The following is a 56,366-nucleotide window of genomic DNA, read 5'->3' on the forward strand; positions in this document are numbered from 1 at the left end:
GGCGGCGCGCGCCGTGACGAATCCGGGGGCGGTGCCCTCGCAGACGGCGCAGCCCGCGCCTCGCGGCGCTTCCTCGCCACTGCCGTCCATCACGCCCGCCGTGGGTGGGGCTTCGGGCTCCGCGCCTCGCGGGACTCCGGCGGCGCTGCCGTCCATCACGCCCGCCATGAGTGGCGCAGCGGGCCCCGCGCCTCGCGGGACTCCCGCGGCGCTGCCGTCCATCACGCCCGCCATGGGTGGCGCAGCGGGCCCCGCGGCGGCCAGTCCCCAGGGCCAGGCGCCTCGGGCGACTCCGGGTGCGCCGGCCGCCGCGGCTGGCATGCCGCCGCCTCCGCCCCCGTCGGTGGCCACCGCCGCGCCGCGTCCGGTGCCTGGCGTGCCGCCCGTTGCCGCGCAGCGTTCTCCCTCGGGCACCGTGCCCTCCGTCGCACCGGCAACCGGGCCCGTGGCTCCGACCGCCGCGCAGCGTCCTCCCTCGGGCGCCGTGCCCTCCGTCGCACCGGCAACCGCGCCGCGTCCGCCCACGGGCGCCGTCCCCGCCGCTCCGCCGGCCCCGGGCGCTGGCGCCGCCGTGCGCGCGCCCGTCGTGGCCGCGGGCACACCGCCGCGTCCCCCGCCCACGCTCGCCGTGGGACAGGTGGCGTCGCCCGCGGCCCCGGCCACTCCGCCCCAGCCGCGTCCGGGAGCACGCCCCACCGTCTCCCTTCCCGCCCTGGTGACCGCGGGCTCCGCGCCCCGGCCTCCGCCCGTCGCGGGCGGCCCGGTGCCTCCCGTGGCCCCGGCCGTGCCCACCGCCGCCGCGCGCGTGACGGCCATTCCTCCCGTGCCCTCCGTGGCCCCCACCGTCCCCGGCATCCCGCCCGTGGGCGCGGCCGCGCGCGTGCCCGCCGTTCCGTCGATGGCGCCCGTGGTGCCGCCCATCGCCCCGGCCGTCCCGTCCGTGGCGCAGCGGGTGCCGCCTCCGCCTCCCGCCGCCGCCATGGCGCCGCCGCCCCCTCCCGCCGCCGCGAAGGGGTCGGGCCTGGACGCCCAGCAGCTCGCGGACCTGGCGGCGCGCTGCGCGAAGCTGGACCAGATGGACTACTTCGAGGTGCTCCTCATCGAGCGGACCGCCGTCCCGGCGGACATCAAGAAGGCCTTCTACCGCGAGAGCCGCACCTACCACCCCGACCGCTTCTTCCACGTCGAGGAGAAGGAGCTGAAGGAGCGCGTCCACGAGCTCTACAAGCGCGTCACCGAGGCCTATTACGTCCTGCGCGACGACCTCAAGCGCAAGAAGTACCTCGCCGACGTGACGGGCCCCGAGCGCGCCCAGAAGCTTCGCTTCACCGAAGCCTCCGAGTCGGAGAGCAAGGCCGCCGTCAAGAAGGAGCAGGAGGAGCAGATCGGCACCCACCCCAAGGGGCGCCAGTTCTACGCGCAGGCCCAGAAGGACAGCGACGGCGGCAACCTGTCCGCCGCCGAGCGCAACCTCAAGATGGCCCTCACCTACGAGCCCTCCAACGCCCGCTACAAGGAGCGTCTGGCCGAGGTGTCGAAGCAGCTCCAGGACGAGGCGAGGAGCAAGGGCGACTCGTCGTTCAAGATCCGCTGAAGGCCCCCGGAGGGCGCCATGGTCATCGACCTCATCATCCTCGGCCTGGTGCTCTTCTTCGCCATCATCGGCGCCATCACCGGCGCCTCGCGGCAGGTGGCGAACCTCGTGGGGCTGGCGGCGGGCTACTTCGCCTCCAGCCGGCTGGGCCCCCTGGTCGGCCCCAAGCTCGCGGCCTCACTCGGCAGCCCGCTGTTCCTCGGCATCATCCTGGGCTCGGTGCTCGTCTACGTGTTCGTGTGGCTGTCCGTGCGTTATGCGCTGGGCGCGCTGCTGATGCGCTTCCTCAGCACCGGCCGGCACAACGAGGAGCGCGGCGTGGACCGCTTCCTCGGCTTCGTCCTCGGCGGCGCGAAGATGGCCCTCATCGCCTGGGTGGCGCTCAGCGCCATCACCTTCTTCGAGCAGCACGTGGTGGTGGCCGGCCGGCGCTTCGGCGTCGCCACGCAGGAGTCGCTGTCCCTCCAGGCCGCGCGCCGCTTCAACCTGTTCGAGATGACGCAGTTCTCCCAGGTGGGCAACCTGGTGCGCGTGGCGAAGGTGTCCACGGACCCGGAAATGGCGGGCCGTCTCCAGGAGGACCCGGCCTACAAGGCGCTGCGCAAGGACGCGCGCTTCCAGCGCCTGCTCCAGGACGAGAAGCTGAAGCAGGCGCTCGCCCGGGGCGACACCGCCGCCCTCCTGCGCAATGACCTGGTCCTCCAGCTCATCCAGGACCCGGACGTGGCCGCCCGACTGCGAGCGGCCGTCCGGGCCTCGGAGCGCGGGGACTGACTCACACGCCAATCTGCGCGGAGTCCAGGCCCACCAGCCGCTGGCGCACGAAGTCCGCGTCCACCTCCACGCGGCGGCGCCGGTGCTCGGGCGCCTCGAACATGACGTCCGCCATGACGAACTCCAGGATGGAGCGCAGCCCGCGCGCCCCCAGGCCCCGGTCCACCGAGTAGCGCACCACCTCGCGCAGCCCGCCCTCGGCGAAGTCCAGCTCGATGTCGTCCATGGCCAGAAGCTCGCGGAACTCGCGGATGATGGAGTCGGGGGGCTCGGTCAGCACGCGGATGAGCTCCGGCTCTCCCAGCTTCTCCAGTTGCACCACCACCGGCAGGCGTCCGAGGAACTCGGCCATCATCCCGAAGTCCACGAGCTGCTTGGTGCTGATGCGCTTCTGGGAGCGCTTCGCCGCCTCCTCCGCCCCGAAGCCCAGCGCCCGGCCGCCCTCGTCGCCGTAGTCGTGCAAGTCGCTGAACGTGCCCGCGCAGATGAAGAGGATGTCGCGCGTGTCCACCTGGACGAAGTCGCTCTTGTTCCACGCCTGGGTGACGTTGAGGGGCACGTACACCTCGCGGCCCTCGAGCAGCTTCAGGAGCGCCTGCTGCACACCCTCGCCGCCGATGTCGCGGCTGCCCGCGCCGTTGCGTGCGCCCTGCGAGCGGCGGGCAATCTTGTCCACCTCGTCGACGAAGATGATGCCCCGCTGGGTGTCCTCCACCGAATGGTTCGCCTTGAACAGGAGGTCCGAAATCATCACCTCCACGTCCTTCCCGTAATAACCCGCCTCCGTGTACTCGGTGGCGTCCACGGTGGTGAACGGGACATGGAGAATCTCGGCCAGGTTCCGGGCGATGTGCGTCTTGCCGCTGCCGGTGGGGCCAATCAGCAGGATGTTCGATTTCTTGATGAGCGACGTCCTGCGCAGCCGCCGTGCCTGCACGCGCTTGAGGTGATTGTGGGCGGCGATGGCCACCGCCCGCTTGGCGGCCTCCTGCCCGATGACGAAGTGATCCAGCCTGTCGAAGATCTCCCTCGGGGTCAGCACCGCCTCTTCCCTGCGTGCGGACGACTCCATGTACCCTCCCCTTCTATCCACGCGTCCTCCCGGACACCCTGGCAAAGGGTAGGAATTGAAAGGAACGCTGGCCCGTGGGACTACAGGGGTAGAGACCTGTCGGAGCCCGCCCGCCTGCCCCACCGGCAGGCGGCTGTTGATTGCGGTGGTGCTTTCCTATAGTTCCCGCGCCCTTCCGTTGTTCACGGGAGTCACCCCCTTTTTCCCAGGGAGCCTCGAGACGCCGATGCCCGCAAACGCCCCTCCGCACCGCTGGACCCTTGCCGACGCCCACGAGCTCTACGGAATCCGCAACTGGGGCAACCCCTACTTCGGCATCAACGAAAAGGGCCACGTGTGCGTCCACCCGGACGGGCCGCAGGCGCCCAACATGGACCTCAAGGAGCTGGTGGACGAGGTGCGCCGCCGGGGCATCGGGCTGCCGCTGCTCCTGCGCTTCACGGACGTGCTGCGCCACCGCGTGGTGCACCTCAACGAGGCGTTCAAGAAGGCCATCAACGACCAGGGCTTCAAGGGCGGCTACCGGGGCGTGTACCCCATCAAGGTGAACCAGCACCGCTACGTGGTGGAGACCATCATCGAGGCGGGCAAGGGCTACAACTACGGCCTGGAGGCCGGTAGCAAGCCGGAGCTGCTCGCGGTGATGGCGCTGCTCGACAACGAGGACGCGCTCGTCATCTGCAACGGCTACAAGGACGAGGAGTACATCGAGACGGCGCTCTTCTACTCGCGCCTGGGCCGCAACGTCATCCTCGTGGTGGAGAAGCCCAGCGAGCTGCCCCTCATCGCGGAAGTCGCGCGCCGCACGGGCATCGCCCCGCGGCTGGGCATGCGCGTGAAGCTGTCCACGCGCGGTGCCGGCAAGTGGGAGGCCAGCGGCGGAGACCGCTCCAAGTTCGGCCTGTCCTCCTCGGAGCTGATGAACTGCATCGGCTTCATGAAGGAGACGGGCATGCTCGCCTCCTTCGAGCTGCTGCACTTCCACCTGGGCAGCCAGATTTCCAACATCCGCAACGTGAAGAACGCGCTGCGCGAGGTGGGCTGCTTCTACGTGGAGGTGGCCCGCCAGGGCGCGCCGCTGAAGTACCTGGACGTGGGCGGCGGTCTGGGCGTGGACTACGACGGCTCGCAGACGAACTTCGCCTCCTCCATGAACTACACCACGGAGGAGTACGCCAACGACGTGGTGTTCGGCGTCATGGAGGCGTGTGACAGGGCCGGCGTGCCGCACCCCACCCTCGTGTCCGAGTCGGGCCGCGCCGTCGTCGCCCACCACGCGGTGCTGGTGGTGGACGTGCTGGGCACCAGCGAGTTCGACCCGGCCCAGGTCCCGGACAAGGTGGACGAGAAGGCCCCGTCGGTGGTGCGCAACCTCATGTCCACCTTCAGGGAGGTCACCAACAAGAACCTCCTGGAGGCCTGGCACGACGCGCAGGACGCCAAGGAGGAGAGCCTCACCCTCTTCTCCCTGGGCCACCTGACGCTCGAGCAGCGCGTGGCGGCCGAGAACATCTACTGGGCCACCTGCCACAAGATCATGCGCATCGCGAAGGAGGACGGCGAGATTCCCGAGGAGCTGGACTCGCTGGAGAAGGCGCTCAGCGACACCTACTTCTGCAACTTCTCCGTGTTCCAGTCGCTGCCGGACTCGTGGGCCATCGACCAGCTCTTCCCGATGATGCCCATCCACCGGCTGGCGGAGAAGCCGACGCGCCGGGCGACGCTCGCGGACATCACCTGCGACTCGGACGGGAAGATCGAGCACTTCATCGACAAGCGCGAGGTGAAGGACGCGCTGGAGCTGCACGCGCTCAACGACGACGACTACTACCTGGGCATCTTCCTGGTGGGCGCGTACCAGGAGATTCTGGGCGATTTGCACAACCTCTTCGGCGACACGCACGCCGTGCAGGTGTCGCTGGGGCCCAACGGGGGCTACCTCATCGACAACGTGGTGGCGGGCGACACGGTGACGGAGGTCCTCAACTACGTCAGCTACACCAAGGACGACCTCGTCGCGAAGCTGCGCAAGTTCACCGAGCTGGCGCTGCGCAACGGCCGCATCACCCTGGACGAGTCCCGCAGCCTGCTGCGCATGTACGAGGACGGCCTGTCCGGCTACACGTACCTGGAGCGCGAGGTGGACGCGAGCTTCGCCAGCAGCGCCAACCAGCTCCGCCTGGTGCCCCAGCCCGGCACCACCCCGGGCCAGCGCAACACGCTGCCCCCGTCGGGCACGTGAAGGCGCTGAAGTCCTGAGCCCCTGAAGCAGTCCCCGGAAGCCCCCTGCCGCGCCACCTTCGCGCCAGGGGGCTTCGTGCGTCTTCAGAGGTTGGCGATGACCGGCTCGATGGTGCCGAAGGGCACGGGCTCGTCGGCGAAGGCCACGTCGGCGGCGCGGGCGCGCAGGTGTTGGAGGGCCTGCTGCTGCGACTCGCCGCGGGCGATGAGCGACTCGAAGTCGTAGCCGGCCAGGCGCGTGTCCTTCGCGGACAGCCGCGCCAGCGTGCGCCACAGGGACAGCCGCCCTTCCGTGGCCAGACACAGCCCCTCCAGCTCCACCAGCCGGCTCAGCGGGGAGTAGCGCACCCAGGAGCCGTTGAGCTTGAGCCGCGCGAGCTTCTCGGTGAGCCACGCCCCGCGCTTCTTGAGGGGGTCCTCCTTCAGCTCCATTGTCTGGATGACGGACTCGAGGACGGACTGTTCATGCCGCAGCTCGGGGATGAACACCGCCAGGTAGCGGCCCACCGGGTTGCCGCGGTTCTCCGTCTCCGTGCGGACGGCCAGCTCGATGCCCCCCACCGAGCCCGCCAGGTGGTCATTGAGGTAGATGCCCAGCCGCTTCGCGTCCATGCCATGCCTCCGGTTGCGTGCTTCCGCAGCCCGGGAGGGTGGCCATGGGCGGGCCCCCCGGCAGTGGTGGCCAGGGGGCTCGCCTGGAGGGCAGGCGGGCGGGCGTCAGTCCGGGTAGCTGAACGTCAGCGGCAGCTTCACGTCCGGGTGGAGGCTGCGGGCCACGGGGCAGCCGTGGGCCGTCTCCTCCATGCGCTTGCGCTGCTCGGCGGTGAGGCCCGCCGGCATCTGGAGCTCCAGCACCAGCTCTCCAATGCGGCGCGGCGGCGGGGTCATCCGCTTCTCCACGCGGCCGCGCACCTCGCCCAGGGAGATGCCCTCGCGAGAGGCGACCAGGTGCATCGTCGTCACCGCGCAGGACAGCAGCGCCGCGCCCACCATGTCCGTGGGCGAGAAGCTGCCGCCGGTGCCGCCGTTGTCGCGCGGCGCCTCGGTGACGGCCACCGTGCCGGACGGGCCGTGGGTGAGCTGCGTCTTGAACTGGGGCTGGCTGACCAGGGTCATCACCACGCCCGTGGCGGGAGTCTGCGGCTGGCTCATGTCGGCGCTCCTGAAGGGTGATTCCGGGGTTCAGCGGACGAAGGCGTCGTGCTTCTTCGCGTCCTTCTTGGTGGAGGGCTCCGCGTCCTCGACGCTCCAGTCCAGCGTCTTCATCAGCGACTTGCGGCGCTTCTGCACGTCCGAGTCGAGGAACTTCACGGCGTCCGTCATCCGGTCCATCAGCCGCATCGGCTTGCGCTTGTTCTTCGGCTCGCTGAGCAGCGCGTGTGTCAGCCAGGGGAACACCGCCGTCACGTCGGTGTGCACGTAGACGGAGCCGGTCTCCACCGCCTCCACCGACACCTTGCCCCAGGTGTGGCCCTCGCCGGCGGGGCAGCTGGACAGCGCGCCGTTGTCCACCGGGTCCACGCAGAACTGCAGGTCGATGTCGAAGCCCGACGTGGGGACGTTGAGGATCTGGTCCAGCAGCGGCTCGCCCTGCAGCGTGTAGTTCTTCGGCACGCCGCCGCCGAGAATCCAGATGGCCAGCCGCTTGCTGCCGTTGTGCCGGCAGAAGTGCTGCATGGCCGCCATGGAGTAGACGTCGTCGTTGATGTCGAGCTCGAACTTGAACGCGTCACCGAGCAGCCGCTTGAGCTTCACGACGTTGAGGAAGATGGAGCCGTCCTGCACCGCGCCCACCCAGATGGGCACCGCGTGCTTGTAGGCCGTGGCGAGCAGCGACGGCTGCTTCACGCCGAGCTTCTTCTCAATCTGGTAGATGGCCTTGCCGAGCAGGTAGTGGAACTCGGGCGTGGTCATCTTCTTCTGGAACTCGGGTCCGCGGATGATGGCGGAGAAGAGCCGGTCCGTGTCGAGCAGCGCCTCCTCCCAGAAGCCCAGGTCGTAGATGCGGATGATGCGCGCCAGCCGGTACTGGAGGTCGCCCGCGTTCGGGTTCACCTCGCGGATGGCGTGGCCGATGATGCGGTGGGCGTCGTGGTAGAGGTTGGCGCCCGTCGTCGTGATGGCGGAGATGACGCCCTTCTCGATGAGGGGAATCAGGCAGCTCTGGTGCAGACCCGCGGGCGTCATGGCGCCGGAGAGCGTGAGGAAGACAGAGGCGTCCTGCTCCATCGACTGGGACATCAGCTCGAAGGCCGTGCGCTCCTGGCGGCCCACGTAGGCGCTGAAGGCGTGCGCGAGCAGCTCCGCGGGCTTCTCCTTGCCGGTGATGGGGCGGGGATCCGCCTTGCGCGCCCCGGAGTACGCGGCGCGAAGGGACTTCTTCGGGTTCGAGGAGGTCTTGGCCATGGCGCGGCGACATAGCACCCCACGCCCTCCATGGGGAGCGCCGGGTGCTCCCTCTGCTACTTGCCGCGCTTCTTGCCGGTGCCGGCGGTGGCGGCCTCCGCGGCCCTGGCCGGCGCGGCTTCCGGCTCCGGCAGGCCCAGCACCCGGTCCCTCACCTGCCCGGCGGACAGGTGCGCCGTGTCGGAAACCACGCAGGACACATAGGCCAGCTCCGCCAGGGCCCGCCGCGCGCGCTCACGCACCGCGGGGTCGTCGGAGCCCAGCTCCTCGGACGCGGCGGAGACGTAGCTGCTGGCCAGCGATTCGAAGAGGTACACCCGGTTCTCGATGGTCGTGTCGTTCTTCTTGCCCATGGGGCCGCCACTCTAGGCCCCGGCCTTCGGCCCCGGGAGGCCGGCTTCGACGCGCCGCGCGGTAGCGAACATCGCTGCGGCGGAAGGCCCCACGTCTTAAGTTGGTGTGCAAGAGCGCACGCTTCACGTAGGGGAGACGTGCACCACCACCCGGGGAGCCCCGCCTTGATTGATTTGCATTCGCACACCACCGCCAGCGACGGCCAGTACCCGCCGTCCGAGCTGCTCGCGCGGGCGGCGGCGGCCGGGGTGACGGTGCTGGCGGTGACGGACCACGACACGGTCGCGGGGCTGGCGGAGGCCGCGGAGGCCGCGCGCGCGCACGGCGTGGAACTGGTGCCGGGCATCGAGCTGTCCGCCTTCATCCTCGGACGCGAGGTGCACATCCTCGGGCACTTCCTGCGGCCGGACGATGAGGACATCGCCCGCTTCTCCGAGCGGCTGCGGCACGAGCGCGACACGCGCATGGAGGCGATGCTGGAGCGGATGCGTCAGCTCGGCTACCCCGTGCACATGGAGCACGTGCGCGCGGTGGCGGGCAACGCGCAGCTGGGCCGGCCCCACCTGGCGCGGGTGCTGGTGGAGAAGGGCTGGGCGGTGGACGTGAAGGCGGCCTTCGACCGCTTCCTGGGCACGCGGGGCGCGGCCTGGGTGGACCGGTACAAGCTGGAGGGCACGGAGGCCATCCGCCTCATCCGCAAGGCTGGCGGCACCGCCACGCTGGCGCACCCGGGCTCCTCGCGCATGGAGCGGCAGGAGATTCGCGCGCTGGCGAAGGCCGGGCTGGCCGGGCTGGAAGTGCTCCACTCGGACCACAACCCCAGCGTGCGGCAGAAGTACCTCGGGCTGGCGAAGGAGCTGGACCTGGTGCCCACCTCCGGCAGCGACTTCCACGGCGAGGCCGTCTCCCCCGACCACAAGCTGGGCGACGCCGCCATGCCGCCGGAGCTGTTCGCGAAGCTCCGGGCCCGCGCCGCAGCCTGAGCGGTGGGGTGTCCGGCACCCCATTCCTCAAATCTGGGAAAAAGGGAGGAACGCGGATTTTTTGGTACGCTTCCTCCCTCCATGCAGTGCCCGAGCGAGACGACACTGAGCGACTTCCTCGAGGGCCTGCTCCCGGAGGAGCAACGCGCCCATGTGCTGGCGCACGTGGAGGGCTGCGAGGGCTGCCAGGAGCAGGTGGCGATGGGGGCCAGCGCCACGGTGGCCGTGCCGGAGCTGCTGGAGGAGCGGCCCGCGCTGGCCCAGGGCTCCACGCTGGCGCGGTACGTGGTGCTGGAGCGCATCGGCCGGGGTGCCATGGGCGAGGTGTACGCGGCCTATGACCCGGAATTGGACCGGCAGGTGGCCCTCAAGCTGCTGCGTCCGGAGGGCCGCCACCTGGAGGAATTGCGCGTGCGGCTGTTGCGCGAGGCCCAGGCCCTGGCGCGCCTCGCGCATCCCCACGTCGTCACCGTGCACGACGTGGGCGTGGCCGGAGACTGTCTCTTCCTGGCCCTGGAGTTGGTGGAAGGCACCACCCTCTCCGAGTGGCTGAAGCAACCGCGCCCGCTGAAGGAGGTGCTGCGCGTCTTCCGTGACGCCGGACGCGGGCTGGCGGCCGCGCACGCGGCGGGACTGGTGCACCGCGACTTCAAGCCGAGCAACGTCCTCGTCGGGCAGGACGGCCGGGTGCGCGTGACGGACTTCGGCCTCGCCCGCCCCTCGAACCGGTGGCTCCGCGCGCCTGGCGCCCCCATGCGCGTCGCGGACAGGCCCGGCCCGGCGCCGCTCACCCGCACGGGCGTGCTGGTGGGCACGCCGGCGTACATGGCGCCGGAGCAGCAGCAGGGCCACGGCGTGGACGCGCGCTCGGACCAGTTCAGCTTCTGCGTCGCCCTCTTCGAGGCCCTCCACGGCGTGCGTCCCTTCGAGGGCCACAGCCTGGAAGAACTGGCCCGCGCGGCGCGCGAGGGACGCGTACGGGCGCCGGAGCGCGAGTCGAAGGTGCCCGCGCGGGTGCGGCGCGCGGTGCTGCGGGGCCTGCGCGCGCGGCCCGAGGAGCGCTTCCCCTCCATGGACGCGCTGCTGGCGGAGCTGGCGCCGAGGGCCCTGCGCATCCGCACCTGGATGGCGGCCTCCGCCGCCGCGGCCAGCCTGGTGGGGCTGACGGTGGGCTACGTGGTGGCGCACCGCGACGAGGCGCGCTGTGCACAGGAGGCGGACAAGCTCACCACCGTCTGGAGTCCCGAGCGCCGCGAGCGCATCCGCGCGGCCTTCCTCGCCACCGGCAAGCCCTACGCGGCGTCCGCGTGGGAGACCGTCGCCACCGCGATGACCGCGCAGGCGGACACGTGGCGCTCACTGCGCACCGACGCGTGCCTCGCCGCGCGCGATGACGCCAGCGTGTCGTGGCAGACGGCGGCATGCCTGGACGCGCGGCTGTGGCACCTGGCCGCCATCACCGACGTGCTGGAGAAGGCCGACGCGCAGACGGTGCAGAACGCGCCGCAGTTGATGGCCTCGCTGGAGGGGCTCTCCGGGTGCGTGGACGCGCCCGCGCTCGCCACCCGCCCCCAGCCCACGGACGCGCTGCGCCCCCGCGTGGACTCCGTCCGTCGCCGGCTGGCCGACGTCCGCGCCCGCATGGAGGTGGGCAACCACACCTCGGCGCTCGAAGTCACCACGGCCCTGCTCCAGGACCTGAAGGGGCTCGACTACCGCCCGCTGGAGGCCGAGGTGCTCACGCTGCACGGGCACCTGCTCGGCCTCACCGGCAAGCCGAAGGTGGCCGAGGACATCCTCTACAAGGCGCTGTGGGCGGCCGAGGCCGGGCGCGACGACGAGACGGTGGCGCGCGTCTGGATTCTCCTGCTGTGGGTGGTGGGGGACCAGATGGCGCGGATGGACGAGGCCAACCGGCTCGTCCACCACGCGCGCGCCGCGGTGGAGCGGCTGGGCCGCGAGCGCTTCCCCGCCATCGCCATGGACCTGCACCTGCGCATGGGCGGGCTGCGGCTCGTGCAGGGCAAGCTGGACGAGGCGGAGACGGAGTACACACAGGGGCTGGAGCTGTCACGCAAGGCCACGGGCCCCGAGCGGCTTCGCACCACCTTCTTCCTCTCCGGGCTGGGTCGGGTCCGCTCGCGACAGTTCCGCGCGCAGGAGGCGCTGGACCTGTACCGCCAGGCGCAGGCCCATGCGCTGAAGGAGCGGCAGTGGAGCCCCGAGCACCCGGTGCTCGCCGTCAACCTCAACAACATCTCCACCGAGCTGCTCGCGCTGGGCCGGACCGACGAGGCGCTCGCCACGCTCCAGCGCTCGCTCGCGTTATTGGAGGCGGCGCGCTCGAAGGACCACCCGAGCCTCGCCGCGCCGCTCAACAACCTCGCCGTGCTCCTGCGACGCGCGGGCCGGCTGGACGAGTCACGGCAGTACTTTCAGCGCGCGCTCGCCCTCTTCGAGCGCAGCAAGGGGCCGGACCACCCCAGCACCGCCACCGCGCTCGCGGGACTGGGGATGGTGGCCTATGACTCGCAGCAGCTCGACGAGGCGCTCACCTACAACCAGCAGGCACTGGAGCGGCTCCACCGGGGCCTGGGGCCGGACACGCCGCGCGCGGAGCAGCCACTGCGCAACCTGGCCCTCATCCACCTGCGCGCGGGCCGCCCCTACGAAGCGCGCAAGAGTCTCCTTCTCGCGCTGTCGATGCTGGAGAAGGAGAACGGCACGGACAGCGCGGTGACCACCGGCGTGCTGCGAGACCTCGCCCGCGTGGACCTGACGACGGGCGGCTGGACGGCCGCGCTCGCGCACTGCCAGCGATCGCTGAAGCTCGACGAGGGGACGCAGGGCGCGGAGAGCCCGGATACCGCGCTGGACCTCTCGTGCCTCGGTGAGGCGCAGCTGGGCCTGGGCGCGTCGGAGGAAGCGGTGCCGCTGCTGGAGCGCGCGCGGCGCATCGACGAGAAGGCGAGGCTGGACCGGCGGGATGCGGCGCGGGTGTCGTTCCTGCTGGCCCGCGCCCTGTGGGAGCGGCGCTCGCCCGAGGAGAGGACGCGCGCGATGACGCTGGCCCACGAGGCCCGGGGCTGGCTGGAGGCCCTGGGGATTCGCGCCCGCCCGGACCTGCGCGAGGTGGTGGCCTGGCAGGCCCGGCATCCCCCTTCCGTGAGCGAGGCCACCCGATGACGCCCGGTGCCCTCACGGAGCTGCTGCGGGCGCACGTGCCCCCGGAGCGTCAGGACGCGCTGCGCGCCGTACCCGGCTTGGAGGCACTGCTGGAAGAGCACCTCGCGAAGGGCCGGGAGTCCTGGCCCGATGTGACGCTCGCGCCGGAGCACTTCCTCCACCACGTGGCGCGACACCTGCCCCCAGAGGGTTCCCTCGACGACACGCTCCGCGCATTGCACGCCGCCGACCTGTACCTCGCCTGCGCGTGCGCCGCGGGCGAGCCCCAGGCCCTGCGTCACTTCGAGCGTCACGTCCTGGCGAAGGTGGCCACGCGCCTGGGCCAGCCGCCCGGCGTCACGCTGGACGAGGTGCTCCAGGTGACGCGCCAGCGACTGCTGCTGGGCGTGGCGGAGACGCCGCCGAAGATTGCCGAGTACTCCGGCCGGGGCGCGCTGGGCGGCTGGGTGCGCATCGTCGCCTCGCGCATCGCCCGTGAGCTGCGCAGTCAGGCAGGACGTCAGGAATTGTTCTCCGACACGCCCCACGCCCTGGAGCGTCTGCTGTCGGGCGGCAACCCGGAGCGAGAATTGCTCCAGGCCCACTCGCGTCAGGTGCTCACCGAGTCCCTCCAGGCCGCGCTCCAGGAGCTCACCGAGCGCGAGCGCGCCCTGCTCCGCCTGCACCACCTGCACGGCCTCACCATGGACCGCATCGCGACGATGTACGGCGAGCCCCGCTCCAGCGTCGCGCGCCACGTCGCCCAGGCCCGCGAGCGGCTCCTCAAGCTCACCCGCCGCGAGCTGGCCTCGCGGCTGAAGCTGGATGGGCAGGAGTTGGAAAGTCTGCTGGGACTGGTCCAGAGCCGGCTGGACCTCAGCCTCCACCGGCTGATGGACCAGGGCTGATACGATGCGAGGCCATGGACCCGATAGACCCTGAAGTGACGACGTTCGTCCAGGAGCTCTTCAACGGAGTGCTCCTGGGCGCACTCGCCTATCTCTTCGTGCGCTACGTGCTGGGCGGCCTCTTCACCGTGGACCAGAACGTGCGCGCGGTGAAGGTGCGGCTGGGCCGCGCCGAGCGCCTCTCCGCCAACCTCACCAACCGCGACGGCCCGCTCTCCGAGGGGCTCGCCCGCACCGACGAGGAGCGCTACGTCTACCCGCAGCTGCGCGTCATCTCCTCCGGTGGCCCGTACTTCAAGTGGCCCTGGGAGCAGGTGCGCAAGATCTCCGTGGCCACGCAGACGCTCAACATGGCCTTCGACCCGGAGGCACCAGAGGCCAACCAGGGCGGCACCATGGTGGACGCCGTCACGAAGGACCAGCTCAACACCGGCCTCACCGGGCAGATCCGCTACCGCGTCTCGGAGAAGAACCTCTACGCCTTCCTCTTCGGCGTGAAGAAGCCGGTGGCCCACGTCATGGGCTTCTTCATCTCCATCCTCCGCCAGCGCATCGCCAACTTCGAGGCGCCCCCCGCCGCCCGCGAAGCGGACAGCCTGGAGGCCTCCGTCGTGTCGGGCGTATCCATCAACGACCTGCGGAAGAACCTGCGAGACCTCAACGAGCACATGGACCACGAGTGCCGAGGCAGTGAGGCGCGCTACGGCGTGGTGCTGGAGGCGTCGCTCATCACCGGCATCGACCCGCCGCAGGAGGTGGAGAGCGCGCTGGCCGCCATCAACACCGCGCACAACCACGTCTCCAGCGACATCAGCCTCGCGCAGGCCTCCGCGGACCAGAAAATCGTCCAGAGCCGCCGCGCGGTGGAGATTGAAACGCTCAAGGCCCAGGCGGAGGTGGAGCCCCTCGTCGCCCTCTCCAACGAGCTCTCGCTGCTCAAGCGCAGCGGCCCGGGCGCGCTCCAGGCGTACCTGCGCAACATCCGGCTGGGGCTGTACCAGAAGGCGCAGGCGGTGGTGCTGGGGGTGAAGAATGGTTAGCACGCTCGTGGGCGCCATCGTCGGCTTCTTCGGCATGGCCATCGGCATCCCCGCCTTCTTCGCCTTCCTCCGGATGCTCGGCTTCTACGCCATCGTCCAGGAGCGCACCTGCCGGGTGTACGTGCTGTTCGGCTCGGTGGTGTGCACGCTGGACGAGCCCGGCTTCCACTTCCTCTGGCCGAAGCTCGGGTGGAAGGCGCTCATCGTGAACCTGGTGGGCCGCTGCCAGGTGGTCGACTTGCGGCTGGACCAGCAGTACCTGCGCAGCCAGGCGGTGAACTCCGAGGAGGGCGCGCCGATGGGCATCGGCATCTGGTACGAGATGTACGTCTCGGACCCGAAGCGCTTCCTCTTCGAGAACGCGGACCCGCGCGGCAGTCTCGCCGCCAACGTGAGCAACGCGGCCGTGCGCTGTCTGTCCAACATGAAGCTGGCCGCCATGCTGGAGACGCGGCACGAGATGAGCCGCACCGTGCGCGCCGAGGTCAGCCCCCAGAGCCATGAGTGGGGCTACAAGCTGGGCAGCGTCTACGTGCGCAAGGTCCACTTCCGCGACGCGAACATGATTCGCCAGATTGAAGAGAAGGTCGTCAACCGGCTGCGCCAGGTGACGAGCGCCATCCGCCAGGACGGCGCCAACCAGGTGAGCATCATCACCAGCACCGCCGAGCGGCAGAGCGCGGTGGAGTTCGCCCGCGCCGCCGCGCTGCGGCCCCAGATTGTCGGCTCCGCGCTGCAGAAGATTGGCGAGGACCCCGAGGTGCTGGAGGCCACCTTCTCGCTGCTGGAGACGCAGCGCCTGCTGGAAAGCGGCGCGAAGCTCACCCTGGTGCCCGACGGTCAGCGCGGGGAATTGCTCTCGCAACTGCTGACGGCGCGCACGCTGTCCCGCCCGTAGGGCCCGGGCCGGAGGAGCCCGCGAGCGTCCTGGCTCGCGGGCTTCAGGCCAGCTCCGCGGCGGCGGCGAGCACCTCCGCCGCCACCGTGTCCACGTCCTCGGGCGAGGTGCGGTGATTGACGAAGCACGCGCGCAGCACGAAGCGTCCGTGCAGCGTGGCGTTGGAGAGATAGGCGCGGCCGCGCGCGTTGATGCGGGCCATCAGCCGCGCGTTGAACGCGTCGCGCTCCGCCTCGGGGACGGCTCCGGCATAGCGGAAGCACACCGCGCTCAGCGTCGCCGGTGCGAGCAACTCCAGTGAGGGCGCGGCGCGGACGAGGGCCTCCAGACGACGCGCATTCTCCACGTCGCGGCGCATGGCCTCCCGGAAGGCGGCGAGGCCGTGGTAGCGCACGGAGAGCCATACCTTCAGCGCGCGGGCGCGGCGGGACAACTCGATGGACTCGTCGAAGAAGGCGAAGCCCTCCACCGAGTCGGCCGTCATGGTGCGCACGTAGTCGCCGCTGAAGGAGAAGGCCTTGCGCGCGGCGCCCGCGTCCCGGAACAGCAGCACGCCGCAGTCCGCCGGTTGGTAGAGCCACTTGTGCGCGTCCATGGACAGCGAGTCCGCCAGCGACAGGCCTTCGAATTGCTCCGGCAGGGCCATGGCGGCGAGCGCCCCGTAGGCTCCGTCCACGTGCATCCACAGGCCGTGCGCGCGGGCGATGCGGGACACGGCGGGCAGCGGGTCCACCGCGCCGGTGTTGACGGTGCCCGCGGTGGCCACCACCGCCAGCGGACGCCGCCCGGCCGCGACGTCCTCGGCGATGGCGCGCTCGAGCAACTCGGGGCGCATGCGCCACGCCGTGTCGGTGGGAATCAGCCGCAGGTTCTTCCGCCCCAGGCCCAGCAGCGCCATTGCCTTGGGGATGGACATGTGGACCTCCGACGAGGCGTACACCACGCCGGAGGGCGAGCCCTCGTCGTTGGCGGGGGCCAGGGCCTCGCGCGCCATGGCCAGGCCCATGAGATTCGCCGCCGAGCCGCCGCCCGCGAAGCTCCCGGTGAAGCCCTCGCAGCCCACCGCGCGCGCGAGGCTCCGCACCACCGAGCGCTCCAGGCTCACCACCGAGGGCGCGGAGCGCCACGCGGTGACGTTCTGGTTGATGACGCTGGCCACGTAGTCGCCCAGCACGCCCACTGGCTCGCCCGAGCCGAACACGTACGCCAGGAAGCGCGCATTGCCCGCGCGGGCGCCGTCCATCAGCGGCTTCAGTGCCTCCAGCGCCGCGTCCTTCATCCCCTCTTCAGGCAGACCGTCCGCGAACAGGGCCTCCGTCGCCGCGCCCGTGGTGGCGGGAGCGATGCGCCGCGCGTCCAACTCCGCGAGCCACTGCTCCGCCAGCGAGGAGATGCGGTCGGCGAGACGACGGAACTGCGCGGGAGTCACATCGAGAGCGCTCATGGACCGCGCACCTTAATGTGGACGAGCTGGAGTTCCAGCTCCGCTGGGAGCGTTAGCTCCGCGTCGTCTTGAAGCGGCAGGTGACGGCCGTGAGTCCTTCGGCCACCGCCTGCAGGTCCTGGGCGATGCGCGTGGTGCGCCCGGTGGCGTCCACGCCCTGCTTCACCAATTCCGCCACATTGCGCGCACCCTGCACGGCCTGCTCGCTGGACTGGCGCTGCTGCCGCGTGGCGATGGTGATCTGCCGCGCCGCCTCGCTGGTGCCGCGCGCCAGCTCGACGATGCGCTGGAACACGGAGGAGGCCTGCTCGGCCACCTCCACGCCACGGTCACTGGTGGCCATGCCCACGCGCGCCTTGGACGCGGCCTCCTCGCCGGAGTCCTGCACCTTCTCGACGATGCGGGCGATGTCGCGCGCGGACGCGGACACGTTCTCCGCCAGCTTGCGCATCTCCGCGGCCACCAGCGAGAAGCCGCGCCCCACCTCGCCCGCCTTCGTGCCCTCCAGCGCCGCGTTCAGCGCGAGCAGGTCCGAGCGCTCCGCCACCTGGTTGATGACCTGGGCAATCTTGGAGACCTGCTGGAGGTCCTGATTCAATCCCACGATTGCATCCGCCACGCCCTTGGACTCGGTGCGGATGTCGTTGATGCCGGCGACCACCTGGGCCACCACGGCCATGGCCTCGGCCACCGCCTCGTGCGTGCGGCGCGCGGCGGACTCCACCACCTCGGTGGAGCTGGAGATCTGCTCCGCCGTGCGGCTCAGCTCCTCGAACGTCGCGGCAATCTGCTGCGCATAGGCGGCCTGCTGGCTGATGACGTGCTCCTGGTCCGCGGACGCGCCCAGCAGCCCGCGCGACGCGCCGGAGAGCTGCTCCGTCCGGGACATCAGCTCCATCACCGTGCTGCGCAGCGTGCCGAGCATCTGGTTGAAGGACTGCGCCATGAGCCGCACCTCGCCCGTGGCCGGCACGTCCAGTTCTCCGCGCGACATGTCTCCGCGTGTCACGTCCCGCACCACCTCCGTCACGCGCGACACCGGCTCGACGAAGTTGCGGCTGATGAGGAACGTCAGCAGCAGACCCACGATCAGCGCACCCGCCAGTCCCGCCACCGCGGACCCGTCCATATCCATCAGCGGGAACGCCGCGCCTTCCACGCCGAAGTCCGCCACGTAGGTGAGGTGCCCATTCGCGCAGCGCACCGCCACTCCCGTCACTTCGCCGCGTGCCGGCGAGTGGGACGTCACACACGTCCCCGCGGCGACCGGGCCGGCGCTCTTCCCCTTGCCATCCGAGGGCGACGGGCCGTACTCGTACACCGCTTGGCCGTTGGGAAGGAGCAGCGCCTGGTAGCGCACGATGAAGCCGCTACTCCCGTCCGGTGAGGTGGGCGACGCAAACCGGCTGAACACCTCCGCCACCGCATCCTTCACCGCATCCTTGTCCGGGGCGCGCTCCGCCACGAGCAGGGTCAGGTGCTGCGCCATCAGCAGCCCCACCGCGTGCACCCGCTTCTCCAGCAGGGCCGCGCTGACTCCGCGCTGCCGGGCGGGGAAGTACACCGCCGAGAAGAGGACCACCGCCAGGCAGGGCACCAGCACCGCGATGGCCACCTGCATCCGCAAGCTGAGCCGGCCCCACATGCCTGTCTTCTCCCCGGTTGGATGATCCACGCCGACGCCGGCGTCTGGCGACGCTAGGCGTCCCTCCGCGGAGCGTCAAACGCGCCCCCCGCCCTCCCCACGGCCGGGCCGACGGGCGCCGGCAGGCCGGGACGGAGGGCCGGGGCGAAGGACCGACAAGCTCCGCTTTTCGCCGTCATCTCAAGGGGTTGCAACGGCGACCGAGGGGACTTTCCCTTTGACATGGCGCGGGCGGTGTCATTAGGTTCCGCGCGCGATGACTCCCACTCCACTCTCGCCCTACCTGCCGCTGGCAGTGGTTCTGCTGCTGGCCGGTGGCATGGCGATGCTCATTCCCCAGATCACCACCCGCCTGGGGCCCCGGCGTCCGAGCGCCATCAAGTCCACCAGCTTCGAAGCCGGCTCCGAGTCGACCGGCCCGGCACGCCAGCGCTTCGCGGTGAAGTTCTACGTGGTGGCCCTGCTGTTCATCGTGTTCGACGTCGAAGCGGTGTTCCTGTACCCCTGGGCGGTCAACTTCAAGGCCCTCGGCTGGTTCGGCTACATCGAGATGCTCATCTTCGCGGTGACGCTCGTGGTGGGCCTCATCTACATCTGGAAGAAGGGCGCCCTGGACTGGGAGAGCTGAGACAACATGGCTGACACCGACATTGCTCCTGTTCTGGCCACCCGCCGCGATGAGGCCATGGGCTTCTTCCAGCGGATGGTCTCCAAGGGTCTGGGCTGGGCCCGCAAGTACTCGCTGTTCACCTACCCATACGCCACCGCCTGCTGCGGCATGGAGTACATGTCCGTGGCGGCGAGCCGTCACGACATCTCGCGCTTCGGCGCCGAGTTCCCCCGCTTCTCGCCCCGTCAGGCAGACCTCTTGATGGTGGTGGGCACCATCAACCTGAAGCAGGCCCCCATCCTCAAGCGCGTCTACGAGCAGATGGCCGAACCCAAGTGGGTCGTGGCCTTCGGCGTCTGCGCGTCGTCGGGCGGCTTCTACGACAACTACGCGGTGCTCCAGGGCATCGACCGCATCATCCCGGTGGACGTCTACATCCCCGGCTGCCCGCCGCGCCCGGAGCAGGTGCTGGACGGCCTGATGCTGCTCCAGGACAAGATTGGCAACCAGGTGCACCGCATCGCGGACCGCGAGCAGCCGAACCCCACGGCCGCGCGGCACGACCTGCTGCTGTCCATGGGCAAGTAACGAACTTTCACGCGCCCCACGCGCGGTAGTGACAGGGCCCCGTCGGCCTCCCCTCGAAGGAGCGGAGGCGCCGGGGCCCTGGCTTTTTCCGGCTACCAGCGGTGATACGCGGGGTGGCCCGGCTTCACGGCGACGAAGGTGCCGCGGCAGAGGGCCGTCACCTTCCCGCCGGCGGTGAGCGTGCCCTCAATCACGGCGCGGTCGCCCTGGATTTCCACCGGCTTCGCCTCCAGGTGCACCGGCCCGGACATGGGCGTGGGGCGCTTGAGGGTGATGCTGTAGTCGGCGGTGACGGTGCATGGGGGAGACTCCGCGCCCTGCGTCTTCATCAGGTGGTACGCGGCCGTCCAGTTGCAGTGACAGTCCAGCAGCGCGCCGATGATGCCGCCGTTGAGGACACCGGGAAACGCCTGGTGGTGCTCCAGCGGCGTCCAGTCCGCGACGACGAGGTCACCCTCCACGCGGCTGCGGATTCGCAGGCCCATCGGGTTGGCCGGCCCGCAGCCGAAGCAGCTGTTGTGGGGTGCGTAGCGTTCCTGGAGGCTGGGAGTTTCTGGGGTCGTCGACATGGCCCGCCACCTTACGCCAGCCGCCCTCCGGCGTAAGTCCCTGCACGGAGTCCAGCCACGTCTCCAGCGCGTACGCGTCCGGGCCTGCACAGTCGCCCTCGCACGTGCGCAGGACGCTTCCGTCCGCGCGGGGACTGTCCCTCCACCAGCGCCGCCCGTCGAAGGCGGCCGTGTCCTTCTCGCGGAGGATGGCCGCGTGGGCCTCCTCGCCCATCTCCACCACGCCGTCAGGGCGGATGCGGTACGCGTCGAAGGCGCGCGGCGCGCCGGGCCAGTGCCCCGCGTCGAAGACCTCGGGCAGCACGTGGGTGAAGCCCGTCTCCGCGTACAGCGGCAGGGGCTCGCGCGTCCCGCCGCGCAACAGCGGCGCCAGCGTGGCGCCGTCCGCCAGGGGCAGCGCGGGCAGGCCGGACACATCCAGCAGCGTGGGCCCCACGTCCACCAGGCGCACCAGCGCGTCCACCTCGGCGGGCCCGCTGCCCCGCCCCTTCGGAGGCTTCACCGCCAGCAGCACCCGGTACTCCTCGTCGGACAGCCGCGCGCCGTGCACCGGCGTGGCGCCCGCCAGGTCCGGCCGGTCCGCGTGGAAGCTCTCGCCGTGGTCCGACAGCAGGACGATGGTCGCGTCGTCGTAGCGCCCGGTGCGCCGGAGCGCCTCCAGCACCTCGCCCACCTGCGCGTCGGCCTGTGCGAGCAATTCGTCGTAGAGCGCCTCCGCGCCCTCGCGGCTCCACCCGCCCTTCGCGCCCGGCGTCACCGGAGCGAAGTGCATGCGCAGCCGGCGCTCCAGCGGCTCCGTGGGCGGCACGAAGCGCCGGTAGAACGGATGCACCGGGTCCCCGGGAAAGTGCGCCGCGGTGGCGTGGAAGGCGAACAGCGTGGGGCCCTGTCGGGACTCGTCCACCAGCCGGGACGCCAGCCGCTCCGCGTAGCCCATCGGGTCATGGATGCCGGCCAGCGCGCGGTTGTCGATGAACTCGGGCACCCACGCGGCGCCGAGCGCGTGGTCCGCGAAGACGCCCAGCGCCCGGTAGCGCAGCTTCTCCAGCAGGAAGTTCACCGCGCCGCGCGGCGGCTGCAGGCGGGTGGCGAAGCCGGACGCCGGCCCCTCGAAGTGGAAGCGCGAGCAGTCCGTGGCGAACACCGTGCGCCAGCCCGCCTGGGCGAAGGACTGGGAGAACGTCGGCTGCAGGCGCAGCCTCGAGTCCGCCGTCAGCGCGTAGCGCACGCCCGTCGTGTGCGGCCACCTCGCGGTGAGCAGCGAGCGCCACGCCGGCTCCGTCTGGGCCACGGACGTGTACGCGCGGGTGAAGAGCGTCGCGTCCTCCAGGAAGCGCTCCACGTGCGGTGCCACCTCACCCGTGCCGCCCTGCGACTTGAGCCGGTCCGGCCGGAAGGCGTCGATGCCGATGACCACCACCAGCGGGTGCCGCGCCTCCGACCCACGCCACCGCCACCCGCCCCCCAGCAGGAGCGCAAGGGCGCCCGCCACCGCTGCCCCCAGCGCCAGCGTCCGCCGGGGCACTCCGGAGCGCGTCACGTACAGCACGGCATGCAGCAGCAGCCACGCCCCCGCCGCCGCGCGCGGGTGCCAGGGCTGCCCGTGCTCCACCAGCCACGCCAGCAGCGGCCGCACCGCGGGCAAATCGTCGAAGAGGGCGGGACGAGAGATGGCATGTCCCCACGCCAGCAGCCCGAGCAGCACCAGCCCCTCCCCCAGTTCCCCCGGCATGCTCCGCCTGGGCCCCCACGCCCGCGCCAGCACGGCGGCCGCCAGCGCGAGCACCGCCCCCGCCACCGCGTACACCGCCGCGACGCGCAGCAGCAGGCCCGGCACCACGGGGCGCACCGCCGCCGCCAGCGCCGCGTACGGGCCGTCCACCGGGATGTCCACGCCCACCAGCCCGGAGCCCAGCAGCAGCCACGACTCCCCGCCGAACAGCACCAGGCCCAGGGCCGCGCCGGACAGCAGGCGCCACAGCAGGGGACGGAGGGTGCCGGACAGGGAGGGGGCGGACATGGGCCCGCGTCTACACCCGATGACCAGATTGCAACAACCACGCTACGGTTGAAGCACCCCGAGTCGCGAAACGTGCGTGGCCCGGGGGAGCGAAGCAAGATGAGGGGACTTGAGTGACCTACCCATGAGGCCGGGCACGGAGGGGGAGACCGTGCAGTCCCGCCAGCTCGAGGGCGGCCAGGACTCGGTGAGCCGGGCGCTGGACGCCGAGCGCCTGCGCAACGCCCGGCAGATGGCGGCCATCCGCTTCGTGGCCGTCACCCTCCTCTTCGCCGTGTCGGCGTACCTGGGGCGCTTCCGGGGGCTGGCCGACTGGGAGGTGTACCTCCAGACCTTCGCCCTCTACTGGCTGCTCACCGCGGGGGTGGCCGTGGCCGTGGTCGCCACCCCCCACGCGGCCCGGTGGGCGGGCCTGACGCTGGCCTTCGTGGACGTACCGGCGGTGTACTGGCTCCAGCACCTGGCCATCCCCGTGTCGCCCTCTCCCGGAGGGGTGGCGGGCTTCACGCTGGGCATCTACGCCGTGCTCGTGGTGCTGGCCGCCCTGTCCCTGCACCGCTCGGTGACGCTGGTGGTGACGGCCATCGCCGCCGTCGCCGAGGTGCGGCTCCAGCAGGAGGCCGGCATCGGCGTGGGCGCCCAGGTGGCGGCGCTGGTGGTACTGGGAGTGGCCGCCGCCGGGGCCAGCCGACTGCTCAACCGCATCCGCGCCCTGTCCGCCGCCGTCTCCGAGGAGGCGCTCAAGCGCGCCCGCCTCGGCCGCTACTTCTCCCCCTGGGTGGCCGAGCACCTCCAGCACCAGGCCTCGCTCACCCCGGAACTGCGCGAGGTGACGGTCCTCTTCGCGGACATCCGCGACTTCACCGCCCTGAGCGAGCGTCTGCCCCCCGAGCAGGTGGTGGACATCCTCAACGAGTACTACGGCCGCATGGTGGAGGTGGTGTTCCGCAATGGCGGAACGCTCGACAAGTTCATCGGGGACGCGCTGATGGTGTACTTCGGCGCCCCGCTGGACGACCCGAACCATGCCGCCAATGCCGTCCGGTGCGCCCTGGAGATGGTGGCCGAGCTGGAGGCCGTCAACGCCGAGCGCGCCGCCCGGGGCGCCCCCGGCCTGCGCATGGGGGTGGGCGTCCACTCCGGCCCGGCCATCCTCGGCAACATCGGCTCCATCACCCGCCGCCTGGAGTACACCGCCATCGGCGACACGGTGAACCTGGCCAGCCGGATTGAAGGGCTGACCAAGAAGGCCGGCGTCCCGGTCCTCGTCTCCCAGGCCACCCGGGAGCGCGCGGGCACGGGCTTCCAGTGGGAGCCCGTCACCCACGCCCAGGTGCCCGGCAAGAGCCAGCCGGTGGCCACCTTCGTCCCCATCCGGGCCCCGACCCTGCTGGCCGACACGGTGGGTGCGGCCCCGTGATCCATTCCCTCGCGCGGGGTGCGGATGGCCCCCTGGTCCCCGCTCGCCCAACACGGGCTTCTGGGGCTCCTAAGTGGCCTACATGGTTGAGGGTTTACGTTGACGCCCCCCTCCGGGGGTCCTTATAACGCCGCGAATTCTTCTCCCTTCAGTCATTGGGTTCCCCTTGAGCACTTTCGCGTTGGACAGGGTCTCCGCCCAGCTCCCAGAGGCGGTGGCGGATCGCTACGTGGACCGGGCTGGCGGCGCCTGGGCCGTGATCCATGCCGACTCTCTTCCGAAGGTCGCCGCCTTCCTGAAGAACGACCCGGAGCTGGAGTTCAAGCTCTTCGGCTCCATCGACGCGGTGGACCGCCTGCACCTGGCGGAGAACGACCCGCGCTTCGAGGTCGTCTACTTCCTCTACTCGCTCAAGCGGAACGAGCACGTGCGCCTCAAGGTGCGCGTGAGCGAAGCCCAGCCGTCGGTCCCCTCCCTGACGTCGCTCTTCCGGGGCGCCAACTGGTGGGAGCGCCTGACGTACGACTTCTACGGCATCCGCTTCGACGGGCACCCGGACCTGCGCCGCATCCTCCTCTATGAGGAGTTCCAGGGTCACCCCCTGCGCAAGGACTACGCGCTGCGAGACCGGCAGCCGCTCATCCCCGAGCGCCCCATCAAGGACATCTTCCGCGGCCCCGGCACCAGCGGGCTCTCCTGATCTGCTGAGGACACCATGGCTGACCACGCCAAGCCCCACGCCCCCGAAACGCCCAATCCGGACACCGACGCGTACGCCCACGAGTCGGAGCTGGAGGCCCACCTCCAGACCAAGCGCATGGTCATCAACATGGGCCCCTCGCACCCCGCCACGCACGGCACCGTGCGGCTGAAGGTGGAGCTCGAGGGTGAGACCATCGTCAAGATCGACCCGGAGATCGGCTTCCTCCACCGCGGCTTCCAGAAGAGCTGCGAGAACGTCACGTGGACGCAGTGCCTGCCCTACACGGACCGGCTCAACTACCTGTCCGCGATGATGAACAACTTCGGGTTCCTCAACGCCGTGGAGAAGCTCATCGGCCTGGAGATTCCCGAGCGCGCCCAGTACATCCGAGTCATCGGCTCCGAAATCCACCGGCTGACGGACCACCTGACGTGCGTGGGCGCCACCGGCCTGGAGCTGGGCGGCTTCGCGCCGTTCCTCTTCGCCATGGAGTTCCGCGAGCTGCTCCATGACCGCACCGCCGAGCTGACGGGCGCCCGCCTCACCACCAGCTTCGGCCGCGTGGGCGGCATCAACCGCGACCTGCCCGAGGGCTGGGTCCAGAAGGTCCACAAGTCGCTGGACCGCGGCATGGAGCTCATCGACGAGATGGACGGGCTGCTCACGCGCAACCGCATCTTCGTGGACCGCACCAAGGGCACCGGCGTCATCAGCGCCGAGGACGCCATCGACTTCGGCTACACCGGCCCGGCCCTGCGTGCGTGCGGCGTGAACTACGACATCCGCAAGGCGAAGCCGTACTGGGTCTACGACCGCTTCGACTTCAAGGTGCCGGTCGGCGAGCACGGCGACAACTACGACCGCTACCTCGTCCGCCTCGAGGAGATGCGGCAGTCCATCCACATCCTGCGCCAGGCGATGGACACCATCCCCGCCGGCCCCATCATCGTGGATGACTGGCGCATCGCCCTGCCGCCCAAGCCGGAGGTGTACGGCACCATCGAGGGCGTGATGTCGCACTTCAAGCTGGTGATGGAGGGCATCCAGGTGCCCGCCGGCGAGGTCTACGACTCCACCGAGGCGTCCAACGGTGAGCTGGGCTGGTACATCGTGAGCGACGGCAGCGGCCGCCCGTACAAGGTGCACGTGCGCGCCCCGGGCTTCCCGGTGCTGGCCGCGGTGCCGCACATCATCGAAGGCAAGATGCTGGCGGACCTCATCCCCACTTTCGACACCATCAACATGATCGGCGGCGAGGTCGAGCAGTGAGCGACAACGACACGAAGAAGCCCACCGGTGACGCGCAGACGCCTCCCAAGGGCGCGCCCACCGACACCCCCGCGGCGAAGATTGGCCCCGAGCCGTCCAACCCGCCGGCCGGAGCGAAGCTGGACACGCCCCCCGCGGCGGCCAGCGGCCCCACCGGCACGCCCAAGCCGCCGCCTCCCGCGGGCCCGCCGCCCAAGCCGGCGCCGAAGAATCCGGGCTTCGTCACCTTCACCGTCGACGGCCGCGAAGTCGTGGTGAAGCCGGGGACGAACATGATCGAGGCGGCCAAGCTGGTCGGCTCGGAGATTCCCTACTACTGCTACCACCCGCGGCTCTCCATCGCCGCCAACTGCCGCATCTGCCTCATCGAGGCGTCCAACGCGCCCAAGCTGGTGCCCGCGTGCCAGACGCCGATCGCCGAGGGCGTGGTCATCAAGACCACGACGCCCAAGGTGAAGGAGCAGCAGCGCTCGGTGATGGAGTTCCTGCTGCTCAACCACCCGGTCGACTGCTCCATCTGCGACCAGGCCGGTGAGTGCAAGCTGCAGGACTACTACATGAAGTACGACTACCGCCCCTCGCGCCTGGAGGGCGGCAAGACGCTGAAGAACAAGCGCAAGGTGCTGGGGCCCCGCGTGGTCCTGGACCAGGAGCGCTGCATCATGTGCACCCGCTGCGTGCGCGTGATGAACGAGGTGGCCCAGGAGCCGCAGCTGGGCGTGTTCGGCCGCGGCAGCCACGAGCGCATCGACGTGTTCCCCGGCAGCGAGCTGGACAGCAACTACTCCCTGAACACCGTGGACGTGTGCCCGGTGGGCGCGCTGCTCAGCCGCGACTTCCGCTTCAAGGCGCGCGCCTGGTTCCTGTCCGCCACCCCGTCGGTGTGCACCGGCTGCTCGCGCGGCTGCAGCACCTACGCGGACTGGATGTCGCAGGACACCTACCGCTACCGCCCGCGTGAGAACGAGGCCGTCAACAAGTCCTGGATGTGCGACCAGGGCCGGCTCTCGTACAAGTACCTCAATCTGGAGCGCGCGCTGAGGCCGCAGGTGGGCCGCCGCGCAGGCAGCGCCAGCGAGGCCGAGCCGGTGGTGACGCGCAAGGAGGCGGTGCAGGCCGCGGCCAAGGCGCTCAAGCCGCTGGTGGGCACCGCGCAGCTGGCGGTGCTGGCGTCTCCGGTGGCCTCCAACGAGGACCTGCTCGCGGGCCTCACCTTCGCCAAGGCCACGCTGGGCGTATCCTCGGTGTACGTGGGCGGGCGTCCCCAGGGCGCCGCGGACCACTACCTGATGACGGCGGACAAGAACCCCAACCGCAAGGGCCTGGAGCTGATTGCCCAGGGGCTGGGGCTGAAGCTCGAGTCCTTCGACGCCCTGTCCACCGCGATGGGCGCGGGCAAGGTGAAGGCGCTGTACGCCATCGGCACCGAGGTGCCGGGTGACGCGGCGGCCTTCGCGCAGGCGGCGGGCCGGCTGGACGTCTTCGTGGCGCAGTCCTTCAACGAGTCCCCCGTCACGGCGCAGGCCACGGTGCTGCTGCCGGCCTCCGTCCACGTGGAGGACGAGGGCTCCTTCGTCAACCTGGACGGCGTCATCCAGCGCTTCCGGAAGGCCTACCCGCCCAAGGGCGACGTGGTCCCCCACTGGCGTTGGGCCGCGGAGCTGACGCGCGAGCTGGGCGGCGAGGCCGCCTGGGCGTCCGCGCGCGACGTGTGGCGCGAGCTGGCCGGCAAGGTGGCCGCGTTCGCCGAGTTCAACTGGGACAAGGCCTCTCCGCCGGACCGGGAGAAGCCGGGCATCAATCCGCTGCCTGCGGGCGCCGACGGGCGTCCTCCGGGGTACCGTGAGTTCGGTACGCCCCGGGTGAGGGGTATCTAGCCATGAGCCGCGTACTGACCATCCTCACCGCCTGCGTCACCATCGTCGTCACCATCTTCGGGGTGGCGGCGGCGGCGTACGCCGTGGGCGGACTGGTGGAGGAGCACGGGTTCGCCGGTGCCAGCCGGTTGACCAACATCCTCTTCCTCATCCTCGTCTTCGTGATGATCATCGCCACGCTCCTGACGATGGCGGAGCGCAAGTGGAGCGCGTACATCCAGGACCGCGTGGGCCCCAACCGCGCGCGCATCAACCTGCCCGGCCTGAAGAACCGCGCGCTGGGCGGCCTGCCGCACATCCTCACCGACGTCCTCAAGATGCTGACGAAGGAGGACCTCATCCCGGGGACGGCCAACCGCTTCCTGTTCAACCTGGGCCCCATCCTCGCCTTCGCCCCCGTGTTCGCGCTGTTCGCCGTGGTGCCCGCCGGCCCGTCCGTGGAGGTCTTCGGACACCGGGTGGACATGGTGGTGGCCACGCCGGACTTCGGCATGCTGTACGTGCTCGCCATCGCCTCGCTGGCCGTCTACGGCACCGCGCTGGCGGGCTGGGCCTCCAACAACAAGTTCGCGCTGCTGGGCGGCGTGCGCGCCACGTCACAGATGATTTCGTACGAGGTGGCGCTGGGCCTGTCGCTGGTGGGCCTGTTCCTCGCCTTCTCCTCCGTGCAGCTGCCCGCCATCGTCGGTGAGCTGGGCTCGGCCGTCGCCAGTGGCACCGGCCAGGCGGCATACCTGTGGCGCACCGACGGGGCCTTCGACCTGGGCCTGCCGGCGTGGGGCATCCTCCTCCAGCCGCTGGGCTTCCTCGGCTTCTTCGCCGCGTCCTTCGCGGAGACCAAGCGCGCCCCGTTCGACCTGCCCGAGGGCGAGTCCGAAATCATCGGCTACTTCGTCGAGTACTCCGGCATGAAGTTCGGCCTCTTCATGATCTCCGAGTTCGTGGAAGTCGTGGTGCTGGCCGGCGTGACGACGGCGCTCTTCCTCGGCGGCCACCACCTGCCCTTCGGCGGCGAGTGGCTGGCGAGCCAGCCGCTGATGCAGGAGCAGGGCTGGCTGTACGGGGCCATCCTCGGCACGGTGTTCTGGCTGAAGGTCGTCTTCCTCATCTGGGTGCAGCTGCTCATCCGCTGGACGTTCCCCCGCTTCCGCTATGACCAGATCCAGTCGCTGGGCTGGAAGATCCTCCTGCCCATGGGCCTGGTGAATGTGTTCGTCAGCGGCGCGCTGGTGCTGTGGGATCCGTCCCTGCGGGCGCTGGCGATTGTGGGCATCCTCGAGATTGCCTTCATCGTGGTGCTGACGATGACGACCAAGGAACCGGCGGAGGGCGGGGCGCACGGCGGCGCCCATGGCGCCCACGGCCATGACGACCACGGGCACGGACTGCCCGCCGGCGCGCACGCGGCCCACGGCCTTCCGGCCCACGGCGCGGCCCCGGCCTCCACGCATTAGCTTCCCACCGGCGCTCCAGGCACACCGGGAATCGAGAACACCATCATGGCCTACAATGTGAGCAAGGACCCCCGCACGGACATCCGCGAGCGGGCGTACGTGCCCGAGCTGCTGCGCGGGCTGGCCATCACCACGAAGCACTTCTTCCGCAACCTCTTCGGCACGCGCGACACCAACGTGCGCGTGGAAGACCGCACAGGCACCAGCCTGATGACGACGGTGCAGTACCCCGAGGAGAAGCAGATCTACCCCGAGGGCTACCGCGGGCTGCACCGGCTGGTTCCGCGCGAGGACGGCAAGCCGCGCTGCGTGGCCTGCTACATGTGCGCCACCATCTGCCCGGCGCAGTGCATCTACATCGAGGCGGGTGAGTACGAGGAGACGTCCGCCGAGGGCGAGTCTCGCGTCATCGAGAAGTTCCCCACCCAGTTCGTCATCGACGAGCTGCGCTGCATCGTGTGCGGCCTGTGCGTGGACGCGTGCCCCAAGGACGCCATCCGCATGGACACGTACACGCACACCCCTCCGGAGTACACGCGGCAGAACTTCGTGTACGACATCCCCAAGCTGCTCAAGGGGCCGGCGGTGTCCCACCCGTCGGACCCGTGGAACAAGCGCGAGGGCTCCGAGGAGCCGCACCACGCCCACAAGGAAGCCCACACCCGCATTGGCGAGGGGCTGGTGGAGCTGAAGCTGCCGCAGCACGGCGGGGGCCACGGGGGCCACGGCAAGGCGGCGCCGGTCGCCCAGACGGGTGGGCACGGCGGCCAGACGGTCGTTACTCAGCAGGGACCCATCCAGGTGACGAAGTTCCTCAAGTAGATCCGTCTTCCTCACGGGCCCGTAAGGCCTCGTGACTGCCGGCCCGCCCCCCGCTCTCGCAGCGGTAGGCGGGCCGGTGCCTTTTCGGGGTGCAGGTGGTGACGATGAAGCTCTTCAATGGCCCTGGCGCCACACACCAGGACAGCCGTCTTCCTGGCCCGTGCGGAGTACAGGCGGCCGTCGTGTGCCCGAGCCCGTCTGCTTTCAGACACGGCGCGGACTCCGTAGGGTGGGCGCACCCATGAAGCGTTACCGCCTCTCGGTGTGCAAGGGCGCCACCTGCAAGTCCAACGGCGCGGACGCCGTGTACGCCGCGGCGAGGGACACACTGTCCGCCCAGAAGCTGGTGCCGCGCTGCGAGCTGTACCGCGGCGGCTGCTACGGCTTCTGCCACATGGGGCCCAACGTCGTCGTGCGCGAGGACACCGGCCGCAAGCGAGACCCGCTGTCCCCGGAGGACTACCAGCTCATGGGCTGGCCGGGAGAGGTGTACTACTCCCACATGACGCCGGAGAAGATGGGGCGCGTGGTGGAGGAGCACATCGCGAAGGACGCGCCGGTGAAGGAGCTGTTCGGCCAGCCGGACTCCGACTGCGACGACGACGGCTGACTCACGCGGCGGCGGCGGTGGGCCCCGAGTCCTCCAGGCCGTGCACGCCGTCCCAGTCCGCGGGCGGAGGCGTGACGAGGTAGCGGGCGCAGCGGCCCACGTACACGGCGGCGACGGTGTCGTGGAAGTCCATGCTGGCGCGCTCGAAGAGGGCGTGGGCCTCGGCGAAGCGGCGCTGGTGGTATGCGGTGAGGGCCTGCTCGTGCAGGGCGAGCTGCTCCTGCATGCGCGGGGTGATTTCGCCGCGGCGCCCCAGCAATTCGTGCACGCGCACCGGCTGCGAGCGGCCCTTGAAGCGCACGTGGTCCACCATGCGGAAGACGTAGCTGTCACTGGCGAGCTGGGCCGCGGCGTCCCCCACCAGCACCCAGGTGCCGTACACCTTGTTGACGGACTCCAGCCGCGCGGCGAGCCCCACCGCGTCCCCGAGCACGGTGTAGTTGGACTTGAGCTGGCTGCCCATGTCGCCCACCACCACCTCGCCGGTGTCGATGCCGGCGCGGAAGCTGAGGCGGCGGCCGAACTTCTTCTCCCAGGCGTCCTGCTTGTCGGCGAGCACCGCGCGCAGCTTCAGCGCGGCCTCGCAGGCCAGGTGCGCGTGCCTGTCGGTGCGCACGGGCGCGCCCCAGAAGGCCATCACGGAGTCGCCGATGTACTTGTCCACCTGCCCCGCCGTGGAGCGCACCACCGCGGCCATCTCCGTGAGGTACTCGTTGAAGAGGCCCACGAGCTGCTCGGGGGACAGGCCCTCCGACAGGCGGGTGAAGCCCTCGATGTCGCAGACGTACACGGACATCTTGCGGCGCTCGGGGCGCATCAGATTCAGGTCACGCGCCACCAGCCGGGCCACGTCCGGGCTGACGTAGCGGCCGAGCGCGTTGTGGACGAAGTCGCGCACCTCGCGCTCGGTGCTGAAGGCGTAGAGGAGCGTGACGACGAAGGCGCCCACCATGGCCATCAGCGGGCCGGCCATGGCAATCCACAGCCGCTGCTCGATGAAGACGTAGGAGGACACCGCCGCGTAGCCCGCGCCGGCCGCGACGAGCATGCCGACGTAGAGCACCGCGCCGCGCACCGAGCGCAACAGGAAGCTGAGCGACAGCGCGAGGAAGGCCCCCGAGAAGGCGAGGCCCACGGTGAGCATCAGGTCCAGGTCCGGCGGGGCGCGGGTGATGCCCTCCGAGCGGAGGATGTTGGCCAGCGCCTGCCCGAGGATGGCGCCGCCGGGCGTCTCCGGGCCGATGGGTGTGGAGCGCAGGTGGCCGCCCTCCCCCGCCGTGCGGGTGAGGACGACGGTGCGGCCCTCCAAATCATTGTCGAAGCGCGCGGGGCGCTCGCCCGCCACGTCGAAGACGTTGAGCAACACGTTCCACGCGCGGATGGAGCGGGCGAGCGAGCCGCGAGAGCCCCGGCCCGCGGTGGGCGCGTCCCAGCGCAGCAGGCTGAAGCCCGACGCGTCCATGGGCACCGAGTACGCCTCCCCCACGTGCAGCCGGCCGTCCGCGTAGCGCAGCGTACGCGTGTTGGCCAGGCGCATGGCCGCGGCCAGCGGCAGCGAGGGCAGCACGTGCCGCTGCCCCCGGACGGTGTAGGCCACCAACTGGGGCACGGCGCGCACCACGCCATCCGGGTCCGCGGGGAGGGTGACGGAGCCGTAGCCGCTGCCACCGCCCAGGAGCGGGGCCACGGGGTGCTGGAGGTGGCGCACCTCCACCAGCTTCGACGCGTCCAGCCCCTCCACCTGCACCTCCGCCAGCGACACGAAGAGGTCCGTGGGGCCCACGCGGTAGGTGTCGTCCGCGGCGCGGCGCTCCTCGATTGCGGCGGAGCCCACGCCCAGCCGCGTGCCCAGGCCGTGCCCGTCCGCCTCGTCGGTGGCGCCGCCCCACACCTCCACCTGGTTGCCGGCGGGGATGAGGAACGCGGGGCGCTGCACGGCGAGCACGGCCTGCGCTCGGGTGCGGGCCTCGCCCGGGGTGGCGTAGGTGCCCAGCTTCACGCGGTACGGCCACAGGCGGCTGGCGGGCGGCAGCACGCGGGGCCCCTGGGACTCCCACGAGAAGGACAGCAGCGCGCGGCCGGGCTCTCGGTCCAGCAGCGCGCGGAAGGCGCCGTCGTCGCCGGAGGGCGTCTGGGGGGACAGCTTCGGGTCCACGCAGGCGCTGGGGCTCAGCTCCGGGAAGGGCAGGTCCACCAGCACCAGCAGGGCGCCCTCCTCCACCAGCCGGTGCACCATGCCGCCCACCAACTGGCGCGGCCACGGCTGCGTGGCGACGCCCGGCCGGTCGTCCTGCCGGGCCTCGGCGAGCGTCTCGTCGTCGATGGCGACGACGACCGCCTCGTCCGGCCGCTCGGAGCGCTCGCCCAGCTCGCGCACGCGCCAGTCGTAGGAGACGCGCTCCCACCCGTCCAGCCACGCCTGGGCAGTGTCGAAGACGGCGGAGGGAGCCCAGCCGGAGGCTTCGTCCTTCGGCTCCGCCAGCCCGGGCGCGCGCAGGTAGACGAGCAGGCCCAGCACGCAGCCGAAGCTGACGGCCATCAGGAGCGAAACGCCGAGCCTCTTGAGGAAGCGCCGGCCTGCGGAGTGGACGCGGTGACCTTGCACGGGAGCCCGGAGGATACCCCGAGTCCGGCCCCGGCGCGGGCGTCGTCGTGCGCGCCTGCTATGCTCGGCCAACTCGCGGTACCTCTGGAAACCACCGAATGAAACGCCTCCTGCTATCCGTCGCCCTCGCCGCCTCCTCCCTCGCTCCCCTGGCTTGCGACCTGGAGAAGACGGGGAACCAGCTCGCCGCCGACCACGTCATGGTCGGCACCCTGCTCTCCACCCCGCAGGTGGACGTGTCCGCTTCCGCGCTGGCCGGCTACGACGCCGGCACGTTCGGCCCGGACGGCGGTGACGTCATCTCGCTGCCGGCACAGACGGCGGCCGCCGTGTTCCTGGGCACCCGCTCCGGGGAGAACCAGCAGCCGTCGGGTGTGCCGGGCGCGTCCGTCACCGTGCTGCCGGTGGACGGGCAGGCCACGACGCTGACGGAGGACGGGGCGGGCAGCTACAGCCGCACCAGCGTGGGCGAGGAGGGCTTCCAGTACCAGTCCGGCGCGACGTATCAGTTCATCGCCGCGCAGGGCGGCACGCGCTACGTGGGCCAGGTGGACAACGCGCCGGTGAAGGAGACCATCGCCGCCCTGCACCCGCCCGAGGGCTTCCTGCGCATCGACGCGAGCTCGGCGCTGGCGTTCGACCGCGTGGCGGTGGCCGAGGGCCAGGACCGCACGCTGGGCTTCGTCACCGTGGTGCCGCTGAGCGCGAGCGGCGCGCAGGGCCAGCCGACGTACACCAACGTGCCCAAGACGCCCCTGCAGTTCCTCCAGCTCGTGGGCCTGCCCGGCCCGTACCGCGAGGCCCGCGTCACGATTCCGGGCACCGCGTTCCCCTCCAGCAACCAGACGTACCTCGTCATCTTCCAGGCCGTGCGCCTGGGCGGCGCGGAGTCCGACAACCTCTTCCTCGGCAGCGCGCTCCTGGCGGGCACCGCCGAGGTCGGCGTGGTGCGCACGCGCTGAAGGCCTCGCGCCGGAGTCAGCCCGCCTCGAGCTCCAGGTCGATTCGCCCTTCGAGCTTGAGGCGCAGCAGATGCCCCGCGAAGCGCTCCGCCTCCTCGCGGCTGAGGACGTTGCGGAAGGTTGCCCCTTCCGCGACCTCCACCTCCAGCACCGCGCCACGCTGCAGGAGGCGGAAGAAGTCCTCGCCTCCCCCCGGACGCGGGACGAACAGGGGCAGGAAGCCCTTCAGCGGCAACACCTCCCCCGCCCCGCGCACCCGCGCCTCCAGCCCCGCCGCGTCCGGGCGGACGTCGGCCGGGGCCACGCCCTCGTCGGGGTAGAGCGGCGCGGGCGACAGCGCCACGTCCTCCGTGGAGTCGTCCAGGAGGAAGCCATGGCGTGACGGAATCCGCCCGCTGAAGAGGAAGCACAGCAGCACCGGCGCGTCCCCGGACACGCGCTCCACGTGGAGGATGGAGCGCTCCGCTCCCACGCGGCGCAGCAGCAGCGTCAGGCGCGGGCGGCTCGCGGAGAGGTGGCGCTGGATGCGGTCCTTCAGCGTGGTGCGCAGCTCCGTGAAGGCCGCGTCGTAGCGGGCCTCGCCCTCCGCCTCGCGCTGGGACAGGGCCTCGCGGGCCGTGGCCAGCTTCGCCTCGGCGTCCCGCACGAAGTCGCCCGCGGACGGCGGGGACGGCACCAGCCCGGGCCCCTCCGGAGTCGGCGGCGGCACCAGCCCCGCGGCGCGCACCGCGCCCAGGAGGAAGGAGCCCTGCTGATCCAACCGCTCGCGCTCCTCGCGCAGGCGCGCGCGGAAGGCGGCGTGGTCCAGCTTCAGCTCCAGCCACGCCTCGTAGCCGGACTCGAGCGTCTCCAGGGCGCGCAGCCGTGCCAGCGCGGCGTCCGGGCCCGCGCCGGCCGCGGACGCCACTCCGGGCTGCCGTGACATCTTCTCACTCACGCGTCCGACTCTAACCGCCCCGCAACGAGAAGGCCCCCATCCGGTGCCGACATCGGCACGAATGGAGGCCCTCGCATGGACACGGCGGTTCGCCGGGACTCGGCTGTCCGCCAGGACTCAGGTGCTGCGCGTCGACGGCGACGTGCCCTGCTGCTGAATCGTCTCGCTGACGCGGCCCACGGTGTTGTTCAGGTACTCCTGGCCGCTCGCCAGCCGCTGCTTCAGGTCATCCCGGAGCTGGTTGCCCGGCTTCGGCGCCAGCAGCAGTCCCAGGCCCGCGCCCACCAGGATGCCCGCCGCGAAGGCGCCCAGCACCGGCAGGAGCGTATCCGCCGTGTCGCGGCGGGTCTCCAGGCCGATGAGGTTCAGCAGGTCGTCCTTGTCCATCTTCTTGAGGGTGTTGAGGTTCACCATTCTGTACTCCAGGGGTGGGTACTGCGACGGCAATTGGGAAAGCGCCCGAGCCTAGTAGCTGGGAGGGCGCGGAGTGCCAGCGTTCGTGGCGTTCGTCGAGGTGGCGCTCTCCGAGCGCCTCCCGCCGGCCATGTCACGGCCTGCCTGGTAGCCGCTGAAGGCCTGCTCGGCCATGCCCAGCAGCTCGTCCTTGACGAGCGGCAGCGCGGCCAGCCGCACGCCCAGGCGGACGATGCGCGCGGTCAGCGGCGTGAAGAGGCCACCGCCCAGCAGGTAACCCACGCCCACCGCGGCGGCAATCATCCCGTACGGGTTGCGCTCCACGCGGCCCCGCAGGTCCAGCGTCTGGCCCAGGTCCGTCACCGCGCCGCGAGCGTCCGTCCAGAGCTGCTGCGCCTCCGAGCCAATCTGGTCCACCCGCTGTCCGAAGCCCGCGTTGTCGTCCTGCGACTGGGGCGTGCCGTTGCCCGTTGCACCTGGATAGGTCGTCATGAATGCCCTCTCGTGTCCTTCGGAAATGCTTAGCGGCGCGAGGCGATGCGGCCAACGAGGAAGCCCACGGCCACCGCGCCCAGCAGGCACGTGCCCGGGTTGGCCCGGATGAACGTCACGACGCGGTTGTTCAGGTCCACCAGGTTCTGCCGGGCCTCGTCAATCTGCGGCACCACGCGGTCCTGGAGCTGCCGGGCCTTGTCGGCCACCTGCTGCGGATTCATCTCCATCGAAGTCATCTCCTCTTTTTTCAGGGGGTGAAACTCGGGAAGTGTCGCGCGCGCTACCGGCGCGAGCCCAGCCAGAAGCCGACGACGAAGGCCGCGCCGATGCACGCGTGCGGATGACGGCGCACCCACTGACGCCAGTCGGCGGCCACGGCCACCTCCTCGCGCAGGGCGCTCACGGACGTGGCCAGCTCGGCGCGCGTGCGCTCGATTTCCGCGCGAAGCGAGGCGGCGCTCTGGGGGCTGGCGGACTTGGGCAGTCCATTGCTAGCGGCCATTCTGCGGCTCCTTGAAGAATTCGCTGTTGGCGCCCCGGAGCGTATTCACGGAGGCGGCCGGTGCGGAGTGGGTCAGCGCGGCCATGCTGCGCGACAGCTCGCTCGTGCTGTCGTCCATCACCCGGCGCGCCTGCAGCCGCTTCACCGCCCAGAGCGCACCACCGGCGCCGCCCGCGAGGTTGATGAGCCCCACCCCACCAAGCGCCCCGGCCCAGCCGAGCCACGTCGACAACAGCGCCGCGATGGCCCCGCACACGAAGGCATAGCCCACGAGGATGAAGGGCACGAAGGCGGCAATCATCGCCACGTCCAGGCCGGTGGCCTTCACATCCTCCGCGAGCTCCAGCCGTGCCAGCTGCAGGTGCTGTGTCACCAGGCGGCTGAAACCGTCCGCCATGCGCCCGACGAGCGCGGAGATTCCGCGCTCGGTCTGTTCACTCCCCACGTGCATTTGCTTCTCCGGCCGGCGCCCACGTCCTCACGGGTGGGGGCCAACCTAGGCACCCCACCTCCGCGCGACAACCATGTCACGGCGGATCTGTCCGGCGTTCGCAAGCGTCGGCCACTGAACGCGCCCACCGGCATCCGCAAGGCTAGCCGATGAGCTGCACCGGCGGAGAGAGGGGGGTCTCCACGGCGATGGGCGCCTCGAACCGGAACACCAGCGGCAGATGGTCCGACGCCACCCGGCTCATCTCGGTGCGGTGGGGGTGGACGTCCACCGGGCGCACCCCCGCGTCCACGTAGATGCGGTCCAACCGCAGCATGGGCATCCGGGTGGGATACGTGCGCGCCGCCGCCCCCAGCTCCAGGGCCACGTCGCGGATGGCCTGGCGCACGAGCGACGGCACCGGCCCGTTGCCCAGGTAGTTGAAGTCCCCGCACACCACGAGCGGATCCTTGCGCGCGGCCTCGCGGAGGATGTCCGCGGACAACAGCAGCGCCTCCTGCCGGCGCCGCTCCCCCAGCCTCAAGCCCAGGTGCAGGCTGAAGACGTGGAGCTGGCTGCCGTCGCCCAGGTCCAGGTCGCACCGCAGCGCCCCGCGCGGCTCGCGGCGTCCCACGCTCAGGTCATAGTTCTTCGACTTGAGGATGGGCAGCCGCGAGAGAATCGCGTTGCCGTAGCGCCGGCCGTTGCGGACCACGTTGGGGCCGAACGCCATGTGCATGCCGAGCAGGTCCGCCAGGTGCTCGGGCTGGTCCTCCCGCGGCGTGACGTTGCGGAAGTCCCCCACTTCCTGGAGCGCGATGATGTCCGCGTCCACCTCGCGGAGCACCGTGCCCACGCGGCCCAGGTCGAACCGGCCGTCCGTCCCGATGCCGCTGTGGATGTTGTACGAAACGAGGGTCAGCTCCACGCGCGCGGCTCACCCGTTGACGAGGTGGAAGCGACGCGCCGCGAGCCGAGCCACCTCCATGGGGAGCGACACCAGCCGCGTCACCGCCCTGGCCGCGTCGCCCAGCCCGCCCTGGATGGCCTGCAGCTGGCGCTGCGCCTCGTCCATCAAGTCGCCCAGCCGTCCGCGCGGAGGCAGCTCCTTCGTGGGCGGCAGCGCGCCGATGGGCGCCGTGCCCCCGATGACGGGCGTCTGGGCCCGCAGGGAGGGCGCGCGCGTCTTCCCCTTGCGCGCGGTGAACCGAGGGCCGTGGGAGAACTTGGCGTCGGGCTCGGGGCGGGCCAGCTCCTCCAGCTCCGCCTCCATCTGGTGCGCCTGGTAGAGCGCCTCCGTCTGCGCGTGGCTCTTCCCGTAGTGCACGCCCTCATGGCTGCCCATCTGCTCCGGATGGGCGCCGGCCTTCTTCAAGCTCGCCTTGTCCTCACGGCGCAGGCTGCGCTTCTGCGCGGGCAGCGTCTTCGGGACCTGGAAGTGGTCGTAGCTATAGGAACGGGGCATCCGAGAATCTCCAAGAATCGAGTCCGTCCAGAAGCTAGGGAGCGCGCTGGTCCCCGGGTACGCCTTGACGGCACATGCCCCGCCCGCTCGCTCCCCCTCCGGCCCTCCAGGCGGCGCGTCTTGCGCGCCCCTTCGTCCAAGTGCCGACAATGTCAGGCAGACACCGGTCCGTCGCCGGGCAGCCAGCGGAGCGCGTGACGACAGGCGGCACGGCGAGCGCTTCCGGGGGGAGGAGCAGGCGTGCGGCGACTTCTCTCGTCACCGCGGGAAGAGGACGCGCTCGCGTGGTGTAAGAACGGCCCATGCCTCCGCTCCCCGCTGGCCGGAAGTATTCCGCTTCGCCCTACCTGCTGCTCGCCCTGCTCGCCCTCGGTGCGAAGGCCCGGGCCGCCGCGCCGGCCCCGGCGCCCGCGCCCTCGGTCCCCGCTCCCGCTCCCGTGCCCGAGTCGCAGCCGCTCGCCGAGGGCCGCCCCCTGCTGTCGCTGCTGCCCGGCGCGGCCAAGCCCGGCGACCCGGTGATGGTGATGGTGCGGGGCATGGCGGAGCTGCCCTCGGGCACGCTGGCCGGCCGCCCCCTGCGCTTCTTTCCCTGGGGCCAAGGCTTCCTGGCCGTGACGGGCCTGTCGGTGGAGATGGCCCCGGGCACGGCGGCCGTGAAGGTGCTGGGCCCGGCCGCTCCGGGCGCCGCGCCGCTGGAGTTGACGGGCACGCTGGACGTGGTGGAGCCGGGCTACCCCGCGCGCGAGCTGAAGGTGTCCGGCAAGTACGTGGAGCCGCCCGCGAGCGTGAAGGCCCGCATGGCCGCGGACCGGCGCGCCTTCGCGAAGGCCTTCGCCCAGCCCTTCGCCGCGCCCAGCTTCGAGCAGAACTTCGCCTGGCCGCGGCAGGACCGCATCACCGCGCCCTTCGGCGACCGCCGCACCTTCAACGGCAAGCTGTCCAGCCAGCACTTCGGCGTGGACATCGACGGGGACCCGGGCATGCCCATCCTCGCCGCCAATGACGGCGTCGTGGTGATGAGCCGCGACAACTACTCCTCCGGGAAGACGGTCATCGTCCACCACGGCGCGGGCCTCTACACCTCGTACTTCCACATGTCCCGCATCGGCGTGAAGAACGGCACCCGCGTGAAGCAGGGCCAGACGCTGGGCCAGGTGGGCAGCACCGGCCGCGTCACCGGCCCGCACCTCCACTGGGGCGTGAAGGTGGATGACCTCTGGGTGGACGGCGAGCAACTGCTGCGCCTGGACTTCTTCCCGCCCGCGACGCCCGGCATGGCCTCCGGGTCCACCCAGCTCGGCACGCCGTAGCGCGCGCTTCGCTCAGCGGTCGTTCCACTTCGGCGGGCGCTTCTCCAGGAACGCGGAGATGCCCTCGCCCGCGTCGTCCGCGAGCACGTTGAGCGACAGCTGCGAGGCCAGGAACTCCAGCGCCGCGGGCAGCGGCAGGTCCTCGGCGGTGAAGAAGGCGCGGCGCCCCAGCGCCAGCACCGCCTGGCTCTTGCCGGCCAGCTTCCCCGCCAGCGCCCCCACGGAGGCGTCCAGCTCCGCGGCGGGCACCACCCGGTTGACCAGTCCCAGCGCCAGCGCCTCGCGCGCCGGCAGCCTGTCACCCGTGAGCACCAGCTCCAGCGCGCGCTTGCGGCCCACGTGCCGCTGCAGGAGCGCCATCATCATCATCGGGAACAGGCCCACGTCGATTTCGGGCGTGCCGAAGTCCGCGCCCTCCACGGCGACGGCCAAATCACACGCGAGCACCAGCCCCAGGCCGCCCGCCAGCGCGTGGCCGTTGACGCGCGCCACCGTGGGCTTGCGCGCCTCCTGGAAGCGCGAGAGGAGCCGCCCGTAGGAGCGCCGTCCCTCGTGCGTGGACAGGAAGCCCTCGTCCCCGGCCATCTGCCCCAGGTCTCCACCCGCGCAGAACACCTTCTCGCCCGCGCCGGTGAGCACCACCACGCGCACCGCGGGGTCGGCGTCGGCGCGCTCGAGGCCCGAGATGAGCCCCCGCACCACGGAGGGCGACAGTGCGTTGCGGGCCTTCGGCCGGTCGATGGTCAGGTGCGCTTGGGCGCCCTGGACTTCGTAGCGGACTTCTCCGGCGGACTCTCCGACGACTTCCATGTGGGCACCTCTTCGCCGTGGGCGCCCGTGAGGACGCCGTGGAGGAACGAGTCGGCAATCTGCGCCTTGGCCCGCTCCAGCGCGGCGCCGTCGCGCGAGTCGGTCAGCCCCACCACGAAGGCGGTGAGCCCCATCTCGATGTTGCCGAAAAGGAGCGCGGAGGCCAGCTGCGGGTCCATGTCCGCGCGCAGCTCGCCGGACGCCTGCGCCTGGGCGAACAGCCCGGAGCTCAGGCGGATGGCGTCCACGAAGGCCGTCTGCCGGTTGACGCGGGAGCCCGCCGGACTGCGGGCAATCTCCAGGATGAGGACCTTCACCGCGCGCGGGTCCACGCGGTAGGCCTCGAAGGCCACGTCGACAATGCCGCGGACCTTCTCCGCGAGCGTGCCTTCCGTCTCCACCACCGCGCGCACGCGCGTGACGAAGCCGCTCCAGCCGGTGTCGAACACCGTCTCCAGCAGCTCGTCCTTGTTCTTGAAGTAGTGGTAGACGAGCCCGTACGCGACGCCCGCCTCCTTGGCGACGTCAGCAATCCGGCACCCGTGGTAGCCCTTGCGGGCGAACACGTCGATGGCCGCGCGCAGGATGGTGCGGCGCCGCTCGCTCTCTCGCGAGCCGTTGTCCGCCGCCGTCTTGCTCTGCTGACCCACGACGTCCTCCCCCGGGGGTGTTGATTCGCCAATCGGCCGGGGGGCCGACCCTACGGAGGGAGGGGCCCCGGGGTCAATGCCTTGTTGCGGCGTGCCCCGGGCCCCTTTCACACCCCGCGTCTACTTCACGCGGCCTTTGATGAGCGGACCGACGATGCCCACCTTGTGACCCTCGAGCTGGGCAGCCGTGTAGTAGCAGGTCGGCGACACCTCCCAGGGCACGGGCGGGACGCTCTCCGGCGGCGCGGGGCCGTCGGCGGGCTGCTCGTGGACGTCGTCCACCGAGTAGCTCTCGAACTTGAAGGAGGGGTACGTCAGCGCGATGCCGGTGATGGTGGGCGCCACGGTGACGGGGCCGGACGCACCGCCGACGCAGCCGTCGTCCTCCGCGTTCTGGGCGATGCGGTTGTACCAGGGGTCCGACACGAGGAACTGGACCGTCTGGGAGCCGAAGTGCTCGATGACGAAGGTCGCCGGGTCCGCCTCGGGCAGCGGGCGGATCTGCCGGAAGACCTGCGGCGCGTCCAGCCCGTGCGGCCAGCCCGTCCAGAGGATGCGCTCCTGCACCCAGATGAGCGTGGAGGCGTCGAACTGGTTGTTCTTGCCATTCCACTTGCCGTCGCCGTTGGTGTCCACGTAGCGCTCGTGCGGGTCCCACGTGCCATTGTCGTTGTTGTCGACGAAGGGCTCCGTCAGGTCCACGAAGGGCTCGCCCGTGTCCCACTGGCCGTTGTTGTTGTTGTCGTCGTACGCCTCCTCGCCGCTGGTGATGGCGATGATGGAGACGAGGTTGTCGCGCGGGTTGTTGACGATGCCCGGCCGGATGGGGTCATTGCGGCGCGGCTCGGGGCGCACCTCGTAGGGACGGGGCGTCGTGCCGTAGGCCGCCAGCGGGTTCTCCTCCCAGAGGAAGGGGTGCATCCACAGCGGGGCGAGGTACTCACCGGTGTGGGTGGCGTCCTTCACCGGCTCCCAGGTGAAGCTCTCCGGGGACACGTCCTCCGGCAGGGGGAGCGAGGACTTGTAGAGGGCCTCGGCGTTGCCCACCACGTCCGTGGAGGACACCGCGCTGGGACCGATGGTGCCCGCCTCCGTGAGGAAGGACACCTGCGCCCCGGTGATGCCGTCACCATTGCGGTCACCCACGTGGGCGATGCAGCGCAGCTTGACGCCGGCAATGAGGTGGCGCGTCTCGTCCCACGCGCCGATGGCGTGGTGCAGGCCGGAGCCGGCACCGGAGAACGAGCCGCACTGGAAGGTCAGCTGACGGGAGCTGGAGTTGGCGCCCGCGAAGCTCACCACCGGGCTCACCGCCGTCTTCGTCTCCTCGCCACCGGTGGCCGTGGCCACCACGACGACGGAGGCTACGCGGCCACCCCGGGCCACCACCTGCACGGAGACGATGCCGTCCCCGCTGTTGGTGGTGCCCTCCTCGGGCGACAGCTCCACGCCAGGCACGTCCGACTGCAGCGTGAAGGAGACCTTCGTGCCAGCCTGGGGCTGACCACGAGAATCCACCGCTCGGAAGCGCAGCGTGGTGATTTCTCCCAGTCGCGGCTGGGCCGGTGACTGGTCCACGAACTCAAGTGTGGCGGGGGCCGGCGGCGAGCACGCCACGAACACCACGCTCGCGAAGGCCACCCATGGGGCCAGACCCGGACGCATCAGCGGAAACTCCTTGAAGATGATGAAGGAAGCACGCTGTACGAAGGCGTCGCACAGCGAATCCCCTGCATCTTCCCGGGCGACCTGCCGTCCAGTCAAGGACAGGACAGGAAGACCGGAGTCCCATTGCGAGCCGGGCCTGGCCTTGGTGGGGGGATGTCAGGCGGCGGAACCGCTGAACATCACCCGCGCGACCCCGAGCAGGCGGTCCACATCCCGGGCCGTGAGGCCGCGGGCACGTGCGAAGTCAGACAGGGGACGCAGCAGGTCCTCCGTCTGAGCAAGGGTCTGTTCCGTTCCAGTAAAGAGCTCACCGAGGCTCACGCCCAACGCGTTGGCCAGGGCGGCCAGCGTCTCCACGTGGGGGACACGCTCACCGCGCTCGATCATGGAAAGGAAGGAGACGCTGATCTGGGCCCGCTCCGCGAGCTCTTCCTGCGTCCACCGCTCCGGTCGCTGCGTGCGAAGCTCGCGGATGCGTTGTCCAATTCGTTTTCCGAGGTCCGACACGAAATTACATCTCCTGGCTGATTCGAGGTTGGTGGAACCACCACGCACGGCGGGTGATTCCTAGCCGCCGGAACCGAAGGACCCGAACCCTGCGACGCTGAGGTTGATGCCGCCGAATTCCGGCGTCGAATCCCGGCGTAGGACCATCACCCCTTCAATCCGCCAGCAGTCACACGCCGGCCCGTACGAGAGGCCGAGAGTCTGCTGGTAGAGGGGTTTTGACTCTTTTGAGGTTGGATCTTCGTACAACGGCTGCACATAGGCTTCGTACCGCACTCCCAGCCCAAATCCGAGCTTCAAACGCGTACCCGCGATGAGGGTCTGAGCCCGTTCGGCCGGAGGGAGACCGGGCGCTTCGAACGATGCGCTGCCTACCAGGGTGTCCAGGCGCCGCCGTACGGCATCCGGCCCGACGGCGAGCGGATCAGCGCCCGCGTTGATGGCCGCCCCCGAGGAGGTGAGGTAGTCGTCGAACCGGGCGTACAGGCCGGAGCCCTTCCCGTTGTCGATGTTGAAGTCCGCGCTGAGCTGGGTGATGCGGCCCGTGTTCGGGTCCATGCGGATCTGCCCGCCCGCCGTGAGGACGCCCGCCCCGGCGCTCAGGCGCGCGAAGGTGTCCCGCAGCAGGGGGCCCTTCTCGTCGGGGTTTGCGGGGTTGGAGCCCTGACGGGTCAGGTCGAACCCCTGGCCGATGCGCAGGCGCACGGGCTCCTGCGTGTTCGTGCCCCGCTTGAAGCGCAGCGTCTGGTCCACGGCGAGCACGGCGTGCAGGAAGCCGCGCGTCCGGCCGTCCGGATGCAGGGGCACCGCGGCGTCCACCTCGTCGTAGAGCTGCGGCGGGCCGTCCTCGGAGCCGCCCACCGTGGGCACCCGCCCCCACCCACCGGGGACGTAGCGCACCTCCAGCGAGGGGGAGATGGCGTGCCGGTACTTCGCGTCCGCCCTGCCCGACCAGGTGGTGGCGACCTGCGAGTCCACCAGCAGTCCGGCAATGGGGTAGCCGCGCTGGAAGGTCCTCCCGGAGACCTCCCCCTTCCAGAGGTCCTGCCGGAGCCCGAGCGAGGGCGTCACGCGCGCGTAGGAGCCCAGGCCGAAGGAGGTGGACAGCCGGGGGGAGAAGTCCACGCGGTCTCTCGCCTCGCGGTCCGCCGCGTTGAAGAGGCCGTCGGACTGCTGCGGGTCCTCGGGCCGGGTCCCCGCCTCGGGCGAGGTCCAGGTGGGCGTGTACCTCGCGTCCGGCTGGAAGATGCCGTCGAGGCCTTCATCCCCCAGGCGGCTGAGGAACGGGGCCAGGCGCGAGTACTCCATCCGCAGTCCGCCCGTGAGCCGGCCCAGCAGCGGGCGCTCGGGCAGGGCGAAGGTGATGCCGGGAAGGCGCTGGAAGGTGTTGGGGCCCTTCAGCACCGTGCCCGGAGGGGCCTCGAGTGCGAGCGTGGTCGTGGTGGCGTTGTCCGGGATGCGGTCGGTCTGGAAGAACCGGTAGCCCCAGCGGATGTCCTGCCGCAGCGACACGTCCATGCCGGCGTAGAGCTCGTCCTCGCGCTTGTAGAGGGCGGCGGTGCTGCGCAGGTACTGGAACTCACGAGCGATGATGTCCGCGGTGAGGTCGCGCGTGTAGAAACCATCCGAGACGAACGACGCGTCGACCCGGTCGTACCAGCCGCTGCCCAGCTCCTGGGTGTGCTGCCAGGACGCCTCGCCGCGCAGGCCGCGCGGCTCGGTGTAGAGGAGCGGGGTCCGCTGTCCATCCACCAGCTGCCGGTAGAACCACGCGTCGCGAGGATCTCTGACGGGCCGGCTGTCGTAGAGCACGCCCAGCGTGACGCGGCCCCGGGAGTGCTCGCTGGGCACGTAGCGGAACTCGGTGAGCAGGCGCGGGCCCTCCACGCCGAAGGGGCGCGGCTCCTTGAGGAGCACGTTGCCGCCCTGCGTCCCGTCCGCGTTCTGCAGGCTCGGGTCGTAGATGGCATGGTCCTCCTGCCCGCCGCCGGTGAAGTAGCCCGGGGTGAGGGTCGTGTCGTAGCTGCGGCCCAGGGTGAAGAAGACGGGCTGCTCCAGGGCGAAGCCGTTGAGGCTGGAGGTGCTGGGCTTGGGGATGAGCAGGCCCGAGCGCCGCTCCGCCAGCGGCAGGTAGAGCCAGGGCAGCGCGAAGACGGGCACGGAGCGCACATAGACGACGGGCCAGCTCAGCGTGGCGCGCTCGCCGAGGACGACGTTGGCGGCGCTGGCCTCCACGCGCCAGCTGGGCTCGCCGGGCCCGCACTCGCACGGGGTGAAGGCCAGGTCGTCCACGACGAAGGAGTTGGGCCCGGTACGGCGGATGCGCGTCCCGCTGATGATGACGGGCGTCTCCCCCATGGCGCGCAGCTCCTGCGGCGTCTTCGCCGAGAGCATGGCCTCCAGGGTGACGCCCCGCTTCTGCATGAAGAGGCCGCCCTGGAGGTTGGCCTCGAAGGAGCGGATGTCCACGCGCACGGAGTCGGCGACGGCGGCCATGCCGCCGGGGCCCACGAACATGACGTTGCCGGAGGCGGTGGCCACCTGGCCGGCCTCGTCGTACGTCACCTCGTCGGCGCGCAGCAGCATGTCCCCGGTGCGCAGCTCACAGTGGCCGCGCGCGGTGAGGACCTGCTTGTCGGCCTCGTAGGTGACGAAGTCCGCCGCCAGCTCCACCGTCTCACCGGTGGGCAGCTGCACCTGCGTGGCGAGCGGAATCTGCGCCGACGACACGAGCAGCGCGGCAGCGAGCGGGACGAGGATGCTCATTCAGGGGCAGGGTATGCCGCGCCCGGGCCGCGCGGCGTGCCCTTTTCAGCGCCCCGTGCGCTGGAAGTCCAACGAAATGACATTGCCCTCCTGGCGGGCCTGGAAGGGCACCTGCCCCCGGAGGTTGATGGTGACGCGCACCGCGCGGCCGGACGAGTCCGCCTCCACCCGAGTCACGGGGGAGTTGAAGAAGGACGTGTCCAGCGGGCGGGTGTTGTTGCTCAGGTCGATGCGGGTGTTCTCCAGCTCCACCACCACCGAGCGGCCATCCTCGCTCGCCGTGTAGCGCACCGGCTCGTTGGTGCGGATGAACACGCGGGACACGCCGGACTGCTGCTGGAAGCCGACCAGCGTCATCGTCTTGCGGCGCGAGGACACCTCCACCGAGGCGTCGGAGCCACTGGAGACCTCGCGGGGGGTCCGCGCGCGCGGCTCCGCCATGGCGAGCTTCTCCTGCTTCGTGCTCTCGCGGGAGGCACGGGCCTGCTCCTGGCGCTGGCGGCGCTCCTCGGCGGCGGCCTCCTGCTGGGCGCGGCGCTCGTCCGCGGCGGCCTGGGCCGCGGCCTGACGCTCCTCGGCGGCGGCCTGCGCCTGACGCTTCTTCTCGTCGGCGGCGGCCTGGGCGGCGGCGCGGCGCTCCTCGTCCGTGCTCTTCGCGGCGGCCCGGGCCTCCTCCTGCTGGCGCTTCTTCTCGTCGGCGGCGGCCTGGGCGGTGGCGCGGGCTTCCTCTTCCTGGCGCTTCTTCTCGTCGGCGGCGGCCTGGGCGGTGGCGCGGGCCTGCTCCTCCTGACGCTTCTTCGCGGCGTCGGCGTCCGCCTGGGCGGAGGCGCGGGCCTCCTCCTCCTGGCGCTGGGACGCGGCGCGGGCCTCTTCCTGGCGCTTCTTCTCCGCGTCGGCGTCCGCCTGGGCGCGGGCGGCGGCCTCGGCGGCGGCCTTCTCCTGGGCCTGGCGATCGGCGACAGCCGCGGCGGCGGCCTGGGCAGCGGCCTTCTCCTGGGCCTGACGCTCGGCCTCGGCGGCCGCGGCGGCCTGGGCGGCGGTGCCGTCCGTGGCGGGCTGCGCGGCGGGCTCGGCGGCGGCGGTCGGCTGGGCGGCCGGGGTCTCCGCGGGCGCCTGCGCGACGGCCTGGCCGCCCCCGCCCGCCACCTTCACGACGAGCTGGTTGCCGTTGGCCTGGATGTCCGTCTCCACCTCGCGCTCGTAGCCGATGAGCACGCGGGCGATGGCGGACGCGTCCGAGCCGTAGCTGGCCGTGCGGATGCCCGTCACGGTGCCATTGCCCACCTGGACCTCTTCCGGGACGCCGGAGAAGACGGCCTCGGAGATGTCGATGACGAGCCGCGGCGGGTCCGTCATGGTGAAGGTGGTGAAGTTGGGCTTCTTCGTGCCGGTGATGGACACGGTGCCGCCATTCACCTGCACGGCGGTGATGGTGTTCACGTCCGCCGCCGGAGCTTGCGCGAGCGCCATCACTGGCACGAGCACGACACCGAGCAGCCACACCGCAGAGGCCTTCATCGCCTACTCCCGTTCACGTTGACAGAGCCCGGGGATGCTAGCACGCGTCCCCTTCCCTCCAACTTTCCGTCCGGACGGTGCGTCGGCCCCACGAAGCCCGCTACTTCCGCAGGCGCGGGAGGCTGGGCGCGCGACTGCGATGCGTCCGGGCGTACTCGATGAGGTTCTTGATGTCGTAGCAGATCTGCCGGATGTCGTGGCCCATCGTCAGCTCGATGTGGCTGTTTCCCTTCACCGGCCGCCAGAGGAGGTACTCGCTCTTCGCCGCGCGGTACACGCTCCGGGTGGACTCCAGCGAGGCGAGCGGGTCCAGGTCCCCGAAGATGATGGCCATGGGCACTTCGATGCGGCCGAAGCCGCGCTTGAAGTCGAAGCCCGTCCGATAGCAGACCATTTCGCCGCGGCGAATCCACCGTGCGAACTGCTCCAGCACCTTGCGCGGCTCGCGCTCGCCACCCTCGCGGAGCAGCCAGCGGATGTCCTCCGCGCTCACCCGCTCCGGGTTGATGAGCCGGTTCAGCCGGGTGGTCAGTTGCTGGTAGAGGGGCGAGTCCTCCGCCTTGCCGAGCTGCCGCTCCAGGAACTTGAGGACGAGGTCCACCGGCATCGCGTTGAAGCGAAGCGTCCGCCGCTCCTGGGGCTGCAGCTTGCGGCCCAACCCCGCGTGCAGGGCCCCCACCCCTCGCGCCAGCAGCCTGCGGCCGGCGCCTTCCACCTTGCCGCTCACGTTCAGCCCGGCGAGCGTCAGGTCAATCATGCCGCCCAGGAGCGGCGTGCCGTGCGCCAGCAGGCGCAGCAGCATGAAGCCCCGGCCCAGGTCCGCCGGGGAGCCGATGGTCATCAGCCCTTCGAAGTCGTTGTGGATGCCGGCGTAGCCGTAGCCCAGCATGCCGCCCATCGAGTGGCCGCAGTAGAAGATGCGCTCGCGGCGGGTGATGCGCTTCACCCCGGAGACGGCCGCCGGCAGGTCGTAGAGGAAGTAGCTGTCGATGTCCCAGCCGTAGTCCAGGTCCGGAGGCAGGGGGCGCTTGAAGCGCTCGGCGCGCTCCCGCTGGAAGGCGATGGAGCTCTTGCCGTGGCCGCGCAGTTCCAGGATGTGGATGTCCACCCCGAAGAAGAGCAGGTTCTTCACGAACTGGCCGCTCGTCCACGTGTGCCGGTTCTGCGAGAAGCCGTGCACCAGCAGCAGCGGCTCACCGAACAGCGGCTGCGGGAAGGGCTGCTTCACCGGACGGTAGCGGGTGATGACCAGCGACCAGCCGTCCGCCGTCTCCACGACGTACTTCGTCTTCGAGTAAAGCGCCCGGAAGTCGACTTCGTCGATGGTGGGGAAGTGCGGCCCTGGGGTCGCGGCTCTCCAGTCCGGCAGGCGCATGCCTTGAATCTACGGCCGCTGATGCATTGCGCCAAGGTTTCAGACCAGGCGGGCCTTCACCATGCCCACCAGGAACAGTGAGCCTGTGCAGAGCACGACGTCCCCCTGCCCTGCCTTCCGTCGCGCGGCGGCCAGCGCCGAGTCCAGGTCAGACCAGGCGGCCACGTCCGCGCAGAGCGCGCGAGCCTCGTCCACGTAGGCCGCGGGCGCGAGCGAGCGAGGCGTGTCGAGCGGCGTGAGTTGCACCGAGGCGCACTTCGGGAACAGCGCCCGCATCATCGGTCCCCGGTCCTTGTCCCCCACCACGCCGAACACGAGGTGGATGCGGCGGTCCGGATACAGCGCGCGCAGCGAGGCGAGGAGCACCTCCACCCCCGCCGGGTTGTGGGCGCCGTCGAGCAGGACGGGCGGCTGCCCGGCCACCTCCTCCAGGCGCCCCGGCCAGCGCGCCGAGGCCAGCCCCGCCCGCGCCGCCTCCAGGGGAACGGCCACGCCATGCGCGTGGAGGGCTTCCAGGCAGGCGAGCGCCACCGCGGCGTTCTGCCGCTGGTGGGGGCCGCGCAGGGATACCGCCAGCCCCTCCAGCGACCAGGAGGGCCCCCGGTAGGACAGGGTTCCATCCGGGTGCGGCTCGCCCACGAAGTCCCGCCCCTCCACCCACAGGGGGACGCCGAGCGCCCCGGCCTTCCGGGCAATCGCCTCCAGGGCCTCCGGCTCCTGCCGGGACACGACGCAGGGGATGCCGGGCTTGAGGATGCCGGCCTTCTCCCCGGCGATGGCCCCGAGCGTGTGGCCCAGGTACTCCATGTGGTCGAAGGACACGGGCGTAATCGCCGTCACCACGGGGCTGGCGGCGGTGGTGGCATCCAGCCGGCCGCCGAGGCCCGTCTCCAGCACGGCCACGTCCACGCCCACCCGGGCGAAGTGCCAGAGGGCCACCACGGTGCCGAACTCGAAGTACGTCATCGGCTCGGTGACGGCGGACGGGTAGCGCTCCAGCACCTCGAGGATGGCGCGGCCGAAGTCCTCGTCGGAGATGTCCTCTCCGTCCACGCGGATGCGCTCGTTGATGCGCACCAGGTGGGGCGACGTGTAGAGCCCCACATGGTGCCCGGCGGCCTGGAGCGCGGCGGCGGTGAAGGCGCAGGTGCTGCCCTTGCCGTTGGTGCCCGCCACGTGCAGCGCCGGGTAGCGCTGCTCCGGGTGGCCCAGCGCCTCCAGGGCCTCGCGCACGCGCTCCAGCCCCAGCTTGATGCCGGAGGGGTTGAGCCTCGTGAAGAAGGCCAGCGCCTCCTGTGGCGTCCGCGGGGCGCTCATGCCGGTGGAAGCCCTCCAGCGCGCTCAGCCCAGCAGGCCGAGAATCGTCCCCAGCTTCGTGCGCAGGTCCTTGCGGTGGACGATGCTGTCGATCATCCCGTGCTCCAGCAGGAACTCCGAGCGCTGGAAGCCCTCGGGCAGCTTCTGGCGGATGGTCTGCTCAATCACGCGCGGGCCGGCGAAGCCGATGAGGGCCTTGGGCTCGGCGAGCATGACGTCGCCCAGCCACGAGAAGGACGCGGCGACGCCGCCGGTGGTGGGGTTGAGCAGCACGGAGACGTAGGGCCGCGTGCCGGTGCGGAAGCGCGCAATGGCCGCGGACGTCTTCGCCATCTGCATGAGGGAGAAGATGCCCTCCTGCATGCGCGCGCCGCCGGACGCGGAGAAGATGATGGCGGAGCACTTCAGCTCGTGCGCCCGCTCGAAGACGCGCGCCACCTTCTCGCCCACCACCGAGCCCATGGAGCCGCCCATGAACTCGAAGACGAAGCAGCCCACGGAGACCTGGTGGCCTTCGATGCGGCCCATGCCGGAGACGAAGGCATCCGGCTCACCCAGGCTCTTGCGCGTGGACTTGATGCGGTCCTTGTACTTCTTCGAGTCGCTGAACCCGAGCGGGTCCTGCGGCTCCAGCTCCTTGTCGAACTCCTCGAAGCTGTCCGGATCCAGCAGCGCGGCCAGACGGGCGCGGGCCGGCCAGTAGTGGTGGTGCTCGCAGTGCGGGCACACCATCCAGTTCTTCTCCAGGTCCTGCCGATAGAGGATTTCGTCGCAGGTCTCGCACTTCGCCCACAGCCCTTCCATGCGGGACGGGCGGGACTCGGTTGGCTGCTCGGCTTCGGAGGGGGTGGAGATGCGGGGCTTCTTGGAGAACCAGGCCATGACGAGGCGGGGTTAATCCCGCCTGCCCCCAGCCGTCAACCGTTCCGTGTAGCGCGGCGCGTTGCGAGCTACAGCTCGAAGGTGTCACCGAGCTCGAGCACGTCCACCGGCAGCGGCGCCAGCTCCTTCTTGAGCTGCGCCACGAAGGCCGGCTTGAGGTGGTAGAGCATCACCGAGGCCCCGTTGCGGCGGAACTTCTTCAGCTCCAGCTCCAGCGTGTGGGGCGTCAGGTGGCCGGAGATGTCCGCGAGCGACTGGAGCTTGTTGGGGAACGAGGTCTCCAGCAGCAACGCCTTGAGGTTCTCCGTCTCGTTGAGCGCCTTCCAGAGCTTGTCGGTGGGCCCGGTGTCGCCGCTCATGGCGAGGGTGGTCTTCCCGTTGGAGATGATGAAGCCGCAGGACTCCACCGGGTGGCTCACCGGCACGCTGCGCACTTTGTAGGGGCCCACCTGGAAGGTGCTGCCCGCGCGGAAGGGCTTGATCTGGAGGACGGGGTTGGCGCGCGTGGGGATGCGCGTGAAGTCCGGCCACAGCGCGTTGTTGAACATGTTGTCGCGCAGCGCCTTGGTGCACTCGCGCGACGCGTGGATGGTGACCGGCTTTTCCCTGCGGCCGATGACCAGGTCCGCCATCAGCGGCAGGTCCTTCACGTGGTCGAAGTGGCTATGGCCCACGAGGATGTGGTCCACGCGGCACAGCTCCTCGAGCGTGAGCGAGCCCGTCAGCGCACCCGCGTCGAGCGCGAGCACGTCATCGACGAGGAAGCACGTGCTCTTGCACGTGGGAAGCTCGCCGCCGTGGCACCCGAGGACTCGCAGCTTCACGCTAGAGGTCTCCGAACTTCCACTTCATCTCCAGGTATTGGAGATAGTCGTGGAGTCTGGCCGTGTCATACACGGTCAGTCTGTCAGGGCCGCGCTCGATGAGCCCGGCCCGCTCCAGCTTGTCCAACATGCTTCGCACCGCGGGCTCCCCCACGCCGAGCTGCCGGGGCATCTCGCGCACCATGAAGTCGATCTCCACGCCCTCGTCCGTGGGGCGGCCGCGCGTCAGGGCGGCCTGGAGGATCTGGTGCACGACGCGGCTGGCGGGGTCGTGGTGGAGCAGGTTCTCGATCTGCGCGTCGGCCTCGGAGAGGCGCTCGGCCAGCTTCTTGATCATCCGGACGGCGATTTCGGCGTTGCCGCGGATCATCCCCTCGAACGTCTTGGGGTCGATGACCAGCAGGCGCGCGTCGTCCTGGACCATGGCGGACGCGTTGCGGGGCTTGTTGGAGATGATGGCCATCTCCCCGAAGAACTCGCCGGGGCCGAGCACCGCGAGGACCTTCTCCACGTCGCGCACGCGCTTGGAGATGGACACCCTGCCCGCCTGGATGACGTACATTTCCTTCCCGGTCTCTCCCTCGCGGAAGAGCTCGGTACCTTTGGGGAATTCCTTCCCGAAGCGTTGAAAGAGTGTTTCCTCGGCGCCCATCCTGCGAGGAGTCAATCAGCCCCCACCCCCCCGGTCAAATATCCTTGCTGTGAGCCGCGTGTGGGACAGCGCGTACGACCTATTTGGTCGTGGCGGTGAAGACGCCGTCCCAGTCCGGTCCCGGGGGCAGCATGCGGTAGGCGGCGGCGGCCTCCGCGTAGCGCAGCGAGGGAACATCTTCCGGCCAGAGCTCGAGCGTGCGGCGGAAGAGGACCTGCGCGGTCTCCCAGTCGCGCGCGATGAAGCGGTCCACCCCTTCTTCGAAGAGCCGGATGGCCTCCGCGTCCGTGCCGGTAGCGCGGCCCATGGCGCGCAATTCGTAGATGGCGCCGGGCTCCTGTTTGCCCTTCACGCGCACGGCGCCGAGGCGGCGGGCGATGACGTGCTCCTTCACCTGGAGGTACGTGCCCTCGGAGACGAGGACGCGGGTGCCGTACTCCTTGTTGAGCCCCTCCAGTCGCGAGGCGAGATTCACCGCGTCGCCCATGACGGTGTAGTTGAAGCGCGACTCGGTGCCCATGTGGCCCACGTTCATCGGGCCGGTGTTGATGCCCACGCCGATGTCGACCTCGGGCAGGCCCTCGGCGCGCCAGCGGACCTTGAGCGCCTGGAGTTTGTCGAGGAAGCCCAGCGCCGCGCGGCAGGCGCGCAGCGCGTGGTCCGGCTGGTCCACCGGCGCGCCCCAGAAGCACATGATGGCGTCACCGATGTACTTGTCGAGCGTGCCCCCGTGCGCGAACACCACGCCCGTCATCGGCGTGAGGTACTGGTTGATGAAGGTGACCAGCCCCTCGGGGGACATGCGCTCGGACAGCGAGGTGAAGCCTCGGATGTCGGAGAAGAGGACGGTGAGCTCCTTGCGCTCACCGCCCAGCTTGAGGCGCTCGGGGTGCTCCAGCACCTGCTCCATGACGCTGGCGTCCAGGTAGTGCTGGAAGGTGTGGCGCAGGCGCCCCTTCTCCTGGTCCACGGTGCGGTAGCCCAGGAAGAGCACGCCGAACGCGGACGTGAAGAGCGACAGCATGGGCACCACGGTGGCCACCTGGATGCCCCGGACGAAGAGGACCTGGTCCACGGTGAGCCACGCGGCGGCCAATAGCGCCACCGTGCCCAGCTTCCACGTGTAGCGCACGCGAGGCAGCAGCCGGGCCAGCAGCACCGCCGTGCCCACCATGAAGAGCAGCTCCAGGCTGATGAGCCCCTCGGGCCTCGTGAGGTAGTCCTCGGAGAGGATGTTGGAGAGGAACGCGGCGTGGGCGTAGACGCCGGGCTCGAACTCCTTGAAGGGCGTGACGCGCTGGTCGTAGTTGCCCAGCAGGGTGATGCCCACCAGCACCGCCCTGCCCTCCACGCGCGCCTTCAGGTCCTCGGACTTGAACTTCTCCTTCAGCACGTCCGCGATGCTCAGCCGGTCGAAGGCGCTGCCGGGGCCGGGGTAGTTGATGAGCGTGAAGGGCTCCGCCAGGGGAATGGGCACGAAGCGCTGCACGCCCCCGGCCGAGCGCAGGCGGGCCCCGGAGAGGTGGCCCGAGTCCGGGTCGAACACCGGCTCCACCTCCGCATTCAGCGCCGCCGCCGCGGTCTGCACGCTGAGGGACGGCAGGAAGCCACCGGGGCCCTCCAGCTTCGCGAAGACGGGCAGCCGGCGGAGGATGCCGTCCGGGTCCATGGCCGCGCTGAAGTGGCCGAGCCGCCGGCTGGCCCGGGCCAGCTCCGACAGCGGGAGCTGGGCGGAGTAGTTGCGCCAGCCGGGCACGTTGGCGGGCTTCACCTCGAAGAAGGCGCCGGGCGCGGTCCCGGGGAAGCGGCGCAGGAGGTGGGGCTCCAGCAGCGCGGCCCACTCGGCCTCGCGGGGGGCGAACTGCTTCTGCTCCTTGTCGGTGTAGACCATGACGCCCTGGACCACGCCGGGAGAGCCGGCGAGGACGGCGGCCAGGGACTCGTCGCGAGAGGACGCGGCCCGGGCGGACAGCTCGGCCCGGTAGCCCTCGAGCGCGGGGGCCAGCTGCGGCGACTCCGCCAGGGTGCGGTCGAGGGCGCCCAGGGCCTCTGCCCACACGCGGGTGTCCTCCTCGCGGGCCTCGTCGGTGAAGATGATGTCCAGGCCCACGGCGGCGGCGCCCGCCTGCTGGAGCCGGGCCACGGCGAGCGCCACGGTGTCCCGGGGCCACGGCCAACGCCCGTGGGCCTGGGCGCTCTTCTCGTCCACCTCCACCACGAGCACCCTGGAATTGGGGGCGCGTGTGCCCCGCAGGAGGAACTGGAGGTCGGTGGCCTTGCCCTCCAGCAAGTGGATGCCCCGGATGAGCAGCGGGGCGTCTTCTTCACTTCCCGCCACGAGCCCCACGACGGGCGTGCGTTCCACCCACACGTGGAGGGCGCAGGAGGCGGCGGCGAGCGCCAGGGCGAGCAGCTCGAAGCGGCGGCGCGAGAGGAAGGAGGTCATCCCGGAGGGCATCGTAGCCGCAAAGACGACACCCCCGCTTCGAGGCCCGAGACACCAGCGCTCCGGCCGGGTAGAAGGCCGCCCGTGGGAACGACCTACAAGCAGTCCGGAGTGGACATCGAGGCCGGCGACGCGTTCGTCGAGCGAATCAAACCCCATGCCGCGCGCACCATGCGCCCCGAGGTGTTGGCCGGGGTGGGTGGCTTCGGTGGCCTGTTCGCCCTGCCACCGGGCAAGTACAAGGAACCGGTGCTGGTGGCCGGCACGGACGGGGTGGGCACCAAGCTGAAGGTGGCCTTCGCCGCGGGGCGCCACGGCACGGTGGGCATCGACCTCGTCGCCATGTCGGTGAACGACATCCTCACCTGCGGCGCCGAGCCCCTGTTCTTCCTCGACTACTTCGCCACCGGCCGCCTGGAGGTGGACGCGGCCGCCGAGGTGGTGAAGGGCATCGCCCTGGGCTGCGAGCAGGCCGGGTGCGCGCTGCTGGGTGGCGAGACGGCGGAGATGCCGGGCTTCTACGCGCGGGGCGAGTACGACCTGGCGGGCTTCTGCGTGGGCGTGGTGGAGCGCTCGGCCATCATCGACGGCAAGAGCGTGAAGCCCGGTGACGCACTCATCGGCCTCACCTCCTCCGGCCTGCACAGCAACGGCTACTCGCTGGCGCGCAAGGTGCTGCTGGACGACGCGAAGCTGTCGCTGGACTCGACGCCCGAGGGACTCGACAGGCCGCTCGGCGACGCGCTGCTGGAGCCCACGCGCATCTACGTGAAGGACGCGCTGGCGCTGTGCCAGGCGGTGAAGGTGAAGGGCATGGCCCACATCACCGGCAGCGGCATTCCAGGCAACCTGCCCCGGTGCATGCCGGACGGCACGCGCGCGGTGCTGAGCGAGAAGGCGTGGACGAAGCCGCCCATCTTCGACCTCATCGCGAAGCGCGGAGGCGTGGCCCGGGACGAGATGTTCAACACGTTCAACATGGGCCTGGGCCTCATCGTCGTGGTGGCGAAGGAGGACGTGGCGCAGGCGCTGAGCGTGCTGAAGGCGCGCGGCGTGGAGGCCACCGAGGTGGGCCGCATTGAGGCCGGTGAGGGCGAGGCCACGGCGGTCATCGAGCCATGAGCGCCACGCGGGCGCGGCTGGGAATCCTCGTCAGCGGCAGCGGGAGCAACCTGCAGGCGTTGCTGGACGCATGCGCGCAGGACGGCTTCCCGGCCGAGGTCGCCTGCGTGGTGTCCAACGTGCCCACGGCCTTCGCGCTGGAGCGGGCGCGCAAGGCCGGCGTGCCCGCGGTGGTGGTGGACCACAAGGCGCACGCATCGAAGGCGGACTTCGAGAAGGCGCTGCTCGCGGCGCTGCGAGAGG

Annotated in this window: 51 protein-coding genes (2 of these 51 running past the window's edge); 21 read left to right on the forward strand and 30 right to left on the reverse strand. The window is 70.8% G+C overall.

Annotation, left to right across the window (positions count from 1 at the left end):
- Window positions 1-1,594 carry the 3' portion of a J domain-containing protein gene (locus OV427_RS04940; RefSeq protein ID WP_267854956.1) on the forward strand. Its footprint begins 524 nt before the window's first position, so only the last 1,594 of its 2,118 coding nucleotides appear in the window; its start codon lies beyond the left edge, outside the window; its stop codon occupies window positions 1,592-1,594.
- A gap of 18 nt (window positions 1,595-1,612) precedes the next feature.
- Entirely contained in the window at window positions 1,613-2,368 is a 756-nt protein-coding gene (locus OV427_RS04945) for a CvpA family protein (protein ID WP_267854957.1), read from the forward strand.
- Window position 2,369: 1 nt separating this feature from the next.
- Here the strand turns inward: OV427_RS04945 and clpX are convergent, their stop codons facing one another.
- On the reverse strand, window positions 2,370-3,440 hold the full coding sequence (clpX, locus tag OV427_RS04950; protein ID WP_267854958.1) for an ATP-dependent Clp protease ATP-binding subunit ClpX: 1,071 nt from the start codon (window positions 3,438-3,440) through the stop codon (window positions 2,370-2,372).
- Between the two features lie 226 nt (window positions 3,441-3,666).
- On the opposite strand from clpX, the gene speA reads away from it, so the two are divergent.
- The gene (gene speA / locus OV427_RS04955) at window positions 3,667-5,682 is read left to right on the forward strand and encodes a biosynthetic arginine decarboxylase (protein ID WP_267854959.1); all 2,016 of its coding nucleotides are present in this window, start codon (window positions 3,667-3,669) and stop codon (window positions 5,680-5,682) included.
- A gap of 83 nt (window positions 5,683-5,765) precedes the next feature.
- Here the strand turns inward: speA and OV427_RS04960 are convergent, their stop codons facing one another.
- The 4 genes from OV427_RS04960 to OV427_RS04975 form a co-directional block, all read right to left on the reverse strand.
- On the reverse strand, window positions 5,766-6,293 hold the full coding sequence (locus tag OV427_RS04960; protein ID WP_267854960.1) for a hypothetical protein: 528 nt from the start codon (window positions 6,291-6,293) through the stop codon (window positions 5,766-5,768).
- 105 nt (window positions 6,294-6,398) lie between these two features.
- Entirely contained in the window at window positions 6,399-6,833 is a 435-nt protein-coding gene (locus OV427_RS04965) for an OsmC family protein (protein WP_163997005.1), read from the reverse strand.
- A 30-nt stretch (window positions 6,834-6,863) separates the two neighbouring features.
- Entirely contained in the window at window positions 6,864-8,087 is a 1,224-nt protein-coding gene (locus tag OV427_RS04970) for a deoxyhypusine synthase family protein (RefSeq protein ID WP_267854961.1), read from the reverse strand.
- A gap of 56 nt (window positions 8,088-8,143) precedes the next feature.
- The gene (locus tag OV427_RS04975) at window positions 8,144-8,440 is read right to left on the reverse strand and encodes a hypothetical protein (RefSeq protein ID WP_267854962.1); all 297 of its coding nucleotides are present in this window, start codon (window positions 8,438-8,440) and stop codon (window positions 8,144-8,146) included.
- Window positions 8,441-8,605: 165 nt separating this feature from the next.
- Between OV427_RS04975 and OV427_RS04980 the strand changes: the two genes are divergently transcribed.
- The 5 genes from OV427_RS04980 to OV427_RS05000 all read left to right on the forward strand — a co-directional run bounded on the left by OV427_RS04980 (window position 8,606) and on the right by OV427_RS05000 (window position 15,435).
- Complete coding sequence (locus OV427_RS04980; RefSeq protein WP_267854963.1) at window positions 8,606-9,424, forward strand: PHP domain-containing protein; 819 nt, start codon at window positions 8,606-8,608, stop codon at window positions 9,422-9,424.
- An 81-nt stretch (window positions 9,425-9,505) separates the two neighbouring features.
- Window positions 9,506-12,610, forward strand: coding sequence for a tetratricopeptide repeat protein (locus tag OV427_RS04985; protein WP_267854964.1), 3,105 nt, complete (start codon window positions 9,506-9,508; stop codon window positions 12,608-12,610).
- Window positions 12,607-13,497, forward strand: a complete 891-nt coding sequence (locus tag OV427_RS04990; protein WP_267854965.1) for a sigma-70 family RNA polymerase sigma factor — start codon at window positions 12,607-12,609, stop codon at window positions 13,495-13,497. The genes OV427_RS04985 and OV427_RS04990 overlap by 4 nt, the downstream gene beginning before the upstream one ends.
- A 14-nt stretch (window positions 13,498-13,511) precedes the next feature.
- On the forward strand, window positions 13,512-14,537 hold the full coding sequence (locus tag OV427_RS04995) for an SPFH domain-containing protein (protein WP_267854966.1): 1,026 nt from the start codon (window positions 13,512-13,514) through the stop codon (window positions 14,535-14,537).
- A complete protein-coding gene (locus OV427_RS05000; protein ID WP_267854967.1) occupies window positions 14,530-15,435 on the forward strand; it encodes an SPFH domain-containing protein in 906 nt (301 codons plus the stop codon). Before OV427_RS04995 ends, OV427_RS05000 begins: the two co-directional genes overlap by 8 nt.
- Window positions 15,436-15,478: 43 nt before the next feature.
- Here OV427_RS05000 and OV427_RS05005 read toward each other — a convergent pair whose 3' ends face one another.
- Together OV427_RS05005 and OV427_RS05010 are read right to left on the reverse strand one after the other, a co-directional pair.
- On the reverse strand, window positions 15,479-16,879 hold the full coding sequence (locus OV427_RS05005) for a pyridoxal phosphate-dependent decarboxylase family protein (protein WP_267854968.1): 1,401 nt from the start codon (window positions 16,877-16,879) through the stop codon (window positions 15,479-15,481).
- Between the two features lie 52 nt (window positions 16,880-16,931).
- Window positions 16,932-18,524, reverse strand: coding sequence for a methyl-accepting chemotaxis protein (locus tag OV427_RS05010; RefSeq protein ID WP_267854969.1), 1,593 nt, complete (start codon window positions 18,522-18,524; stop codon window positions 16,932-16,934).
- A 256-nt stretch (window positions 18,525-18,780) separates the two neighbouring features.
- Between OV427_RS05010 and OV427_RS05015 the strand changes: the two genes are divergently transcribed.
- Entirely contained in the window at window positions 18,781-19,152 is a 372-nt protein-coding gene (locus OV427_RS05015; protein ID WP_267854970.1) for an NADH-quinone oxidoreductase subunit A, read from the forward strand.
- Between the two features lie 6 nt (window positions 19,153-19,158).
- Window positions 19,159-19,722 (forward strand): NADH-quinone oxidoreductase subunit B, encoded by a 564-nt coding sequence (locus OV427_RS05020; protein WP_163996993.1) that lies wholly within the window; start codon window positions 19,159-19,161, stop codon window positions 19,720-19,722.
- 92 nt (window positions 19,723-19,814) lie between these two features.
- Here OV427_RS05020 and OV427_RS05025 read toward each other — a convergent pair whose 3' ends face one another.
- Both OV427_RS05025 and OV427_RS05030 read right to left on the reverse strand, forming a co-directional pair.
- Window positions 19,815-20,207 carry a PaaI family thioesterase gene (locus OV427_RS05025; protein WP_324289928.1) on the reverse strand — a complete coding sequence of 131 codons (393 nt, stop codon included), beginning with the start codon at window positions 20,205-20,207 and terminating at the stop codon, window positions 19,815-19,817.
- Complete coding sequence (locus OV427_RS05030) at window positions 20,173-22,311, reverse strand: sulfatase-like hydrolase/transferase (RefSeq protein ID WP_267854972.1); 2,139 nt, start codon at window positions 22,309-22,311, stop codon at window positions 20,173-20,175. The genes OV427_RS05025 and OV427_RS05030 overlap by 35 nt, the downstream gene beginning before the upstream one ends.
- A 124-nt stretch (window positions 22,312-22,435) precedes the next feature.
- On the opposite strand from OV427_RS05030, the gene OV427_RS05035 reads away from it, so the two are divergent.
- The 7 genes from OV427_RS05035 (at window position 22,436) to OV427_RS05065 (ending at window position 30,466) form a co-directional block, all read left to right on the forward strand.
- Complete coding sequence (locus OV427_RS05035) at window positions 22,436-23,731, forward strand: adenylate/guanylate cyclase domain-containing protein (protein WP_267854973.1); 1,296 nt, start codon at window positions 22,436-22,438, stop codon at window positions 23,729-23,731.
- Window positions 23,732-23,912: 181 nt separating this feature from the next.
- Window positions 23,913-24,431, forward strand: coding sequence for an NADH-quinone oxidoreductase subunit C (locus OV427_RS05040; protein ID WP_267863362.1), 519 nt, complete (start codon window positions 23,913-23,915; stop codon window positions 24,429-24,431).
- A 15-nt stretch (window positions 24,432-24,446) separates the two neighbouring features.
- Window positions 24,447-25,703: an NADH dehydrogenase (quinone) subunit D gene (nuoD, locus tag OV427_RS05045; RefSeq protein ID WP_267854974.1), complete on the forward strand. Its 1,257-nt coding sequence runs from the start codon at window positions 24,447-24,449 to the stop codon at window positions 25,701-25,703.
- The gene (locus OV427_RS05050) at window positions 25,700-27,580 is read left to right on the forward strand and encodes a 2Fe-2S iron-sulfur cluster-binding protein (protein WP_267854975.1); all 1,881 of its coding nucleotides are present in this window, start codon (window positions 25,700-25,702) and stop codon (window positions 27,578-27,580) included. The genes nuoD and OV427_RS05050 overlap by 4 nt, the downstream gene beginning before the upstream one ends.
- A gap of 2 nt (window positions 27,581-27,582) precedes the next feature.
- Entirely contained in the window at window positions 27,583-29,034 is a 1,452-nt protein-coding gene (locus tag OV427_RS05055; RefSeq protein WP_267854976.1) for a complex I subunit 1/NuoH family protein, read from the forward strand.
- A gap of 45 nt (window positions 29,035-29,079) precedes the next feature.
- Complete coding sequence (locus OV427_RS05060; RefSeq protein WP_267854977.1) at window positions 29,080-29,856, forward strand: NuoI/complex I 23 kDa subunit family protein; 777 nt, start codon at window positions 29,080-29,082, stop codon at window positions 29,854-29,856.
- Between the two features lie 241 nt (window positions 29,857-30,097).
- Window positions 30,098-30,466, forward strand: coding sequence for a (2Fe-2S) ferredoxin domain-containing protein (locus OV427_RS05065; RefSeq protein ID WP_267854978.1), 369 nt, complete (start codon window positions 30,098-30,100; stop codon window positions 30,464-30,466).
- 1 nt (window position 30,467) lies between these two features.
- Here the strand turns inward: OV427_RS05065 and OV427_RS05070 are convergent, their stop codons facing one another.
- A complete protein-coding gene (locus OV427_RS05070; protein ID WP_267854979.1) occupies window positions 30,468-33,005 on the reverse strand; it encodes an adenylate/guanylate cyclase domain-containing protein in 2,538 nt (845 codons plus the stop codon).
- A gap of 164 nt (window positions 33,006-33,169) precedes the next feature.
- On the opposite strand from OV427_RS05070, the gene OV427_RS05075 reads away from it, so the two are divergent.
- Window positions 33,170-34,033, forward strand: a complete 864-nt coding sequence (locus tag OV427_RS05075) for a hypothetical protein (protein WP_267854980.1) — start codon at window positions 33,170-33,172, stop codon at window positions 34,031-34,033.
- 16 nt (window positions 34,034-34,049) lie between these two features.
- Here the strand turns inward: OV427_RS05075 and OV427_RS05080 are convergent, their stop codons facing one another.
- From OV427_RS05080 to OV427_RS05115, 8 genes are all read right to left on the reverse strand, one after another.
- Window positions 34,050-34,958, reverse strand: a complete 909-nt coding sequence (locus tag OV427_RS05080) for a hypothetical protein (RefSeq protein ID WP_420718349.1) — start codon at window positions 34,956-34,958, stop codon at window positions 34,050-34,052.
- A 129-nt stretch (window positions 34,959-35,087) separates the two neighbouring features.
- A complete protein-coding gene (locus tag OV427_RS05085; protein ID WP_267854982.1) occupies window positions 35,088-35,384 on the reverse strand; it encodes a YtxH domain-containing protein in 297 nt (98 codons plus the stop codon).
- A 51-nt stretch (window positions 35,385-35,435) separates the two neighbouring features.
- Window positions 35,436-35,876 (reverse strand): hypothetical protein, encoded by a 441-nt coding sequence (locus OV427_RS05090; protein WP_267854983.1) that lies wholly within the window; start codon window positions 35,874-35,876, stop codon window positions 35,436-35,438.
- A 29-nt stretch (window positions 35,877-35,905) separates the two neighbouring features.
- Window positions 35,906-36,106 carry a hypothetical protein gene (locus OV427_RS05095; RefSeq protein WP_267854984.1) on the reverse strand — a complete coding sequence of 67 codons (201 nt, stop codon included), beginning with the start codon at window positions 36,104-36,106 and terminating at the stop codon, window positions 35,906-35,908.
- Window positions 36,107-36,159: 53 nt separating this feature from the next.
- Window positions 36,160-36,381 (reverse strand): DUF3618 domain-containing protein, encoded by a 222-nt coding sequence (locus tag OV427_RS05100; RefSeq protein ID WP_267854985.1) that lies wholly within the window; start codon window positions 36,379-36,381, stop codon window positions 36,160-36,162.
- Window positions 36,371-36,832, reverse strand: a complete 462-nt coding sequence (locus tag OV427_RS05105) for a phage holin family protein (protein ID WP_267854986.1) — start codon at window positions 36,830-36,832, stop codon at window positions 36,371-36,373. Before OV427_RS05105 ends, OV427_RS05100 begins: the two co-directional genes overlap by 11 nt.
- A 142-nt stretch (window positions 36,833-36,974) precedes the next feature.
- Window positions 36,975-37,739 carry an endonuclease/exonuclease/phosphatase family protein gene (locus tag OV427_RS05110; RefSeq protein ID WP_267854987.1) on the reverse strand — a complete coding sequence of 255 codons (765 nt, stop codon included), beginning with the start codon at window positions 37,737-37,739 and terminating at the stop codon, window positions 36,975-36,977.
- 9 nt (window positions 37,740-37,748) lie between these two features.
- A complete protein-coding gene (locus OV427_RS05115) occupies window positions 37,749-38,276 on the reverse strand; it encodes a hypothetical protein (RefSeq protein ID WP_267854988.1) in 528 nt (175 codons plus the stop codon).
- 302 nt (window positions 38,277-38,578) lie between these two features.
- Between OV427_RS05115 and OV427_RS05120 the strand changes: the two genes are divergently transcribed.
- Window positions 38,579-39,586: a M23 family metallopeptidase gene (locus OV427_RS05120; RefSeq protein ID WP_267854989.1), complete on the forward strand. Its 1,008-nt coding sequence runs from the start codon at window positions 38,579-38,581 to the stop codon at window positions 39,584-39,586.
- Between the two features lie 12 nt (window positions 39,587-39,598).
- On the opposite strand, the gene OV427_RS05125 is transcribed toward OV427_RS05120, so the two are convergent.
- The 12 genes from OV427_RS05125 to OV427_RS05180 form a co-directional block, all read right to left on the reverse strand.
- On the reverse strand, window positions 39,599-40,396 hold the full coding sequence (locus OV427_RS05125) for an enoyl-CoA hydratase/isomerase family protein (protein ID WP_267854990.1): 798 nt from the start codon (window positions 40,394-40,396) through the stop codon (window positions 39,599-39,601).
- On the reverse strand, window positions 40,330-41,046 hold the full coding sequence (locus OV427_RS05130; RefSeq protein ID WP_267854991.1) for a TetR/AcrR family transcriptional regulator: 717 nt from the start codon (window positions 41,044-41,046) through the stop codon (window positions 40,330-40,332). Before OV427_RS05130 ends, OV427_RS05125 begins: the two co-directional genes overlap by 67 nt.
- Window positions 41,047-41,166: 120 nt before the next feature.
- Window positions 41,167-42,711, reverse strand: coding sequence for a hypothetical protein (locus tag OV427_RS05135; protein ID WP_267854992.1), 1,545 nt, complete (start codon window positions 42,709-42,711; stop codon window positions 41,167-41,169).
- 159 nt (window positions 42,712-42,870) lie between these two features.
- Window positions 42,871-43,221, reverse strand: a complete 351-nt coding sequence (locus OV427_RS05140) for a helix-turn-helix domain-containing protein (protein ID WP_163996972.1) — start codon at window positions 43,219-43,221, stop codon at window positions 42,871-42,873.
- A gap of 60 nt (window positions 43,222-43,281) precedes the next feature.
- Window positions 43,282-45,987 carry an LPS-assembly protein LptD gene (locus OV427_RS05145; protein WP_267854993.1) on the reverse strand — a complete coding sequence of 902 codons (2,706 nt, stop codon included), beginning with the start codon at window positions 45,985-45,987 and terminating at the stop codon, window positions 43,282-43,284.
- 45 nt (window positions 45,988-46,032) lie between these two features.
- The gene (locus OV427_RS05150) at window positions 46,033-47,505 is read right to left on the reverse strand and encodes an AMIN domain-containing protein (RefSeq protein WP_267854994.1); all 1,473 of its coding nucleotides are present in this window, start codon (window positions 47,503-47,505) and stop codon (window positions 46,033-46,035) included.
- Between the two features lie 100 nt (window positions 47,506-47,605).
- A complete protein-coding gene (locus tag OV427_RS05155) occupies window positions 47,606-48,880 on the reverse strand; it encodes an alpha/beta hydrolase (RefSeq protein WP_267854995.1) in 1,275 nt (424 codons plus the stop codon).
- Window positions 48,881-48,919: 39 nt separating this feature from the next.
- The gene (locus OV427_RS05160) at window positions 48,920-50,197 is read right to left on the reverse strand and encodes a bifunctional folylpolyglutamate synthase/dihydrofolate synthase (RefSeq protein WP_267854996.1); all 1,278 of its coding nucleotides are present in this window, start codon (window positions 50,195-50,197) and stop codon (window positions 48,920-48,922) included.
- Window positions 50,198-50,221: 24 nt separating this feature from the next.
- Window positions 50,222-51,079 carry an acetyl-CoA carboxylase, carboxyltransferase subunit beta gene (gene accD, locus OV427_RS05165; RefSeq protein ID WP_267854997.1) on the reverse strand — a complete coding sequence of 286 codons (858 nt, stop codon included), beginning with the start codon at window positions 51,077-51,079 and terminating at the stop codon, window positions 50,222-50,224.
- A 68-nt stretch (window positions 51,080-51,147) separates the two neighbouring features.
- Entirely contained in the window at window positions 51,148-51,903 is a 756-nt protein-coding gene (locus OV427_RS05170; protein WP_267854998.1) for an MBL fold metallo-hydrolase, read from the reverse strand.
- Window position 51,904: 1 nt separating this feature from the next.
- Entirely contained in the window at window positions 51,905-52,555 is a 651-nt protein-coding gene (locus OV427_RS05175) for a Crp/Fnr family transcriptional regulator (RefSeq protein WP_267863363.1), read from the reverse strand.
- Between the two features lie 79 nt (window positions 52,556-52,634).
- Window positions 52,635-55,001, reverse strand: a complete 2,367-nt coding sequence (locus OV427_RS05180; RefSeq protein ID WP_267854999.1) for a CHASE2 domain-containing protein — start codon at window positions 54,999-55,001, stop codon at window positions 52,635-52,637.
- A gap of 84 nt (window positions 55,002-55,085) precedes the next feature.
- Here OV427_RS05180 and purM point away from each other — a divergent pair, with 84 nt between their 5' ends.
- A complete protein-coding gene (gene purM / locus OV427_RS05185; protein ID WP_267855000.1) occupies window positions 55,086-56,123 on the forward strand; it encodes a phosphoribosylformylglycinamidine cyclo-ligase in 1,038 nt (345 codons plus the stop codon).
- Window positions 56,120-56,366: the 5' portion of a phosphoribosylglycinamide formyltransferase gene (gene purN / locus OV427_RS05190; RefSeq protein WP_267855001.1), read on the forward strand. It continues 419 nt past the right edge of the window; the window shows 247 of its 666 coding nt (coding positions 1-247); it begins with the start codon at window positions 56,120-56,122; the stop codon falls past the right edge of the window. Before purM ends, purN begins: the two co-directional genes overlap by 4 nt.

Origin of the sequence: Pyxidicoccus sp. MSG2 (assembly GCF_026626705.1) — a bacterium.
Taxonomy (GTDB): Bacteria; Myxococcota; Myxococcia; order Myxococcales; family Myxococcaceae; genus Myxococcus.

Coding starts and splice junctions, on each gene's coding strand:
- OV427_RS04970 (WP_267854961.1), bottom strand. CDS start 8,087: ATGGCCAAGACCTCCTCGAACCCGAAGAAGTCCCTTCGCGCCGCGTAC.
- OV427_RS05010 (WP_267854969.1), bottom strand. CDS start 18,524: ATGTGGGGCCGGCTCAGCTTGCGGATGCAGGTGGCCATCGCGGTGCTG.
- OV427_RS05100 (WP_267854985.1), bottom strand. CDS start 36,381: ATGGCCGCTAGCAATGGACTGCCCAAGTCCGCCAGCCCCCAGAGCGCC.
- OV427_RS05095 (WP_267854984.1), bottom strand. CDS start 36,106: ATGGAGATGAATCCGCAGCAGGTGGCCGACAAGGCCCGGCAGCTCCAG.
- OV427_RS05005 (WP_267854968.1), bottom strand. CDS start 16,879: ATGAGCGCTCTCGATGTGACTCCCGCGCAGTTCCGTCGTCTCGCCGAC.
- clpX (WP_267854958.1), bottom strand. CDS start 3,440: ATGGAGTCGTCCGCACGCAGGGAAGAGGCGGTGCTGACCCCGAGGGAG.
- OV427_RS05160 (WP_267854996.1), bottom strand. CDS start 50,197: ATGAGCGCCCCGCGGACGCCACAGGAGGCGCTGGCCTTCTTCACGAGG.
- OV427_RS05115 (WP_267854988.1), bottom strand. CDS start 38,276: ATGCCCCGTTCCTATAGCTACGACCACTTCCAGGTCCCGAAGACGCTG.
- OV427_RS04975 (WP_267854962.1), bottom strand. CDS start 8,440: ATGGGCAAGAAGAACGACACGACCATCGAGAACCGGGTGTACCTCTTC.
- OV427_RS05070 (WP_267854979.1), bottom strand. CDS start 33,005: ATGGCCGTCAGCTTCGGCTGCGTGCTGGGCCTGCTCGTCTACCTGCGC.
- OV427_RS05085 (WP_267854982.1), bottom strand. CDS start 35,384: ATGGTGAACCTCAACACCCTCAAGAAGATGGACAAGGACGACCTGCTG.
- speA (WP_267854959.1), top strand. CDS start 3,667: ATGCCCGCAAACGCCCCTCCGCACCGCTGGACCCTTGCCGACGCCCAC.
- OV427_RS04960 (WP_267854960.1), bottom strand. CDS start 6,293: ATGGACGCGAAGCGGCTGGGCATCTACCTCAATGACCACCTGGCGGGC.
- OV427_RS05000 (WP_267854967.1), top strand. CDS start 14,530: ATGGTTAGCACGCTCGTGGGCGCCATCGTCGGCTTCTTCGGCATGGCC.
- OV427_RS04965 (WP_163997005.1), bottom strand. CDS start 6,833: ATGAGCCAGCCGCAGACTCCCGCCACGGGCGTGGTGATGACCCTGGTC.
- OV427_RS05135 (WP_267854992.1), bottom strand. CDS start 42,711: ATGCGTCCGGGTCTGGCCCCATGGGTGGCCTTCGCGAGCGTGGTGTTC.
- OV427_RS05020 (WP_163996993.1), top strand. CDS start 19,159: ATGGCTGACACCGACATTGCTCCTGTTCTGGCCACCCGCCGCGATGAG.
- nuoD (WP_267854974.1), top strand. CDS start 24,447: ATGGCTGACCACGCCAAGCCCCACGCCCCCGAAACGCCCAATCCGGAC.
- OV427_RS04995 (WP_267854966.1), top strand. CDS start 13,512: ATGGACCCGATAGACCCTGAAGTGACGACGTTCGTCCAGGAGCTCTTC.
- OV427_RS04990 (WP_267854965.1), top strand. CDS start 12,607: ATGACGCCCGGTGCCCTCACGGAGCTGCTGCGGGCGCACGTGCCCCCG.
- accD (WP_267854997.1), bottom strand. CDS start 51,079: ATGGCCTGGTTCTCCAAGAAGCCCCGCATCTCCACCCCCTCCGAAGCC.
- OV427_RS05175 (WP_267863363.1), bottom strand. CDS start 52,555: ATGGGCGCCGAGGAAACACTCTTTCAACGCTTCGGGAAGGAATTCCCC.
- OV427_RS05015 (WP_267854970.1), top strand. CDS start 18,781: ATGACTCCCACTCCACTCTCGCCCTACCTGCCGCTGGCAGTGGTTCTG.
- OV427_RS05035 (WP_267854973.1), top strand. CDS start 22,436: ATGAGGCCGGGCACGGAGGGGGAGACCGTGCAGTCCCGCCAGCTCGAG.
- OV427_RS05055 (WP_267854976.1), top strand. CDS start 27,583: ATGAGCCGCGTACTGACCATCCTCACCGCCTGCGTCACCATCGTCGTC.
- OV427_RS05090 (WP_267854983.1), bottom strand. CDS start 35,876: ATGACGACCTATCCAGGTGCAACGGGCAACGGCACGCCCCAGTCGCAG.
- OV427_RS05030 (WP_267854972.1), bottom strand. CDS start 22,311: ATGTCCGCCCCCTCCCTGTCCGGCACCCTCCGTCCCCTGCTGTGGCGC.
- OV427_RS05125 (WP_267854990.1), bottom strand. CDS start 40,396: ATGGAAGTCGTCGGAGAGTCCGCCGGAGAAGTCCGCTACGAAGTCCAG.
- OV427_RS05180 (WP_267854999.1), bottom strand. CDS start 55,001: ATGACCTCCTTCCTCTCGCGCCGCCGCTTCGAGCTGCTCGCCCTGGCG.
- OV427_RS05150 (WP_267854994.1), bottom strand. CDS start 47,505: ATGAAGGCCTCTGCGGTGTGGCTGCTCGGTGTCGTGCTCGTGCCAGTG.
- OV427_RS05065 (WP_267854978.1), top strand. CDS start 30,098: ATGAAGCGTTACCGCCTCTCGGTGTGCAAGGGCGCCACCTGCAAGTCC.
- OV427_RS05155 (WP_267854995.1), bottom strand. CDS start 48,880: ATGCGCCTGCCGGACTGGAGAGCCGCGACCCCAGGGCCGCACTTCCCC.
- OV427_RS05025 (WP_324289928.1), bottom strand. CDS start 20,207: ATGGGCCTGCGAATCCGCAGCCGCGTGGAGGGTGACCTCGTCGTCGCG.
- OV427_RS05060 (WP_267854977.1), top strand. CDS start 29,080: ATGGCCTACAATGTGAGCAAGGACCCCCGCACGGACATCCGCGAGCGG.
- OV427_RS05080 (WP_420718349.1), bottom strand. CDS start 34,958: ATGTCACGGCAGCCCGGAGTGGCGTCCGCGGCCGGCGCGGGCCCGGAC.
- OV427_RS04985 (WP_267854964.1), top strand. CDS start 9,506: ATGCAGTGCCCGAGCGAGACGACACTGAGCGACTTCCTCGAGGGCCTG.
- OV427_RS05120 (WP_267854989.1), top strand. CDS start 38,579: ATGCCTCCGCTCCCCGCTGGCCGGAAGTATTCCGCTTCGCCCTACCTG.
- OV427_RS05105 (WP_267854986.1), bottom strand. CDS start 36,832: ATGCACGTGGGGAGTGAACAGACCGAGCGCGGAATCTCCGCGCTCGTC.
- OV427_RS05075 (WP_267854980.1), top strand. CDS start 33,170: ATGAAACGCCTCCTGCTATCCGTCGCCCTCGCCGCCTCCTCCCTCGCT.
- OV427_RS04945 (WP_267854957.1), top strand. CDS start 1,613: ATGGTCATCGACCTCATCATCCTCGGCCTGGTGCTCTTCTTCGCCATC.
- OV427_RS05145 (WP_267854993.1), bottom strand. CDS start 45,987: ATGAGCATCCTCGTCCCGCTCGCTGCCGCGCTGCTCGTGTCGTCGGCG.